Source organism: Micromonospora sp. WMMD723, assembly GCF_049863385.1.
GTDB classification, from domain to species: domain Bacteria; phylum Actinomycetota; class Actinomycetes; order Mycobacteriales; family Micromonosporaceae; genus Micromonospora; species Micromonospora wenchangensis.
The window spans coordinates 5,681,255-5,738,737 of record NZ_JBMKNR010000001.1 but is presented as its reverse complement, the minus strand read 5'-3'; the positions used below and the strand labels follow the sequence as shown (position 1 = coordinate 5,738,737).

The window sequence follows — 57,483 nt, the reverse complement described above, 5'->3', positions numbered from 1 at the left end:
CAGCACCGCCTGCCGCTGGGCGTTGAAGTCCAGACCCAACCGGGGCACGTTGCCCTGCACGATCGCCACCCGCACCGTACGGCCCCCCGTGCCGGCCCCCGACGGCACCAGCCACCCCACCGCCACCAGCGCCACCACACCCGCCGCCACCCCGGCCACCGGCTGCCACCGCACCCCCGGCCACCGCCGCCACACCGCCACCAGCAGCAACCCGCCGACCACCGCCACCACCGCGGTGACCAGCGGCGCACCCCCCAACCACGCCCACCCCAGCAGCGGCGACGCATCCTGACCGAACGCCAGCCGCCCCCACGGGAAACCCCCGAACGGGGTACGGTCCCGCAGCGCCTCCTGCCCCACCCACAACACCCCGGTCACCGGCGGCCACGCCCACCGCCACCGGTCCACCACCGGCGACACCCACGCCGTCGCCGCACCCAACAGCGCCAGGTAGCCGGCCTGCAACAGCGACAGCAGCACCCACGGCAGCAGCCCGGTGTGCAGGTTCGTCCACGCCAGCAGCGGCCCGAACAACGCCACCCCGGTCAGGAAACCCAACCCGGCGCCCGCGCGCAGCCGACGCCGGTGCGCAGCCGCCGCCAACCCGGCCACCCCGACCGCCGCCAACGGCCACCAGCCGTACGGCGGGAACGCCACCAGCAACGCCAGCCCGGCGGCCACCGCCACCGGCACCGCCACCCGCAACGGCAACGGCGACCGCACCGGCCGCACCACGGTCGGGGTACGCGTCTCATCCCGGTCGAGCGTCGTCACCGGCACCTCACCACGATCACGGGCCGAAGGCTACCCGCCCCACCCCGCCACCCCGAGACCACCGAGCCCGAACCGACCGAGGTCACCCCGCCCCCACCCGCCCTGATCCGGGGACCGGTCGTGGTGGGCGGACACGAAATCGGGGCGCGGCCTAAGCCGCGCCCCGATGCTCCCAGGCCCTTCCCGGCCGGTGGGGCGAGAATGAGCGGCGCCGACCTTCGGACCGACCCGACGGTGGACTGGCTGCCCCCGCCTGGCCGTTGTCTACTGGCCGTGCCCCTCACCCTGCCCGTACACCGGTAACCGCGGCCGGTTCGCGCCGCCCCGCCGACCCCCGCCCGCTGGACCTGGCCGCCGCGACGCGATGCACCAACAATGTCGCTCGGCCAGCGGACGAAGGGACGAAGCGAACAACAGCCGCTTCCCGTAGTAGGACTCAAAGACGGTACGGCCTACACCCCCGCCGCTGTCAACCCACCCACGGCCAGTCGCACCCGCCGACCCGGCGTGTCGCGTCGGCGGGTCTCAATCCCCACCCAGATGCCGCCGCAGCAACGCCCCCGCCGCCGCCCGATGCTCCGCGGCGAGCAACCCACCGGCAGCCAGCACGTAATCCACGTCCACCACCGGCCGCGCCGCCCGCGGCAACGGCCACCCCCCGGCATGATCGGTCAACACCTGCGTCAACACGCCCACCGCCGCCCCCGCGTCAGCGTGACGCAACACACCACCGGAACCCACCAGCAACCGCACGTCCCGCAGATCCCGCCCCGCCCGCTCACCCGTCGCCGCACCCCGGGCATGCCGCCGCAACGCCACCGTCGCCGCCAACGCCGCGATCCGCCCCTCCACCACCCGGTCCCGGCCGTCGACCGGCAGGAACCCCGGATCGGCCGCCCGCACCGCCGCCGCCACCCCCAACGCCTCCTGCTCCACCGCATCGAGCAGCCGCTCCTCCACCGCCGCCCGCACCACCCCCGGCGCGCTCCACCGCATCCCCAGATCACCCTCCACCGTGCGGGCCCGCCACAGCGACCCCGCCACCTCCCGACCCGGCCCGTCGGCCCGCTCGTCCGGCGTCAACACCGAATACACGTCGGTCGTCGCCCCACCCACGTCCACCACCACCAGGTCACCACCCACCACGTCGGCGAGGACCTCCACCCCCGTCAACACCGCATCCGGGGTCGCCGCCCGCACCAACCGGCCGAACCGGGCCCCCCGCGACAACCGCTTCCCCCCGATCACGTGCCGCAGGAACACCTCCCGGATCGCCGCCCGCGCCGACACCGGCGCCAACACCCCGATCCGGGGCAGCACGTTGTCCGCCACCGTCACCGGCACCCCCGCCGCCGCCAACACCCCCCGCAGCGCGTCCCGCACCTCCACATTGCCCGCCAGCACCACCGGCACCCGCCACCGCGCCCGCGCCAACCGGGTCGCGTTGTGCGTCACCGTGTCGACGTCCCCACCGTCGGTGCCACCCACCAGCAACACCACGTCCGGGCGGGCCGCCCGCACCGCCGAAAGCTCCGCCGCCCCCAACCGGCCCGCCGCCACGTGCACCACGTTCGCGCCCGCCGACAACCCCACCCGCCGACCCGCCTGCGCGGTCACCAACGGCTCGTAACCCACCACCGCCAGCCGCAACCCGCCACCCGCCGACGAACACACGTACCACGGCAGCACCCCGGCCGGCCCCACGCCGGCCCCGTCGGCCGCCGCACCCACCGCCGCGTCCAACCCGTGCAGCACATCCGTGCCCACCGACGTGGGCGCCGACGCCGCCCCCACCAGCCGGCCCGCGTCCAGATCCACCACCGCCGCCTTCGTCCAGGTCGACCCGACGTCGGCGCAGACCGCCAGCCTCACGCCGCCGCCGGAACGACCACGGTGCCCGTCGCCGTCACCGCCACCACCGGCTCCGCCAACACCTCCGCCGCCGACCCACCCCGCTCCGGACGACCCCGGCACACCACCCGCGCCACGAAGTCGATCCCCCGGCTGCGGGTACCCACCCGCACCACCGTCGCCGTCACCTCCACCACGTCACCCGCCCGCACCGACGACACGAACTGCACATCCGAGTACGACGCGAACAACCCCTCGTCACCATCGGTACGGATACACACCTCCGTCGCCACGTCCCCGAACAACCCCAACACGTACGCCCCGTCCACCAGGTTCCCCGCATAGTGGGCATGCGCGTACGGCACGTACCGCCGGTGCGTCACCGTCAACCCCAACCGTGCGTCACTCATCCCCGCGCCTCCCTGTCCGTCACCAACGCATGCACCAGGTACGACGCCACCTCACCCGGCGTGGTACCCCGACCGAAGATCCGGTCCACCCCCAGCTCCGCGGTCATCGTCTCGTCGAACCGCGGCCCACCCACGATCAGCAACGGCCGCCTCCCCGCCGGCATCGCCTCCCGGAACGCCGCCGACATCTCCCGCGTGTTGTGCAGATGCGCGTCCCGCTGCGTCACCACCTGTGACACCAGCACCGCATCCGCCCGCTCCCGCCGCGCCGCCTCCACCAACTCCGGCACACTCACCTGCGCACCCAGATTGGTGACCTTCAACTCCCGGTAGTACTCCAGGCCCTTCTCCCCGGCGATACCCTTCACGTTCAGGATCGCGTCGATACCCACCGTGTGCGCGTCCGTGCCGATACACGCCCCCACCACCGACAGCTTGCGACGCAACCGCCGCTTCACCACCGCGTTGACCTCCTTGGCCGACAGCAACGGATAATCCCGCTCCACCACCTGCACCGCCGCCAGGTCCACCAGATGGTTCACCCGCCCGTACACCACGAAGAACGTGAACCCGTCACTCATCGGCTTCGCGTGCACCAGCATCGCCGGATCGATGCCCATCTTGTTCGCCAACTGCACCGCCGCACCCTCGGCCCGCTTGTCGTGCGACACCGGCAACGTGAACGACACCTGCACCATGCCGTCACCCGTGGTGTCCCCGTACGGCCGCACGACCGTCTTCTCACTCATGAGGCTGCGCTGGCCGGGCATGGGTTCGCGGCCCTCGCTGCGCTCGGTGCGCTCACTCATGCCGCCTGCTCCAGGATCTCCGTGGCCGGGTTGTAGTAGTCCACCTCGTGCCGCGCCACCCCGGACAGGCCCTTGCCCCGGTCCGCCGGCCGCTTCATGATCCCGAACGTGCCCTCGGCGATCGCCGTCAACAACGACTGGTCCCCGATCCGCTCCAGCAGATCCACCGCCTCACCCAACACCCGGTGCGCCCGCTGCTGGATGAACCCACCAGGCGCCGGCACGAAATCCTCGTGCAACCCACCCGCCGCACCCAACACGTACCGCACGTTCTGCAACGCGATGTCCCGGTCCGACAACCACGGCGTCACCACCGCCTCGGTCATCATCCCCACCAGCAGGATCCCCTGCCCCGTCATCGTCCCCACCAGATTGAAGAACCCGTCCAACAGATTCCCCCGGAACACGTCCCCCGTCATGTGCTTCGTCGGCGGCATCCACTTCAACGGCGCATCCGGGAACAACTCCCGCGCCAACAACGCATGCGCCAACTCCAGCCGCAACGACTCCGGCACCTCCGGATTGATCTCGAACGCGTGCCCCAACCCCAACTGGGCGTCGGCCAACCCCGCCTCGTGCGCGAAGAACTCGTTGAGCAACTGCGACACCGTCACCGTGTGCGCCTCGTCCACCGCATCCGCCGTGGTCAGGTAATTGTCCTCACCGGTGTTGATGATGATCCCCGCCCGCGCGTGCACCTGCCGCGAGAACCGCTGATCCACGAACGTCCGAATCGGATTGATGTCCCGGAACAGAATCCCGTACATCGAATCGTTGAGCATCATGTCCAGCCGCTCCAGGCCGGCCAACGTCGCCATCTCCGGCATGCACAACCCCGACGCGTAGTTCGTCAACCGCACGTACCGGCCCAACTCCCTCGACGTCTCGTCCAACGCCGCCCGCATCAACCGGAAGTTCTCCTGCGTCGCGTACGTACCCGCGAACCCCTCCCGGGTCGCCCCCTCCGGCACGTAGTCCAACAACGACTGCCCCGTCGACCGGATCACCGCGATCACATCCGCACCCGCCCGCGCCGCCGCCTGCGCCTGCGGAATGTCCTCGTAGATGTCCCCCGTCGCCACGATCAGATAGATCCACGGCCGCTGCTTCGGATCCCCGTACCGCTTCACGAGGCGATCCCGCTCCGCCCGCCGCCTGTCGATCCGCCGCACACCCGCGGCCACCGCCCTGCGCGCCGCCCGACGCGCCACCGTCGCAGCCCTGCCAGCGGGCAGCGTGAACCGCACCGAACCCGCCGCCGCCTTCTGCGCCAGCAACGTCACGTCGTCCAACTGCTCCCGCACCAACGCGTCGAACACCGGCGCCGCCACCCCGTGCCCCAGACCCACGTCCGCGACCACCGCGTCCACCAGGCGGTTCACCCACGGAATACCGTCCGGGTCCGCGCCCGCCACCCCCGCCAGGCGCAGCACCGCCCGCTCCACCGACACCGTGGTGTGGGTACGCGCCAACTCCACCACCGGCTGCCCGGCCCGACGCGCCAACTCCCGCGCCCGCGCCACCAGCACCGGATCCAGGTCGAGCTTCCCGCTCACCACGACGACCCGCCGCACCCGACGACGGCACGGACCCGCGCCGGCACCTCAATGGTCCGCTCGCTCACGACACGCCTTCCTCGTAGATGACCTCACCGCGCAGCACCGTCGCCCGACACACCGGCAACGGCGTCGGATCACCCGGCCCCCGCAACTCCGGATCGTCGGACTGCACCACCGGCAACCCCCGCTCCACCCCCGCCGGGGCCTCCCACACCGCGAACGTCGCCGGCGCCCCCTTGGCGATCACACCCTCGTTGTCCAGATGCACCGCCCGCCACCCGCCCCGGGTGTGCGCCGCGAACGCCGCCCGCACACTCATCCGCTGCGCCGGATTGTGGTGCGCCGCCGCCGCCCGCACCGAACCCCACGGATCCAGCGGCGTCACCGGCGAATCCGACCCGAACGCCAACGCCACCCCCACCGAGTGCATCGCCCCCATCGGGTTCGACTCCCACGACCGGTCCAACCCCAACCGCGACTCGTACATCCGGCCCGCACCACCCCACAACCGGTCGAACGCCGGCTGCATACTCGCCACGATCCCGTACTCCACGAACCCGGCGATCAACCGCTTGCTCATGATCTCCGCATGCTCCACCCGGTGCCGGGCCGCCCGCACCCGATCCGTGCCCAACACCGCCACCGCCCCCGCGAAACCCGCCAGCACCGTCCCGATCGCCGCGTCACCGATCGCATGGAACCCGCCCTGCACCCCGTGCGCCGCACAGTCCACCAGATGATCACGCACCTGATCCGCGCTCAGATACCCGTGCCCACACCCCTCACCATCGCGGTACGGCCCCGACAGATGCGCCGTACGCGACCCCAACGCCCCGTCCGCGAACAGATCACCACCCGCACCCACCGCCCCCAACTCCCGCGCCCGCGCCGCCCCCGACAACTCACCCCAGTACCCGTACACCTCCGGCACACCAGCACCCGACAGACCCAACAGACCCGTGAAATCCTCCTCGTCGGAGATCTCCGGCCCACCACACTCGTGCACCGCCCCGATCCCCAACGACGCCGCCCGCGCCAACGCCACCCGCTGCGCCGCCACCCGCTGCCCCCGCGTCACCCCGGCCCGCGCCGCCGCCCGCACCACATGGTGCGCGTCCCGCCGCAACCACCCCGACGCGTCGAAACCCGGCAGCTCCACCACCTGCGGACACGCCGCCAGCAACGCCTGCGACACCAACGCCGAATGGATCGACGCCTGCGACAGATACACCCGCCGGCCACCCGCCGCCCGGTCCAACCCCGCCGCGTCCGGCAACGCCGCATCCACCCAACCCGACTCGTCCCAGCCGTGCCCCAACACCACCGCGTCCGACGGCAGACCCGCCGCGAACACCGCCACCGCATCCAGCAACTCCGCCGCCGACCGCACCGACGACAGATCCAGGCCCGACAACACCAACCCGGTGTCCGTGGCGTGCACGTGCGCGTCCACGAACGCCGGCGTCACCAGCGCCCCACCCAGCTCCACCACCCGGTCGGCGACCGGCGCGTCCGCGTCCGCACCCAACCAGGCGATCCGCCCGTCCCGCACCAACAGCGCCGTCGCGCTCGGCTCCGCCGGACAGTGCAGCACTCCACCGCGGTACAACGTCGAGGGGTTCGTCATGGCACTCAGTCTGCCGCCAACCGGGACGCGAAGAGACCACGTACCCCCGGCTCCGACCGCACCAACCCCAACGCCAACTCCGCGTGACCCGGCACGTAACCGTTGCCCACCAGCATCGTCACGTCCGCCGCCAACCCCTCCGCACCCAGGGCCGCCGCCGCGAAACTCGTCGCCATCGAGAAGAAGATCACCGTGCCGCCGTCCGCCGTGGCCAACACCGCGCCGTGCTCACACCCCGGCACGTCCACGCACACCACCGTCACGTCCGCCGGCCCACCCAACGCCGTCGTCACCGCCGACGACACCCCCACCGGATCCCGGGCGTCAGCCAACGCCACCACCGACGCCAGACCGGCCGCCACCAGCGCGTCCCGCTCCGCCGCCACCGGCACCACCCCCACCGTACGACCAGCACCCGCCCGCCGCGCCGCCGCCAACGACAACGACCCGCTCTTACCCGCCCCACCGATCACCGCCACCGTCACCGGCGACCCGTCACCCGCCCGCTCCCGCCGCGCCACCTGCTCGGCGACCACCCGGGCCGTCAACGCCGGCGCCCCGCACACGTCCAGCACCGCCAACGCCAACTCCGGATGCAGGTCCGCCGGCAGCACCGCCGCGATCGACCGCGCGAACAGGATCGCGTACCCGTCACACGGCACCTGCTCGCTGCGCCCGTCCCAGCGGGCCAACCCGTCGAGGATCACGAGCGGGGTCAGCGTCAACGACACCAACGTCGCCACCCGGTCACCCACCGCCAACCCCAACGGCGACCGCCGGCCGGCCTCCTCCACGGTGCCGATCAGCATCCCACCCGACCCGGTCACCGGATTCTGCATCTTGCCCCGCGCCGACACGATCTCCAGCACCTCGGCACGGACCTTCTCCCCGTCCCCGCCGTGCTTCTGCGCCAACTGCCGGAAACTCGCCGCGTCCAGGTTCAGCCGCTCCACCCGGATGCGTACCTCGTTGGGGGCGATCCGCGGGTCGGCGTCCAACCGCCAGGCCGCCTGCGGCAGCACCCCCGCCGGTTCCACGACACGGTGCAGACCCACAGGTGACGTCACGCCGACCTCCCCTCTCCACCGCCCGAAGCCCCGATCAGGACTCGCATCGCGGGAAAACTTACGGCAGACTAATTTCTTCGCCGGATATTTTCCAGTAGCCTTCGGATCTACCGATCATCGCCCGCCGGTCACCCCGGCCGCACGCACCACGAGGAGGGGCCGTGACCCAGACCCAACCGATGGCGACCATCCCCGGCCCCCGCCCCGCCCCGGTAGCCGTACCGACCGCCGGGCAGCCCTACGAATACCGCCGCAGCCCCCTGGTCGAACCCGACTGGACCCGCTTCCCCGGCTGGCGGGACGTCACCCGCGAACAGTGGGAGAACGCCCAGTGGCAACGCGTCAACTGCGTCAAGAACACCAAGCAGCTCCGCGCCGTCCTCGGCGACACCGTCGACGAGAGCTTCTACACCGACCTCGCCGCCGACCAGCAGGCCCTGGCCACCATGTCGATGCTGGTCCCACCCCAGATGATCAACACGATGGTGCCGTTCGCCCCGATGACCACCGAGGCGTTCCGCGCCGACCCCATCCGCCGCTACATGATCCCCGTCGCCGCCGACCGGCGCACCGACTGGCCGTCGCACCCCTACGCCAGCCGCGACTCCCTGCACGAACACGACATGTGGGTCGCCGAGGGCCTCACCCACCGCTACCCCACCAAGGTCCTCGCCGAACTGCTCTCCACCTGCCCCCAGTACTGCGGCCACTGCACCCGGATGGACCTCGTCGGCAACTCCACCCCCGCCGTCGACAAGCTCAAGCTCACCCTCAAGCCCGTCGACCGCTACGACGCCCACATCGCCTACCTCAAGGCCCACCCCGGCGTCCGTGACGTCGTCGTCTCCGGCGGCGACGTGGCCAACGTCCCCTGGCGCAACCTCGAGTCGTACCTGATGCGGCTGCTCGAACTGGAGACCGTCCGCGACATCCGGCTCGCCACCAAGGCCCTGATGGGCCTGCCCCAGCACTGGCTGCAGAACGACGTCGTCGAGGGCCTGGAACGGGTCGCCCGCACCGCCGCCCGACGCGGCGTCAACCTGGCCATCCACACCCACGTCAACCACGCCCAGTCGATCACGCCGCTGGTCGCGAAGGCCGCCCAGACCGCCCTCGACGTCGGCGTCCGCGACGTGCGCAACCAGGGCGTGCTCATGCGCGGCGTCAACGCCACCGCCCCCGACCTGCTCGACCTGTGCTTCGCCCTGCAGGGTGAGGCCGGCATCCTGCCGTACTACTTCTACATGTGCGACATGATCCCCAACGCCGAGCACTGGCGGGTCCCCGTCTGGCACGCCCAGCAGCTCCAGCACGACATCATGGGCTACCTGCCCGGCTACGCCACCCCCCGGATCGTCTGCGACGTGCCCTTCGTCGGCAAGCGCTGGGTGCACATGCTCACCGAGTACGACCGGGAACGCGGCATCTCCTACTGGACCAAGAACTACCGCACCTCCATCGAGTCGGCCGACCTGGAGGCGCTCAACAAGCGCTACGCCTACTACGACCCGATCGACACCCTCCCCGAGGCCGGCCAGCAGTGGTGGGCCGCCCACCGCGACGACTGACCCGCACCACCCCGTCGCCCCCGTGACCCGGACCTGGTCGCGGGGGCGACGGCCGTCACGCCCCGCGCGGGGCGTACATGATCACGGCGACGCCGAGCAGGCAGATCGCCGCGCCCGCCAGGTCCCACCGGTCCGGCCGGAAACCGTCGACCAGCACCCCCCACGCCAGCGACCCCGCCACGAACACCCCGCCGTACGCGGCCAGGATGCGCCCGAAGTTCGCCTCCGGCTGGAACGTCGCCACGAACCCGTAGACACCCAACGCGAGCACCCCCGCGGCGACCCACCACAGACCCCGGTGCTCCCGCCAGCCCTGCCAGATCAGCCACGCCCCACCGATCTCGGCGAGCGCGGCCAGGACGAACAACACCAGCGAACGGGCGACCAGCATGCCCACACGCTAACCCGGGTGGCCCCCGCACCGGGTCCGGGGGCCACCCGACCGGCGCGGACCGTCACCGCATGGCGTCCCGGACGTCCCGACCAGCGTCCTTGACGTGCTCGCCGGCCTGCCGGGCCCGCGCCTCGCTCTGCTCGGTGGCGCCCTCGGCCCGCATCCGCTCGTTGTCGGTCATGTCGCCGAGCCGCTCCTTCGCGGCGCCGGTCAGCTCCTGGGCCTTGTTCTTCGCCTTGTCGGTGAAGCTCATGTCGCCTCCTGTCGCTGCGGCGGTCACGGAGCCGCTGCCCCGTACCGGTGGCGTCCCCGATCCGGCCGACCCGAAACAAAACCGCGCCGTAGGCGCTGGTCAGAAGGGGTGCGCCGGGGCGCACCATCTCTAAGGCATCCTAGGACAATAGGTGGCGGGCTGGGACCGGCGGATGCTGGTTGACTGGGCGGATGAGCGAGATCATCCTGATCCGGCACGGCGAGACGACGTGGAGCGCCAGCCGACGGCACACCTCGTACACCGACCTGGAGCTGACCCCCGACGGCGAACGGCAGGCCCGCGCCCTGGCCGGGGTGCTGACCGGGCAGCGCCCCGCCACCGTGCTCGCCAGCCCCCGACGACGGGCCCTGCGCACCGCGCAGCTCGCCGGCCTCACCGTCGACGCCACCGACGACGACCTCACCGAGTGGAACTACGGCCAGTACGAGGGCCGCACCACCGCCGACATCCGCACCGAGCGCCCCGACTGGGACCTCTGGACCGACGGCTGCCCCGGCGGGGAGACCCCCGACCAGGTCGGGGCCCGGGTAGACCGGCTGCTAGCCCGGGTCACGCCACTGCTGGACCGGGGCGACGTGGGGCTGGTCGGGCACGCCCACCTGCTCCGGGTCGTCGGTGCCCGGTGGATCGGTCTGCCCGCCGCCGGCGGCGGCAAACTACGCCTGGACACCGCCACCGTCAGCGCGCTCGGCCACGAACACGGCCGACCGGTGATCCTGCGCTGGAACGGCCGCTGAGCGCGCGGGGCGGCAGCTACGCCGGGGCCTCCGCGCCACTGCGGCCACGGCTCCGCAGCTCCCCCACCGCCACCTTCGGCGGACGCCCCTCGTACGGCGTGGACAGCACCACCGTGGTGCGGGTGGTGACGTTCGCGGCGGTGCGGATCTCCTGGAGCACCCGTTCCAGGTCCGCCGGCCCGGCCACCCGCACCAGGAGCAGGTAGAAGTCCTCCCCCGCCACCGAGTAGCAGGAGTCGATCTCGGGCAGGTGGGCCAACCGCTCCGGCGCGTCGTCCGGCTGCGACGGATCGAACGGCCGGATCGCCACGAACGCGGTCATCGGCAGGTCCAACGCCTCGAACGACACCCGGGCGGTGTACCCGTTGATCACGCCGCGCTGTTCCAGCCGGCGGACCCGCTGGTGCACGGCCGAGACCGACAGGCCGACCCTCTCCGCCAGGTCCGTGTACGACAGGCGGCCGTCGGCGGTCAGCGCGGCGACGATGGCACGGTCGATCTCCTCCACCCGTGCAACCTACCCGGTGGAGCGCTCCCCTGGCGACGACGTCCCGCCCGATGTGACGCTCAGCGGGCCGCCCGGTCGCGCACCGCGTCCGCCGCGAAGTTGAGCACCTCGGCCAGATCCTCCTCGTCGAGGAAGGGCAGATCGGTGAGGATGTCCGTCACCGACATCCCCTCCGCCATCATCGCCAGCAGGGTCGCCACCGGGACGCGGGACTGCCGCACGCAGGGCGCGCCGCCCATCACCTCGGGGTCGATGGTGATCCGGGGAAACGTCACCGGCACAGGCTAGTCCCTCGCCATCGCCCGGGAGATCACCAGCCGCTGGATCTGGTTGGTGCCCTCGACGATCTGGAGCACCTTTGCCTCGCGCATGTACCGCTCGACCGGGTGGTCGGCCACGTACCCGGCCCCGCCGAGCACCTGCACCGCGTCGGTGGTCACCCGCATCGCCACGTCGGTGGCGAACAGCTTCGCCTTGGCCGCCTCGATCGAGTACGGCCGGCCGGCGTCGCGCAGCCGGGCCGCCGCCAGGGTCAACGCCCGCGCGGCGGAGATCTGGGTGGCCGCGTCGGCCAGCAGGAAACCCAGCCCCTGGAAGTCGATGATCGACCGGCCGAACTGCTGCCGCTGGCGGGCGTAGCCGACCGCGTAGTCCAGCGCCGCCTGGGCCAGGCCCACCGCACAGGCCGCGATGCCCAGCCGCCCCGAGTCCAGCGCCGACATCGCGATGGTGAAACCCGCGCCCTCCCCGCCGATCAGCCGCTCGGCCGGCACCCGGGCGTCGTCGAAGGCGATCTGCGCCACCGGCGACGAACGCAGCCCCATCGTCCGCTCGGCCGCCTGCGGGGCGATGCCCGGCGTGCCCCGGTCGGCCAGCAGGCAGGAGATGCCCTTCGGGCCCGGCCCGCCGGTCCGGCAGAACACGTTGTAGAAGTCCGCCACCTGGGCGTGCGTGATCCACGCCTTGACCCCGGTGACCCGGTAGTCGTCGCCGTCGCGGACCGCCCGGGTGGTCAACGCGGCGGCGTCCGAGCCGCCCTGCGGCTCCGACAGGCAGTACGCCCCGAGCAGTTCCCCACCCACCAGCTCCGGCAGCAGCTTGCGCTGGGCGTCGGTGCCGAACGCGGCGAGCGGGTAGCAGGACAGGGTGTGCACGCTGACCGCCTCGGCGACCGCGAGCCACCGGCCGGCGAGGATCTCCAGCACCTGGAGGTAGACCTCGTACGGCTGGGCCGCGCCGCCGTGCTCCTCGGCGTACGGCAGGCCCAGCAGGCCGGCCCGGCCCAGGGTGCGCAGCACCTCGCGGGGGAACTCGGCGCGCTCCTCGAAACCGGCGGCCCGGGGCGCGAGTTCCCGGTCGGCCAGTTCGGTGGCGAGGTCGAGCAGGTCGTGGGCCTCGTCGGTGGGGAGGATGCGGTCGACAGTCATAGCGCGATGAGCTCCAGAGGTGGGTGAGCCGCCGCCCGTCGTCCGTCGGGCGCCACCCCGCAAGCTTAACGGTCGTTCGGGTCGGGGCCCAGTCCGGCGTCTGCCGGCACCCCGGTGAACCGCGCCCGCCGCAGTTACGTACCACCTGACGCCTTCCCCGGTCCCGACGAGCCCGACCGGAGTCCCCATGCACCGACGCGCAGCACTGACCTCGACGGCGGTGGCCCTCGCCGCGCTCGTCGCCGGCTGGGCGGTCCTGACCGTCCCCACCGCGAACGCCGAGACCGACGCCGCACCACCGGCCGCCACCAGCCCGGCCGGCACCGCGACGCCCGCCCCGCCACCGGCCACCGCCGACGCCACGACCCCGGCCACGGCCCCCGCCACCGCGACGCCGGCCGCCGCGCCCGCCGGGTCCCCGGTGGACCGGCACGGCCGGCTGCGGGTGTGCGGGGTGCACCTGTGCGACGCGGCCGGCGAGCCGGTCCAGCTGCGCGGGATGAGCAGCCACGGCCTCCAGTTCTTCCCTGACTGCCTCAACCCCGACTCGCTGGCCGCGCTGCGCACCGACTGGCGGGCCGACTTCGTCCGGGTGGCGATGTACGTCCAGGAGGGAGGGTTCGCAACCGACCCGGCCGGCTTCACCCGCCGGGTCGACGAGGCGGTGGAGACCGCCAGCGCGCTGGGCCTCTACGTGGTGGTCGACTTCCACGTCCTGACCCCCGGCGACCCGCTGGTCAACCTGGACCGGGCCCGGTCGTTCTTCGCCGAGGTCGCCGCCCGGCACGCCGCACGGACCAATGTGCTCTGGGAGATCGCCAACGAGCCCAACGGGGTCGACTGGGCCACCATCAAGAGCTACGCCGAGCAGGTCATCCCGGTGATCCGGGCCGCCGACCCGGACAGCGTCGTGCTGGTCGGCACCCGGGGCTTCTCCTCCCTCGGTGTCTCCGAGGGCGCCGACGAGACCGAGGTGACCGACGACCCGGTCGACGCCGGGAACATCATGTACACGTTCCACTTCTACGCCGCGTCCCACCGGGACCTGCAACGCGACACGGTGACCCGGGCCGCCCGGAGCCTGCCGCTGTTCGTCAGCGAGTTCGGCACCCAGACGTTCACCGGCGACGGCCCCAACGACCTGGACAGCGCCACCACCTGGCTGGACCTGCTACAACGCCTGAAGATCAGCTACTCGATGTGGAGCTACTCCGACGGCCCGGAGAGCAACGCGGTGTTCCGGCGGGGCACCTGCGCCGGCACCGACTTCACCGGCACCGCCGTGCTGACCGAGTCGGGAGCGTTCATCCGCACCCGGCTGCGGCGCTGACCGGTCGCCGGGTCCGTCAGCCGGCGACGACCGCCGAGACCCGGCGGACCCGGTCGGCGTGGGTCAGCACGTCCACGCTGTCGACGTACTGGTCCACCGCGCCGACCAGCGGCCGGGCCCGCAGCGCCGGGTCGACGATCGCGGCCCGCAGCGCGGTGGCCAGGCGCGGCGCGTCCAGCACCAGGAAGGGCCGCCCGTGAAAGGGCCGGGCCGCGACGTCGACCGGCCCGGCCAGCCCGGTGTCGTTGGTCCACCCGGCGACCGTCTCCAGCGCCCGCACCAGCCCCGCCTGCCGGTGCGGCCAGTCACCCGGACCGAGCGCGTCCCCCAGCGCCGCCACCACCGGGCCGGCGTCCGGCAGCGCGGCGAACACACTGCCGAGCCACTTGTCGTACGGCGGCCAGCGGCGACGGACCAGCAGGCCGAGCCGCATCAGGTCCCGGGCCACCCGGGCGGCCACCAGCCGGCTGCCCAGCTCGTCACCCACCTCGGCACACCTGCCGACGAGATGCTCGGCCTGCCCCACCCGGGTCCACCCGGCGGCCAGCACGTGCCGCCACACGTCGTCCGGATACCAGGCCAGGGCGGCCCGGACCGCGCCCACCGTGCCGGACAGGCCGTCGTGGAACACCGCCCCGCCGGTCAGCTCGGCCAGCCGCTGCGTCGGCAGGGACAGCCAGTCGTCGGTGGTGACCGCGACGCGCGGATCGAAGCCGAGCCGGCCCCGCAGCCAGTCCCGCCACGGGAACACCTGTACCCCGCTGCGGTCCCCGCCGACGTCGGGCACCCCCAGCCGGGCGGTCGGCCAGCTGAGGAACCGGGTCGGCCGGCCCAGGAACGAGGCCGGCAGATCGGCCAGCGCCGCCCGTACCGACGCCACCTCGCTCGCGTCGGCCAGGAAGACCTGCGCCCGGGGACCCCAGTCGTGGTCGGTGGAGCGCTCGGTGTCCAGCCCCAGCAGCTCCGAACCGCCGTCGAGCAGCCCGGCGGAGTAGCGCAGCCCCGGCAGACGCCGCGCCAGCAGCGGCCCGACGACCTCGTCGTGGAAACGCCGGCACAGCACCAGAGCGGGCACGAACTCCATGCCCGCAGTCTCGCCCGGCGGCAGCCGTACCGTCACGCCGGTTTCCCCAACGTGCCGACCGTGGCGGGTACGGCCGGTGGGCGTCCCCCATGTCGTCGGTGGGGTGTGCCACGCTGTCGGGCGTGGCAGACCAACAGCCGATCCTGCTGATCGACGCCCCCAGCCTCTACTTCCGGGCCTACTTCGGGGTGCCCGAGTCGGCGGCACGGACCGACGACGGCCAGCCGGTCAACGCCGTGCGCGGGTTCCTCGACATGCTCGCCCAACTGGTCCGCACCCGACGGCCCGACCGGATGGTCTGCGCGCTCGACCACGACTGGCGGCCCGCCTGGCGGGTGGAGCTGCTGCCGTCGTACAAGGCGCACCGGGTCGCCCCGGCCGGCGGCGAGGAGGTGCCGGACACCCTCTCCCCGCAGGTGCCGGTGATCCTCGACGTGCTGGCCGCGATCGGCATCACCGCCGTCGGCGCGACCGGCTACGAGGCCGACGACGTGCTGGGCACCCTGTCGGTCACCCAGCCCGGCCCGGTGGAGGTGGTCTCCGGCGACCGGGACCTGTTCCAGCTCGTCGACGACGAGCGCCGGGTCCGGCTGCTGTACATCGGTCGTGGGGTGGCCAAGCTCGACGACTGCGACGACGCCGCCGTCCGGGCCCGCTACGGTGTCCCCGCCGACCGGTACGCCGACTTCGCCGCCCTACGCGGTGACCCGAGCGACGGGCTGCCCGGGGTGCCCGGGGTCGGCGAGAAGACGGCCGCCCGGCTGATCGACCGCTACGGCGGCCTGCCCGGCATCCTCGCCGCGCTCGACGAGCCCGGCTCCGGGTTCGCCCCGGGGCTGCGCGCCAAGCTCGACGGCGCCCGCGACTACCTGGCGGTGGCCCCCAAGGTGGTCCGGGTCGCCACCGACGTCCCGCTGCCGGCGCTGCCGACCGCGTTGCCGGCGGCACCCGCCGACCCCGACCGGCTGCTGGAGCTGGCCCAGCGGTGGAATCTGGCCGGCTCGTGCCGGCGGCTGGTCGACGCCCTCGCCGCACGGCCCTGACCGGCCGCCGGCGTCCCGACGCCGGTCAGCGTGGCGGTGGGGCGTCCCGGCGGGACGGGAACGGGGTGCCCGGCCGGCCCAGGGTGGTCGACCGGGCACGCAGGCCCACCGGGTCCGGGGCCGTCTGCGGTTCGACGACCGGCGCGTCGACCTGCCGGGCCTGCAGGTAGGCGGCGGCGGCCCGGTCGTCGTCGGTGGGCGCGGCCAGCAGCGCGTAGACCAACCCCACCACCACGAAGATCACCGCGAGGACGATCGGCACCAGCAGGGTGCTCACCCCCGCGCCGGTCACCTCGCCGCGCTGCCCGTGCAGGTGCACCGACAGGGCACTCATCCCGGTGAAGTGCATGCCGTTGACCGCCACCCCCATCAGCAGGGCGGAACCGACGATCGCCAGGCCCCGGCGGACGGTCATCGCCAGCCACAGGGCCACGGTGGCCGCGACGATGGCGATGGCCACCGACAGCCCGACCCGGGTGGCGTCGTAGTTGAGGTCACCGTTGAGCCGCATCGCGGCCATCCCGGTGTAGTGCATGGCCGCGACGCCGATGCCGGTGAACAGGCCGCCCCCGAGGACCTTCGCGGCACCGAGCCGGCCGGTGCCGACGATGGCCAGGCCGATCCCGACGGCGGTGACGGCGATCACCGTGCTCGCGGCGGTCAGCGGCACGTCGTAGCGGATGCGGGTGCCGGTGACCGCGAACCCGAGCATGGCCATGAAGTGCATCGCCCAGATCGCGGTGCCACCGATCGCCCAGGCGGCCAGCAGGCCCCACCAGAACCGCTGGCCGGAACCGGTGGCGGTACGGATCCGCCCGGCACAGACCAGACCGAGGAACGAACCGAGCACGGACAGCGCGTAACTCAGCGCCGGTGTGATCCACCCGTACTCAAAGTGATTGATCTCCGCCACGGCGGTCTTCCCCCCACTCGTTACCGGCGCGTAGGCGACCGCGCCCGAGCAATGATCGGGGAGCCTGCAAGCAGGCGCAACAGCGACCCCCCGGCAATCCGGGGGGTGCTGTCACGGTGACCGTCCGATGCGTCGATTCACCGCCCGACGGTGACCGAAAGTGATGATCAGGCGGAGGGGTAATGGGCGAGTACGCCCCGGTTCACGGCGGCGATCGCCTGCCGCGCGGTAGCCCGCAACTCCGTCGACGCCCCACCGGAGTCGGATAGTTGACCGAGCAGGTCGGCGACCTGTCGGGCCCAGCGGACGAAGTCCCCGGCCGGCATCTCCCCGTCGAACTGGTGCCCACTGGCGAGCACCTTGGCCAGGGTCTCCCCCCGCGCCCACCGGTAGATCGGCCAGGCGAACCCGAGATCCGGCTCCCGGGTGGCGGTCAGGCCCCGCTGCGCCTCGTCGGCCTCGATCTCGCTCCACAGCTTGAGCGTCTCGTCGACCGCGTCGGCGACCGGCCCACGCGGCAGCGACGCCCGCTCGTCGACGTCCCGCCGGGCCTCGAACACCACCACCGAGACGGCGGCGGCCAGCTCCGCCGGGGACAGACCGTCCCAGACGCCCCGCCGCAGACACTCGGCGACCAGCAGGTCGGCCTCCGTCCAGATCCGGCCCAGCATCCGACCGGCGTCGGTCACCCCACCGTCGGCGGACAGGTAACCCCGTGCCGTCAGCAGGGCGACGATCCGGTCGAAGGTGCGGGCCAGGGAGCCGGTGCGCCCCGACACCCGCTGCCGCAGCTCGTCGGTGTCCTTCTCCAGCCGCCGACGCCGCTCCGCCCACCGGGCGTGGTCCTCCCGCTCCGGGCAGGCGTGGCAGGGGTGCCGTCGCAGCTCGGTGCGAAGCTGGCTGAGCCGGTGGTCCTCACCGGCGGCCTGCTTGGACCGGCCGCCCCGCCGGCCACCGTGCCGGTCCAGCCCGGTGCCGCTGACCTCGGCGGCGAGATCCCGCCGCGCGGCCGGCGAGCGGTGGTTGAAGTGCTTGGGCACCCGGATCCGGGCCAGCACCTCGGCCGGGGTGGTGAAGTCGCCGGGACTGACCCGCCCCGCCCAACGGTCCTGGGTCAGCACCAGCGGCCGGGGCTCACCGAACCCCCCGGTCGCCGGATCGAGGACGACCGCGAGCCCGGCCCGCCGCCCGGACGGCACCCGGATCACGTCACCCACCCGCAACCGCTCCAACGCCGCCACCGCGGCGGCCTTGCGCTGGGTCTGCCCCTGCCGGGCGATGGCCCGCTCCCGGTCGGCGATGGCCACCCGCAGCGCGAAGTACTCGTCGAAGTCACCCTGGTGACACGCCGCCTCGGCGCCGTACGCGTCGATGGTCTCGGTGTTGCGCTGCACCTGGCGGGCCAGCCCGACCACCGACCGGTCCGCCTGGAACTGGGCGAACGACGACTCCAGCAGCGCACGCGCCGGCTCGGCGCCCACGCTGCCGACCAGGTTGACCGCCATGTTGTACGACGGCCGGAAGCTCGACCGCAGCGGATAGGTACGGGTGGAGGCCAGGCCCGCCACGTGCCGGGGGTCGGTCTCGGGTGACCACACCACCACGGCGTGCCCCTCGACGTCGATGCCCCGCCGCCCGGCCCGCCCGGTGAGCTGCGTGTACTCCCCCGGGGTCAGATCGACGTGGGCCTCGCCGTTGAACTTGACCAGCCGCTCCAGCACCACGCACCGGGCCGGCATGTTGATGCCCAACGCCAGGGTCTCGGTGGCGAAGACCGCCTTGACCAGCCCCCGGACGAACAGCTCCTCGACGACCTCCTTGAACACCGGCAGCATCCCGGCGTGGTGGGCGGCCAGGCCACGTTCCAAGCCGTCGAGCCACTCCCAGTAGCCCAGCACGCTCAGGTCCTCGCCGGGGATCGCGGTCACCCGGGACTCCACCACCCGACGGATCTCGGCGCGTTCCTCCGCCGAGGTCAGCCGCAGACCGGCCGCCAGGCACTGCTGCACGGCGGCGGCGCAGCCGGCCCGGCTGAAGATGAACAGGATCGCCGGGAGCAGCCCCTCCCGGTCGAGCCGGTCGACGATGTCCGGACGCAGCGGCCCCCGCCAGCGCGGCCCCCGCCGACCGCCGCCGGGACCGGCACCGCGCCCCTCCCCCAGCTCCAGCCGGCGGGTCTGCTCCCGGGTGTAGCGCAACAGCTCCGGGTGCACGTCGTGCTTGCGGGCCGCGTCGGCGTCGTGGAACAGGTCGAACATCCGCCGGCCGACCAGCATGTGCTGCCACAACGGCACCGGCCGGTGCTCACTGACCACCACCGCCGTCTCACCGCGCACCGTGACCAGCCAGTCGGCGAACTCCTCGGCGTTGGAGACCGTCGCCGACAGCGACACCAGGGTCACCGAGGAGGGCAGGTGGATGATCACCTCTTCCCAGACCCCGCCCCGGAACCGGTCGGCGAGGTAGTGCACCTCGTCCATCACCACGTAGGCCAGGCCGGCCAGGGTGGTCGACCCGGCGTAGAGCATGTTGCGCAGCACCTCGGTGGTCATCACCACCACCGGGGCGTCCCCGTTGATCGCGTTGTCGCCGGTGAGCAGCCCCACCTGGGCGGCGCCGTAACGCTGCACCAGGTCGTGGTACTTCTGGTTGGACAGCGCCTTGATCGGCGTGGTGTAGAAGCACTTGCGCCGGGGAGCGGGGGACGCGTCCCCGGCCGGCGACGCCGCACCCGGCACACCCCGCAACGCCAGGTGCACGGCGAACTCGCCGACCACCGTCTTGCCCGCCCCGGTCGGGGCGCAGACCAGCACCCCGCTGCCCCGCTCCAGCGACTGGCACGCCTCACGCTGGAAGTCGTCGAGGTCGAACCCCAGGTCGAGGGTGAACTCCTCCAGGGCCGGGAACTGGGCGGCCTGGGCAGCCCGGCGACGGGCCTCGGCGTACCGCTCGGCGGGGCTCGACATGTCAGCAAGATTAATCGGTACCACCGACACCCACCGCCCAAGGCCGTCCGGCACGGCCGTCGGGGCGGGTCGGTAGGGTGCACGACGTGCCGGATCATGCCGAACCGTCCCCCACCCCGAACGGCGTCACGCACGCCACCCGGGCGGGCGCGTCCCGCCATCGCGTCCAGGCGGTGCTCTTCGACTTCCACGGCACCCTCGCCCAGGTCGAACCGGCCCACGACTGGGTGGTCGCCGCCGCCGCGACGTGCGGGGTCGAGCTGGAGCGGATGCGGGCCACGGCGCTTGCCGACCGGCTGCTCACCGCCGGCCGGGCCGGCGGCCCGCTGCCGGCCCGGGTACCGCCCCGGCTCGCCGAACTCTGGGCCGACCGGGATCTCTACGAGCACGCCCACCGGGCCGCGTACACCGGGCTGGCCGAGACGGTGGACGCCGGGATCGACGGCTTCGCCGAGGCGCTCTACGAGCGGGTGCTGACCCCCGACGGCTGGGTGCCCTACCCGGACACCGCGCCGGTGCTCACCGCGCTCCGCGACGCCGGGATCCCGGTGGCGGTGGTCAGCAACATCGGCTTCGACATCCGCCCCCACTTCGCAGCGTGGGGGCTGGCCGACCTGGTCGACGCGTACGCGCTGTCGTACGAGGTGGGGCGGTGCAAGCCGGACCCGGGCATCTTCCTGCGCGCCTGCGGGATGCTGCGGGTGGACCCGGAGCGGACGCTGATGGTCGGGGACACCCCGGCCGACGCCGGGGCGGTCGCCGCCGGCTGCGGGGTGCTGGTGCTGCCGGCCGCCGGACCGGGCCGACCCAGCGGCCTCGGCACCGTGCTCGACCTGGCCCTGCCCTCCCCGTGACCGGCTCGTCCGGCCGGGCGACGGCGGTCGGGCTGGTGCTCGGCGGGGCGTTGTCGGTGCACTTCGGCTCCGCCGTCGCCGCGCTGCTCTTCCCCCGGGTCGGCGTCCCCGGCACGGTCACCCTGCGGCTGGCCATCGGGGCGGCGCTGATGCTGCTGGTCTGCCGCCCCCGGTTGCGCGGGCACGACCGGGCCGACTGGCTGGCCGTCGGCGCGTTCGGGCTCGCCCTGGCCGGCATGAACTCGGTCTTCTACCAGGCCATCGAACGGATCCCGCTCGGCCCGGCGGTGACCCTGGAGGTGCTCGGGCCGCTCACCCTGTCGGTGCTGACCGCCCGCCGGTGGACGGCCTGGTGCTGGGCGGGTCTCGCGCTGGCCGGGGTGGCGCTGCTGGGCCAGGGCGGCTTCGACCGGCTGCACCCCGTCGGCGTCGGCCTCGCGCTCACGGCCGGTGCGCTGTGGGCCGCGTACATCGTCTGTTCGGCGCGGGTCGGCGGGCGGTTCCCCCGGGCCGACGGGCTGGCCCTCGCGCTGGCCCTGGCCGCGCTGCTGTCGCTGCCGTACGGCCTGGCCGACGCCGGGGCCCGGCTGTGGCATCCGGGGGTGCTGGCCCTCGGGGCGGGGCTGGCGCTGCTCGCCTCGGTGCTGCCCTACACGCTGGAACTGTTGGCCCTGCGCCGGCTGGCCACGTCGACCTTCGCCGTGTTGATGAGCCTCGGTCCGGCGCTCGCCGCGCTCGCCGGCTGGCTGATCCTGGGGCAGGACCTGCACCCGGTCGAGGTACTGGCGATCGGCCTGGTGGTCGTCGCCAGCATCGGCGCGGTCCGCGCCGCCGCCCCCCGGGGGCCGCTCACCGCAGCAGACGCACCGCCCGAGGCACCGCGCTGATCCGTACCGGCAGGTCCAGGGACCGTTCCCCGTCGGCGTACGTGGTGATGCCCTCGGCGGCCAGTTCGACGGTGCGGGCCCGGAAGCTGCTCGCCAGCGGATGCGTCACGTGGGTGCCCGCGTAGATGCGGGGTTTGACCCGGATCAGGGTGCGCCTGTCGAAGCGACCGCCGACCACCACGTCCAGCAGCCCGTCGGTGAGGTCGGCGGCGGGGCAGATCCGCATACCGCCCCCGTAACGGGCACCGTTGCCCACCGCTACCAGCACCGCGTCCACCTCGTGCGCGACACCGTCGAGGCGCAGCGTGTAGCGGCGCGGGCGCAACCGGGCCAACTCGACGAGGATCGCCATATCGTACCGGCGGGAGCCGCGCGGCCAGCGCATCCGGTTGGCCCGCTCGTTGACGATCGCGTCGAAGCCGGCGGCGAGGACCGCCCCGTACCAGCGGTCGGTGCCGTCGCCGCCGGTCATCCGGGCCAGGTCGACCGCACGGGTACGGCCGGCCCGCAGCGCGGCGGCGATCACCGCGACGGCGGCGAGTGGATCGGCCGGGAACCCCGCGTCGGCGGCGAAGTCGTTGCCGGTGCCGACCGGCACCGGGGCGAACGGCACCGGCGTGCCGCCTACCGCCTGCAGCGCCCGGTGGACGGTGCCGTCGCCACCGACCGCGACCAGCGCGGACGCACCGTTGGCGACCGCCGCGTGGCAGGCCGCCTCGGCCCCGGCGGGGTCGCGGGCGGTGAGCAGTTCCACCGGGTGGCCGGCGGCGGCGAGGCCGTCGAGGACCCGGGGCAGCAGCGCCCGGTGCCGCCCCCGGCCGGCGACGGGGTTGGCGAGCACGGCGACCGGGCCGGCCGTCCGGCGATCGTCTGCGGTCACGGCGAGCACCGTACCGGCTCGACCGGCCCGTGGGGCCGACCCCGATCCCCCCTCTCGACGGGTGGAGTGGGCCATCACCCCTAAGGCATCCTAGGCTGCTAGGTGGGTTCCCTCAGCTACGGCCTGCTCGGCAGGGGGAACGTGGTGGCTGTCATGCTCTCGGAGAGGGTCCAGAGGCGGCGGGCGAGTTCGGGGTCTCGGGCCGCCTTCGACGGAGTGGTGACCCTGGGGCGGCCCCGGGACTGGGTCACGCCGCTCGGTGAGACGTAGCTGTTGCCGGGCAGGTCGGCGGTGGCGGCGTGCACGGTGGTCCGGGCGCCGCCCACGTCGGACTGGGACAGGGGGCGCAGCAGGGCGTTCGTCCAGCGGGCCGCCCGGCTGCCGCCGTGACTGAGCAGGTTGGTGGCGGCCAGGCCGGGGTTGGCGGCGGTGGCGAGGACGGCCGAGCCGGACGCGGTGAGGCGGCGCTGGAGTTCGGCGGTGAAGAGCAGGTTGGCGAGCTTGGACTGGGTGTACGCCGGGAACGGCCGGTAGGGGCGGTTCCTCCAGTGCGGATCGTCCAGGTCCAGGGTGCCGGCCCGGTGCCCGCCGGCGGACACGGTGACGACCCGGCCGGTGATCCGCGGGAGCAGTAGGTTGGTGAGGGCGAAGTGGCCCAGGTGGTTGATGCCGAAGTGCGGTTCGAAGCCGTCGACCGTCAGATCCGGCGGTGGCATCATCACCCCCGCGTTGTTGATCAGCACGTCGACGGGTTCGGTCCAGGCCGCAGCGAACGCGCGGACCGAGGACAGGTCCGCCAGGTCGAGGCGCCGCACCTCGGCCCGGCCGGGCATGTCGGCGGCGGCGGCGCGGCCCCGGTCCAGGTCGCGGACCGCGAGAACGACGCGGGCACCCCGGGCTGCCAGGGTACGGGCGGTGGCGCGGCCGATGCCGCTGTTGGCTCCGGTGATCACGACGGTACGCCCGGCGAGAGATGGTGTCATACGTCGAGGGTCGTCCGGTGCCGGCCGGGTAGCCAGGGCCCGCCGCTACGGTAGGAACGGCGTTACCAGGCAACCCGCCGGGAACGCGGCCATCATGGGGCCATGACGAACGATCTCGGCAGTCTTCTGCGGGCGTGGCGGGACCGGTGCTCCCCCACCGACGTGGGCCTGTCCGGGCACGGGCGGCGTCGGGCGCAGGGGCTGCGCCGTGAGGAGCTGGCCGGGTTGGCCGGGGTGAGCGTCGACTATCTGGTCCGCCTGGAGCAGGGCCGGTCGCGGCGGCCCAGTCAGCCGGTCGTGGCCGCGCTGGCCCGCGCCCTGCAACTCGACGAGGCACAGAACGCCCTTCTGCACCAGGCCGCCGGGCTGCCGGTGCCGGCCGGCCGGGTGGTGCCGGTGCACATTCCGCCCGGGGTCCAGCGGCTGGTCACCCGGATGACCGACTACCCGGTGGCGGTCTACGCGGCGGACTGGAGCCTGATCACCTGGAACACCATGTGGAGCGCCCTCTGCGGTGACCCGGCGGGCAGTCCGGCCGCCGACCGCAACGTGATCCGGGCGACCTTCTGCGCGCCCCCGAACTGGGCTGACACCCACGGGCCGGACGAGGAGATCGAACGGGCGCTGGTCGCCGACCTGCGTCAGGCCGTCACCACCTATCCGCAGGACGAGGAGCTGCGTACCCTCGTCGCCGAGGTCTCCGCGGCCAGCCCGCGCTTCCGGGACCTGTGGCGGTCGGGCGCGGCGGGACGGCATGTCAGCTCCCGCAAGACGGTGCACCACCGGCTGGTCGGTGACCTGGAGCTGGACTGTGACGTGCTGACCGTCACCGGCTCCGACCTGCGGATCACCGTCTACACCGCGGCGGCCGGCAGCGCCGCCGCCGAGCGCCTGGAGTTCCTGCGGGTCGGCGCGGTGCACACGGTCACGCCGTGAAACAGGTCCGGACGATCCGCGTCAGCGACCTCACACCGGACAGTCGGTCCGCCACCGCCCCGGCCACGTTGACCTGGGCCCTCCGTACGGGCGTCGAACGTCAGGAACGTCGGGATCATCCTCGGCGTCACCATGCGTTCCGAGATTCCTCACGGGCCGGACGTATGGGGCAAGGGATGGTCGGTGCGCGTCCTTTCGATCTGACGACGTCGACGACTCAACTCCGGTCAGCCGATGTCGGTCGGCACGGACGGGTGTGACACCGGCGGCGGGTGGAGGCGTTGCGGCGGGTGATGCGTCGACGTCATCAGCTCGAAAGGACGCGGACCACCCACCGGTCCCGCCCGCCGGTGCCGGGCCCCACCGTCTCCCCGTCCCCGCAGGGGCCCGACACCGGCCGACCATCCCGCCGGCCGGAGCCGGCGGTGGCACACGCCACCGCCGCGCCGGGTCCGGGTCGGACGGGTCAGCCGTGGGCCTTCTGCTGGCAGGGGACGCAGAAGCGGGCCTGCGGCAGCACCTCCAGCCGTTCGGCGGGGATCGCCACCTGGCAACGTTCGCAGCGGCCGTAGCTCCCCTCGGCGATCCTGCGCAGCGCGCCGGCCAGGTGGTCCAGGCTCTGCCGGGTGGCCGCGATCAGCGCGCCCCGGGTGTGCGCCTCGGCCGGGTCGCCGGTGTCGGCGGTCAACTCGGTCAACCGGGCGGTCTGCGACGCGAACTGGTCGGTGAGGCTCTGGCGGAGCATGGTCAGCCGGTGCTGGTCGGTCTGGTCGTGCAGATCGGTGCTCATGGACGGGTCCTTTCGGGCTCGGTGTCCGGGTACGGGGTCGGGAAAAACAAAAAGGGCCGAAGCCTGTTGGCTTCGCCCTGGTGGCCGTTGCGGAGGATGTCCGGTCTCCGGGTGGGCCACGCCCGGCGGGGATCGGGCTCGGCCGCCGGTGGGTGGGCACGACCACCGCCACCGGGGAACCGGTGGCGGTGATGCGGGGGCTGACGGCCGGGTACATGGGGGCAACCATAGGCCGGGTCCGGGAGAAAACCAACGGATAACCACCGTCGGCCCGGCCGCTCCCGGACCGCGTCGGCGGCACGGACGCCCGGCCCGACGGCTGTGCTTACATGGGCACCATGGCACAGCCGGTGATCCTCACCATCGACGACGACCCCGCCGTCTCCCGGGCGGTCGCCCGCGACATCCGCCGCCGGTACGGCGACCGCTACCGGGTGGTCCGGGCCGACTCCGGCCCCGGCGGCTTGGAGGCGCTGCGGGAGATCAAGCTGCGGGGCGAACGGGTGGCGGTGATGCTGGCCGACTACCGGATGCCCGAGATGAACGGCATCCAGTTCCTGGAGGCCGCGATGGACCTCTTCCCCGCCGCCCGCCGGGTGCTGCTGACCGCGTACGCCGACACCGAGGCGGCGATCGACGCGATCAACGTGGTCGACCTGGACCATTACCTGCTCAAGCCGTGGCACCCGCCGGAGGAGAAGCTCTACCCGGTGGTGGACACCCTGCTGGAGGCCTGGGCGGCCAGCCCCGACCAGGCCAGCGACGAGATCCGGGTGGTCGGGCACCGCTGGTCGGCCCCGTCGTTCGCGGTCCGCGACTTCCTCGCCCGCAACCTGGTGCCCTACCGCTGGCTGCTCACCGACGACCCGGAGGGTGGCCGGTTGCTCGCCGCCGCCGGGGCCGACGCCACCGACGTGCCGCTGGTGGTCACCCCGGACGGCAAGGCGCTGGTCGCCCCGACGGAGGCGGAACTGGCGGCGGTGGCCGGGCTCACCGTCGCCCCGTCCGCCGACTTCTACGACCTGGTGGTGGTCGGTGGTGGGCCGGCCGGGCTCGGCGCGGCCGTCTACGGGGCGTCGGAGGGGCTGCGCACCGTGCTGGTGGAGCGGCGGGCCACCGGCGGCCAGGCCGGGCAGAGCAGCCGGATCGAGAACTACCTCGGTTTCCCCGACGGGGTCTCCGGTGCCCAGCTCACCGACCGGGCCCGCCGGCAGGCGCTGAAGTTCGGCGCGGAGCTGCTCAGCACCCGCGAGGTGGTGGGGCTGGAGAGCGCCGGGGCGGCCCGGCTGCTGCACTTCGGCGACGGCAGCACCATCGCCGCGCACACGGTCGTGCTGGCCACCGGCGTGTCCTACCGGGTGCTCGACGCGCCCGGCCTGGCCGACCTGACCGGGCGCGGAGTGTTCTACGGCGCGGCGTCGACCGAGGCCCCGAGCTGCGTCGACCAGGACGTCTGGATCGTCGGCGGGGCCAACTCCGCCGGCCAGGCGGCGGTGCACTTCTCCCGGTACGCCAGCCGGGTGCACCTGCTGATCCGGGGCGCCGACCTGACCGCGTCGATGTCGTCGTACCTGATCCAGCAGCTGGACCGGATCGACCGGATCGTGGTGCACCCGCACACCGAGGTGGTCGGCGGCGACGGTGACGGGCACCTGGAACGGTTGCGGCTGCGGGACACCCGCAGCGGCGACGTCCGCGAGGTGGACGCCTCGTGGCTGTTCATCTTCATCGGCGCGGAGCCGCGCACCGAATGGCTGGACGGGGTGCTGGTCCGCGACGGGCGGGGCTTCATCGTCGCCGGCCCGGACCTGACGGCCGGTGGCCGCAAACCACCGGGGTGGACCCTCGCCCGCGACCCGTACCACCTGGAGTCGAGCCTGCCCGGGGTGTTCGCCGCCGGTGACGTGCGGGCCTCCTCGGTCAAGCGGGTCGCCTCGGCGGTCGGTGAGGGTGCCATGGCCGTCTCGCTGGTACACCGCTACCTGGAGGCACAGTGAGCGACTCCGACGAACGACTCACCCCGGACCAGGTGCGGGAGCTGTTCCTGTTCGCCGCCCTCGACGCCGACCAGCTCGACTGGCTGGCCGAACACGGTCGGGTCGAGCACCGGGCCGCCGGCACCGTGGTCTACGCCGAGGGCGAGGAGGCGACCTGCTTCTTCACCCTGCTGTCCGGCACGGTGTCGATGAGCCGGCGGGTGCACGGCGACGACCTGGAGGTCACCCGCACCGACCAGCGCGGCGTGTACGGCGGGGCCACCCAGGCGTACCTCGGTGGGCAGGTCGACCAGGTCTACCTCAACACGCTGCGGGCGGTCACCGACGCCGCGTTCCTGGTGCTGCCCGCCGAGACGTTCGCCCACGCGGTACGCACCTGGTTCCCGATGGCCATGCACCTGCTGGAGGGGCTGTTCTTCGGGATGCGTGACACCCAGACCATCATCGGCGAGCGGGAACGGCTGCTCGCCCTGGGTTCGCTGTCGGCCGGGCTCACCCACGAGTTGAACAACCCGGCCGGCGCGGCGGTACGGGCCACCTCGGCGCTGCGGGACCGGGTCGCCGGGATGCGGCACAAGCTGGCGATGATCGCCGACGGCCGGCTCGACGGCCGGCGGCTGCACACCCTGGTGGAGTTGCAGGAGGAGGCGGTGAAGCGGGCCGCCCGCGCGCCGCAGCTGTCCCCGATGGCGGCCAGCGACGCCGAGGACGCCCTGGCCGACTGGCTGGACGAGCAGCAGGTCACGGCCGGCTGGGACCTCGCGCCGACGCTTGTCGCCGCCGGCCTGGACACCGCGTGGCTGGAGCAGGTCCGCGAGGTGGTCGGCCCGCAGGACCTGGAGTCGGCGGTGCGCTGGCTGTCGTACACGTTGGACACCGAGCAGTTGATGGCCGAGATCGACGACGCGGTCACCCGGATCTCCACCCTGGTCGGTGCGGCCAAGCAGTACTCGCAGCTCGACCGGGCCCCGCACCAGGTGGTGGACGTGCACGACCTGCTCGATGCCACCCTGGTCATGTTCAAGGCGAAGGTGCCGCCGGGGGTGCGGGTGGTCCGGGCGTACGACCGGGACCTGCCCCCGATTCCCGCGTACGCGGCCGAGCTGAACCAGGTGTGGACGAACCTGATCGACAACGCGCTGTCGGCGATGGGCCCTGCGGGCACCCTGACGCTGCGCACCGGCCGGGCCGGCGACCTGCTGGCCGTCGAGATCGTCGACACCGGGCCGGGGATTCCCGAGGCGGTCCGGCCGCGTATCTTCGAACCGTTCTTCACCACCAAGGCCGTCGGTGAGGGCACCGGGCTGGGGTTGGACATCTCGTACCGGATCGTGGTCAACAAGCACCACGGCGACATCCGGGTGGACAGCTTGCCCGGGTCGACCGTGTTCCGGGTGCTGCTGCCGTTCACCGCCCCGGCCCGCGCCACCGACGCCCCGGGACGCTGACAGCGAATCCGGCCGTCCGGGGATACTGTGATCGCGCGGTCACGGAGGATAATGGTTCGTCGCCGCCGGAGGCAAGTAGTGGTTCCCCTCATGTCGCCGGGGAGTGCCCGGCCATACGCTCGGCCACGGGGGGTCTGCCGTCCGCCGCAACCGGCCGGCAGGTCGCCGTACCCCGTCCCCGACGCAGGCGGAGGCTACCGTGACCATCGACCGGGTGACTACCGGGCCGGCGAACGCCGGCACCGCGGTCGGCTACACCGTTGAGGAACTCGCCCGCAAGGTGGGCATGTCGGCGCGGAACATCCGCGCCCACCAGGCCCGCCGGCTGTTGGCACCCCCGGTGCGCCGGGGCCGGGTCGCGCTCTACGACGACTCCCACGTGCGCCGGCTGGAGGCCATCCTGACCCTGCAACGGCAGGGTTTCAACCTGGTCTCCATCGAGGCGATGCTCGGCGTGCGGGGCGGCGACGACACCCCCGACGGGCTGACCGCGATGCTGCAACGGCTGGCTGCCGAACGGCCCGCGTTGACCCACGCGTTGACCCGGCACGGGGTGATCGGCCGGGCGCCGGACGGGACGGTGCGCACGGTGCGGCCCCGGCCGTTGCGCGCCGCGTTGGACCTGCACCGGGTCCGGATGGGGACGGTGCCGGCGTTGCAGGCGCTCAGTGAGGTGCTCGACAGCGTCCGGCCCCTGGCCGACGAACTGGTCGCGGAGGTCACCGCCCGGATGTTGACGCTCGCCCCCGAGCTGGGTGGCGGCGGGCCCCGGCCGTCGTGGTCCGACGGGGACCGGGAGACGATCCTGCTGACCCAGGGGGTGGTCAACGTACTCACCGAGGCGTTCCGGTTGGCGGTGGAGCACCAGGCCGAGGCGCACATCGCGGGCCTGTTGGACACCAACGCTCCACAGCAGACATCCGTCGGGGAGGGCGCTCTGGCCGACAAGGGCTGACGTCGCCGCGGCGGCCCGGGTCAGCGGTCGGTGTCGTCGAACCGGGACACCCAGGCGACCAGACCGGAGCGGGACTCCACGCCCGCCTTGCGGTAGATCCGGGTCAGGTGCGCCTCCACCGTGCGGGGGCTGATGTGCAGCTGACGGCCGATCAGCCGGTTGGTGACGCCGGTGCTGGCCAGCCGGGCGATGTGCCACTCCCGGTCGGTCAGGGCGGTCTCGGCGAGCGCCCGCACCGGCCTAGCCAGTCGCAGGCCGACCCGTTCGGTGCCGCACCGGGCGGCCAGTTCCTGTGCCTGGCGACGGGCCCGGCCGGCGGGGCCGTGCTGGTCCACCGCCTCGGAGGCGCGGGCGATGGCGACCAGGGCGAGGCTGTGCCGCAGTGTCATGCCGGCGGCCCGGAACCGGTCCGCCGCGGTGCGCAGGTACGGCAGCGCCGTCAGCACCTCGCCCCGGGCGAGCAGCACCTCCCCGTACGCCGACTCGGCGAAGGCGTGCTGGCCGGGCAGGCCGAGCAGGTCGGCGGCGGCCAACGCGGCGCGGGCCCGCCGGTACGCCTCGGGCAGGTCCCCGGCGGCCAGGGCGGCGGAGCAGAGCAGTTCGTGCCACATCGGTCGCAGGGAGGCCTGCAGGCGGGTCAGCCGGCTGTCGCCACCGGCGTCGGTGAGCATCTCCACGCAGGTGTCGGGATCCCCGGCGAGCAGCGTCGCGGTGGCCAGCGCGGTCGCCGCGGTCCGGCCCGACCAGCTGTCGAGGTCGTTGGCGAGCTCCACGGAGGTGCGGGCCAGGGCCACCGCGCGCTCGTCGTCACGTGGGCCGCCCCGCCACGCGGTGGCCTGGGCCTCGAAGGCGAGGGCGAAGCTGAGCAGGGAACGGCTGCCGATCCGGCGGGCGATGCCGCCGGCCTCGGTGGTCAGCCCGATCACGGTGCCGAGCTGCCCCCGGTGGTAGGCGACCTGGCTGCGGCCGAGCAGCAGTTGGCAGAGCCCGTCGTCACGGTGGGCGTCACGGACCAGGGTGATCCCCCGGTCGAGGTGCCGGGTGGCGTCGGCGGGTCGTTCCAGGAACAGCTCGGCCAGCCCGACCGCCAGCAGGCAGTCGGGGCGCTCGCGCAGGTCCCGGTCGGGCAGCGCGTCGACGATCGGCGTGCCGGCGGCGAGCAACTCCCGGGCGATCCGCACCTCGCCGTCGTGGGCGGCGGCGAGCCCGCGGACGGCGAGCAGGCCGGCCCGGTCGATGCCGCTGGCCTCGCCGTCGGGTGCTCCGCCGGGCACCGGCGACGGGTGACCGGACAGGATGCCGATCGCGCCGAGTTCGGTGGCGAGCTGGAACGCCCCGGCGGTCGGTGTCCCGACCAGTTCCCGGCGGCTGATCGCGGCGGCCTCGGCGTAGTTGCCGAGCAGGCGCTCCACCCGTACCCACTGGGCGACGGCTGCGGTCCGGCGGCCGGTCGGGTCGACGGGCAGTTCGGGGACGACCTCCCGCAGCAGGGTGCGGCTCTCGGCGAGGTTGCCCATCTCGCCGGTGATCCGGGCCAGCAACAGGGTGACGGCGTGCCGGCTGTCCGGGGAGCCGGCCGGCGGGCGTACCGCGCGCAACGCCGTACGCAGCCAACGGACGGCCGACTCCGGGGCATCGCCACGGATCTCCTCGGCGGCCCGGCAGAGCACGTCGACGTAGGGTTCGACCGGCCGGCCGTGGGGCAGCCCGAGCAGGTGTTCGGCCTGCGCCGCCCGCTCGGCCGGCGGGGCCTGCCGGGCGAGCAGCACGGTCAACGCCCGGTGGTGCGCCTCCGCCCGCCAGGCCGGGTCGGTGTCCTGCGCGACCGCCGCACGCAGCACCGGGTGTCGGAAGGTGAACCGTGCCGTGGTCGGGACGACCCGCAGCAGGTCCCGGCGGACCAGACGCCAGGCGGACTCGGTCACCTGCCCGGTCGGCAGCCGGGCGACCTCGGCGAGCAGGTCCACCCCGCACGGGGTGCCGCACACGGCCGCGGCTCGCAGGCAGGTCGCGTCGACCGGGGACAGGCCGGCCCACTCGGCGCGCAGGGTGGCCACGGCCCGGTCGGTGAGCCGGGGCCCGGTGGTCGGCGCAGCGTCCCGGTCGCCGTCGGCCGGCCCGACGCCGGCCAGCGCGGCGAGGTAGCCGGGGTTGCCGGCGGCCCGGTCGTGGCGGCGGCCCAGCTCGGCCGGGTCCTCGTCCGGGTACAGCGCGACGGTTTCGGCGAGGCTGAGTGGTCCCAGTTCGATCCGCTCCCGGCCCCGGCCGCCGGGGACGCCGGCCTCGGGCGGGCCGAACGGCATCGCGGTGTCGAGCTGGCGGGGCCGGTAGACCAGGATCAGCAGCAGCGGCGCGGGCACCGGGTAGCGCAGCAGGTGGGCGACGAGCCCGATGGACGAGGTGTCGGCCCAGTGCAGGTCGTCCAGGACGAGGGCCAGCCCGTCGCGGGCGGCCAGGGTGAGCAGCCGGCGGGCCAGTTGGTAGGTGCGGAACTGGCGTACGTCGAGCGGGGCCGGCAGGCCGTCGGGCACGACGGTGGAATGCTGCGGGTCGGCACTCACGGGGTGGGGGGCGCCGAAGGCGTGCCGGAAGACGTGGAACGGGATGTCCCGCTCGGCCTCCACGCAGGTGCCGACGGCCCGGGGCAGGGCCGGGACGCAGCCGTCCAGCGCGGCGTGGACGAGGCGGGTCTTGCCGATTCCCGGGTCGCCGACGACCTCGCACACGACCTGGGTGCCGGTGCGGACGCTGTCGGCATGGGCGGCGCGGATGCGGGCGACCTCCGGCCGCCGTCCGACGAATGGTGAGCCGGACAGCGCATCCTCCAGCCCAGCTGCCGTCACGCAGATCACGTGTATTCCCTGCGACCCTCCAATGGGGATTGCCGGGACTATACCGGTGGCCGGAAACACGAGGAACATCGATGTCGCGGGGGTGACCGAACGATTCGGCCCGCTGACCGTACGGGTGGGGGAATCGGCCGTTTCCGCTGTGGCGTCGGGCGTTTCCGGCGTCGGCCGACGGTCAGCGGGTGGGCGGGATGACCGGCAGCGCGGCGATCAGTCGGATCTGCGCGGTACGGGACTCGTCGATGCGCCGGGCCAGGTCGCGGACGGCCGGGGCGACGGCCACCGCCAGGTGTGCCCGGGCCAGCGCGGCGGCCTGCCGCTGCTGCGGCACCAGCACCGCCACCAGGGCGGCGTCGTAGCCGGCGTCCGGGGTGCCGCGCAGCAGTGCCACCGGATCGGGGGTGTCGCCCGGGTCGGGGTGGGCGTGCCGGTGGCGGTCGCCGGCCGGTCCGGCGGCGGCGATCCACTGCCTGGCCTGGGCCACCTCGTCGGTCTCGGTGGCGTCGATCGCCGCGACGAGGGTCCGCAACCGGGGTTCCCGGACCCGCTGTGGTGCGGCCCGGACGATGGCCAGGGTCCGTTCCTGGTGGGCGGTCATGGTGTGCAGGAACACCAGGTCGAGTCCGTCGACCACGGTCGTGGTGCCCGACGGCGCGGGGGTGGCCGGGGGCGCGGTGGGCGCGCATCCGGCGAGCAGCAGGGCCGCCACGGCGACCACGGCGCTCCGGCGTCGGCGGGCGGGCCGGTCGGCGGGCACGGGTGGCCGCCCGCCGCCGGCCCGTCCGGGGCCGGCGGCGGGTGGGGACGCGATGCCCGGTCGGCGCGGCGGCATGGTCGACGGCCGGGTCAGATCCGGGTCCACAGGGCGGGCACGTACGGCGGTTCCCAACCCGGCAGGGCGGTGTGCGCCTGCCGGCACCGGTAGCTCACCGCCTGGTAGGTGACGACGTCGCCGACCTGGTAGCTACGGCCGGCCGTCCAACTGCCACCGGCGGTCGGCGGGGCGGTCGGGGTCGGGGTGGCGGTACGGGTGGGGGTGGGCGTGGGGGTCCGGGTCGGCGACGGACCCGGCGTGGGGGTGGGTCCGGTTCCGCCGATCTGCACGTCCACGCAGGAGTAGAACGCGTTGGCGGTGTCGGCGATGTTCCAGACGGCCAGGATCTTCTGTCGGCCGGTGAAGCCGCCGAGGTTGACGGTGTGCGAGACGGTGGCGTCGGGTTGCCGGCCGCCGCCGTCGACGACGCCGACCCGGGTGCCGCCGATGAAGTACTCCCAGGTGCTGGTGGCGTGCCGGGCGGTGTTCACCCAGGTGAAGGTGACCGTGCTGCCGACCGGGGTGGCCGGCCAGCCCCGGTTGTCGTCGTTCAGGACGTCGAACTGGGTGATGCCGGCGTTGCAGCTGCGCAGGCCCTTGACGCCTTCGACGCTCTGCGGCTCGTAGCGGATCTGACCGCAGTCGGGCACCTTGCCCTGGGCGCAGAGGGCCTGGCGGCTGGGCGGGGCGGAGACGTAGCCGTGGGCCTGGGCGGGCGCGGCGAGGCCCAGGGAGGTGACGACGGCACCTGTCGTCACCAGGGGGACGGTGATCGTGCGGCGCATGGGCACTCCTCGACGGGGGGATTGCCACCACGGTAAATTAAAGTTTGTTAACAGTAAAGACGTCTTTCTGTTCTCGACATCGGATGCGGCGCTCCCCCGGGACTGTCCCGACCCGCGACGGGTATCCGCGCCCGCATGGAGTGCCGAGGGCGGGTCCTCGTGATCTCGGCGGACGTCGGCGCCGGCCACGACACCGCAGCCGGCGAACTGGCCCGCCGGCTGCGGGAACGCGGCCTCACGGTGGACCGGCTGAACCTGCTGGACGTGCTGCCGCGCCCGGTGCGCTGGATGTTGCGGGAGGCGTACCGCGACGTACTGCGTCGACTCCCCCGCGGCTACGACGCGCTGTTCACCCTGACCGCCCGGTCCCGGCTGTCCGTCGCGCTGATCCGCAGGCTGCTACGACCGGTGCGACGCCGGATGGGCCGGGCCATTCCGCCGGACACCCTCGCCGTGGTGACCACCTACCCCTTCGCCAACCAACTCCTCGGACCGCTGCGCCGGCAGGGCCGGCTCACCGTCCCGGTGGTCAGCTACGTCACCGACTTCGCCCTGCACCCCACCTGGCTGAGCCCCGGCGTGGACCGGTACTACGCGCTGCGGCACGCCGAGGCGCCCCCGCTCGACGCCGACACCCCGGTCACGACGGTGCGACCGCTGGTGTCACCCGCCTTCGGCGGCGCGCACCGCACCGACCGGCGGCAGGCCCGTCGCCGGTTCGGGCTGCCCGAACAGGACCGGCTGGCGTTGATCGTCGCCGGGGCGTGGGGCGCCGGGGACGTCGAGACCACGGTGGCGGAGGTCGGCGCGACCGGCTGGGCCCGACCGGTGGTGGTGTGCGGGCGCAACGTCCCGCTCTACGAGCGGCTACGCCGGGACTGGGAGCACGTGTTCGGGTGGGTGGACGACATGCCGACCCTGATGCGCGCGGTCGACGTCGTGGTGGAGAACGCGGGCGGCCTGACCTGCCAGGAGGCGCTGGCCGCCGGGGTGCCCGTGGTGACCTACCGGCCGCTGCCCGGACACGGGCGGGCCAACGCCGGCATCCTCGCACGGGCCGGCCTGACCCGACGGGCGGCGTCGGCGGAGCAGTTGCGGCCGGCGCTGGTGGAGACCGCCGGCCGGCGCGACCGGACCGCCCCGCTGTCCGTCGACCCGGCCGACGTGGAGGCACTGGTCACCGAGATGGCCGCCGCACCCGGTGACGGCCGGGCGTACCACCGGCCACGCCGGGGCCTCGGCGACGCCGTGGCGGTGGTCGCGACGCTGCTCGCCCCGACGCGGGGCCGCCGGTGAGGCAACGGACGGCGGGCCTGCTGGCGGCGGGGCTGGTCGCCGTCGGCGCGGGCCTGCACGGGGCACCGGCGGTCACCGCGCTGCCGGTGCTGCGGGGGCGGCTGCTGCACCGGCTCGACGGGGTGGGACCGCCGGACCGGATCGCGCTCACCTTCGACGACGGCCCCGACCCGCGGTCCACCCCGCACTTCCTGGCGGTGCTGGCCGCCCACCGGGTCCGGGCGACGTTCTTCCTGCTCGGCACGATGCTGCGCCGGCACCCCGAGCTGGGACGGCGGCTGGTCGCCGCCGGACACGAGGTCGCCCTGCACGGCGGGGAACACCGCAACCTGCTGCTGCGGGGGCCGCTGGCCACCGGCCGGGACCTCGCCGTCGCCCACGAGCTGACCGTCACCGTCACCGGACAGACCCCCCGGTTCTACCGCCCGCCGTACGGGGTGTCGACCGGGCCGGCCCTGCTGGCAGCCCGCCGGTTGGGTCTGCGGCCGGTGCTCTGGACATGCTGGGGACGGGACTGGACCCGTACCGCCGACGCCCGGTCGGTGCTGGCCGAACTCCGTCGCGGACTGCGTGGCGGCGGCACCGTGCTGCTGCACGACTCCTCCTGTGCGGCCGCGCCCGGCGCGTGGCGGTCCGCCCTCGACGCCCTCCCCCACCTGCTCGACGAGTGCCGGCGACGGGGGTGGACGGTGGGTCCGCTCGGCGACCACCTGGACGCGACGTGACCCTCGCGGTGCTGGCCGCGCTCGTCGCGGCGTTCGCGTTCGCCCTGTCCACCACGCTGCGCCAGCGGGCGGCCGGCGGTCAGGTGGCGATGTCGGGGTACGGCAGCGAGAAGTGGGCCAGCCGCAGGCCGTACTGCTTCTGGTAGGCCATCGGCTCGGCGTGGTCCCGTTCGAACATGGCGATGAACAGGGTCAGGGTGAGGAACGGGTGGGCGCCGAGGGCGAAGAGCCGGACATGGTCGTGGTTGGCCAGCGCGTCACGTTCCTCGTCGGTGAAGCGCAGCCAGGTGCTCGCCTCGCCGGTGTGGCAGTTGAGGACCGCGTTGGCGCGTTCGGCCTCCCACCAGGCCACCGTCCCGTGCGGGTCGGTGCGGTAACGCTCGACCAGCTCCGGATCGCGGTCGACGGTGTAGAGGAACTTGTCGACCAGGTAGCGGCTCATGCCGGTGCTCCGTTCGGGTACCAGGTGAAGTACGCCTCCATCGTGTGGAACAGGTCGAGGGTGTCCACGTGGTCGGCCTTGGCACCCGCGCCGGCCACCCCCATCATCAGCATGAAGTCCATGAAGCCGTGGGTGGCGTTGCCGGGGGCGTGCAGGCTGTCCAGGGTCACCTCGGACAGGCAGCCGTCGAGGTCGCCGTTGGCGATCCACTCCACCGCCCGACGGTCGAACTCCGGGTCGGGGCCCTGCGGGCCGAACTGGCGCGGCCCGCCCAGCTCCAGCGACAGGTGGCCGGTGCCGATGACGGCCACCCGCAGGTGGCTGGGCCAGCTCTCGACGATCTCCCGGATGGCCGCGCCGAGCTGCACGAACCGTTTCGGCTGCGGCAGCGGCGGGGCGAAGATGTTGGTGTAGATGGGCACGATCGGCAGGTCCGCCTCGGGCCGCAGCGTGATGATCGGGCAGGTGATGCTGTGGTCGATCCGCAGCTCGTTGCTGAAGGCCAGGTCGAACCCGGCGTCCAGGCCGGCGCGCAGCACGTGGGCCGACAGGTCCTCCTGGCCGCGCAGCAGCATCCGGGGCAGGCCGAACTCGCGTTCCTCGTTGTACCAGTTGGCGTCGTAGAACGGGGCCTTGCCGACCAGGAACTGCGGCATGTTGTCCAGCCAGAGCTGGTGGAAGTGGTCGGAGCCGACCATCACCAGCACGTCCGGCCTGGCCCGGGTGAGGGTCTCCCGGAACGCGAGGATCTTGCGGGCCCACTCGTCGGCGAACGGGGGCCGGTCCTCGCCGGTGGCGGTGGTGGCGCGGTAGTAGAACGGATGGTGGGTGGAGGCGATGACCGCGACGACCTGGGCCATGGCCGCTCCTCTCGCAGACGGTGGCGGTGGGGGGATCAGTCGGCGTCGTCCGGCACGTACCGGGCGTTGCGGTCGACGGTGCGGTAGATGTCCATGCCGAGCGGGCGACGGCGCTCCTCGGCGAGGTGGCCGAGCAGGCCGGCGGTGCGGGCCAGCAGGGCGAAGCCGCGCAGCAGGTCGATGGGCAGGCCGAGGTCGGCCAGGGCCGCGCCGCACACCCCCGCGCCGTTGAGCGGCAGGGTACGGCCGAGCACCTGCGGGTGGACCCGGCCGATCGCCTCGAACAGCCGCAGGTGCGGCCCGCGCAGGCCCTCCTGCTCGGCGATCGCGACCAGCACGGGGGTGCGCGGGTCGGTCTCCTTGTGCACCGGGTGGCCGAGCCCCGGCACCAGACGCCTGTCGACGCGGGCGGCACGGACCGCGTCCAGGGCGACGGCGTCCCAGCCGGCATCGTCGGTGGGCAGCTCGGCGACACCGGCGAGGGTGTCGGCGAGGAACCGGCCGCAGTCCTCGGTGACGCCGAGGAAACGGGAGCCGCCACCGAGCAGGCCGGCGGCGATCGCCCCCTGCAACGCCTCCGGCGCGCTGAGGTACGTCAGTCGGGCGGCGATCGCGGTGGGGGTGAAGCCGTGGTCGGCCAGGGCCACCAGGACGGCCTCGAAGACGCGTACCTCGCCGGGGCCCGGGCGACGCCCGGCGACCAGCCAGAAGGCCAGTTCACCGAAGCCCACCCGGCCCATCAGGTCGCCGGCCAGGTCCTGACCGAGCAACCGGATGGTGGTCGGGTCGGAGGTGCCGATCGAGGTCGGGAAGTCTAGCTGCCGGTCAGCCACGCGCGGATCTCCTCGCCGTGTTCGTCGAGCGCGGGCGGCGGGGCGCCGTACCGCGCGGGGGTGTCCGAAAGGGTGATCGGGTGCCGGATGCCCGGCACCGCGGCGGCGCCCTCGCCGACGGTCACCACCGGGTCCAGCCCGAGACGTTCGGCGAGCGCCACCCCGCCGTCGATGGTGTTGATCGGGGCGCAGGGCACCCCGGCGGCCATCAGGTCGGTGAACCACTCGTCGCGGGTGCGTCGGCGCAGCCGTTCGACCAGCAGCGGACGCAGTTCCTCCCGGTTGGCGGTGCGGTCCTGGTTGCGGGTGAACCGGGGGTCGTCGACGAGTTCCGGCAGGTCGAGCACCTGGCAGAGCCGGCGGAACTGCCCGTCGTTGCCGGCGATCACGATCAGCTCGCCGTCGGCGACGGGCAGCGGCTCGTACGGGAAGAGGCTGGGGTGGGCGTTGCCCATCCGGTAGGGCACCACCCCGCCCGCGACGTAGCCGCTGCTGTGGTTGACCAGCCCGGACAGCGCCGAGGAGAGCAGGTTGACCTCGACGTGCTGGCCACGGCCGGAGTCGTGCCGGTGGTGCAGGGCGGCCAGGATGCCGATCGAGGCGTGCAGCCCGGCCATCACGTCGAACACGGAGATGCCGGCCCGGTAGGGCGGGCCGTCCGGGTCGCCGGTGAGGCTCATCAGCCCGGAGATGGCCTGCACCATCAGGTCGTAGCCGGGGTAGGCCGCGCCCGCGCCGGTGCCGAAGCCGCTGATCGAGGCGTAGACCACCCGGGGGTTGCCGGCGGCGACGGTGTCGTAGTCCAGCGCGAATCGGCGCAGCCCGCCGGGCTTGAAGTTCTCGATCAGCACGTCGGCACGGGCGGCCAGCCGGTGCGCCACGGCCAGGTCGTCGGGGTCCTTGAGGTCGAGCGCGATGGACCGCTTGTTGCGGTTGATGCCCAGGTAGTAGGTGGCCACGCCGTCGCGGACCGGGGGCATCCAGGTGCGGGTGTCGTCGCCGCCGGGCCCCTCCACCTTGATCACCTCGGCGCCGAGGTCGGCCAGCAGCATGGTGGCGTACGGCCCGGCGAGGATGCGGGAGAAGTCGGCCACCACGACGCCGTGCAGCGGCCCGGTCCTGCTCGGTGTCTCCTCCACCATGCCCCACCCCTCGACTTGACCGCCAGACGGACGACTGTCCGCATGGCCAGTTTCCCGACGAGCCCGCCGGGCGTCAACACCCCGAGGCAATTCTCGGGAAACTCCCAGCTCCACGCCGTTTGCAACGACCGGAAACAGTTCGGCAACTCGCCCTTGACATGGCCGGTGACCGGGAACACACTGGCGAAACTTGATCTGACCGTACAGCGGACGATCGTCCGCAGACCTCGGAACGGAAGTGGCGGCGATGAGCGCGAACGAGGGGCGGACACCGGTGGTGGGCCGGCCGGTGGTCTTCCGCAACGGCCTGGTGCTGACCATGGACGACACCCACACGGTGCTCCCCCGCGCCGACGTGCTGGTCGTCGACGACCGGATCGCCGCCGTCGGCGTGGGGCTGGACGTGCCGGAGGGCACCTGGGAGATCGACGCGGCCGGCGGCATCGTCATGCCCGGCATGATCGACACCCACCGGCACATGTGGCAGACCGCGATGCGCGGCTACGGTGCCGACTGGACGCTCACCCAGTACTTCGTCTGGTACTACCTGGAGTCCGGCAAACTGTTCCGCCCCGAGGACGTCTACGCCGGCAACCTGCTCGCCGCCATCGAGGCGATCGACGCCGGGGTCACCACCACCGTGGACTGGTCGCACGGCCTGCAGACCCCGCAGCACGCCGACGCCGCCGTCGACGCCTTGGAGGCGGTGCCGGGCCGGTTCGTGCTCGCCTACGGCAACCTGCAGCAGGGACCGTGGGAGTGGGCCACCACCCCCGAGTTCCGCGACTTCGTCACCCGCCGCGTCCACGGTCGCGGCGACCGGCTCGGCTTCCAGATGGCCTTCGACGTCACCGGCGACCCGGCCTTCCCCGAGCGGGCCGCCTTCGAGGTCGCCCGGGACCTCGGCGTACCGGTCACCACCCACGCCGGGGTCTGGGGGGCCACCAACGACGACGGCATCCGGCTGATGCACGAGCACGGGTTCATGACCGAGTCGACCGTCTACGTGCACGCCGCCACCCTCAACCGCGACTCGTACCACCGGATCGCGGCCACCGGCGGCTCGGTCTCGGTGTCCACCGAGAGCGAGCAGAGCGCCGGCCAGGGCTACCCGCCCACCTGGCAGCTACGCCAGCACGACATCCCGGTCTCGCTGTCGATGGACACCAGCGTCTGGTGGAGCGGCGACCTGTTCTCCGCGATGCGCGCCACGCTGAGCGCCGACCGCTCCCGGGAACACCTCGAGGCGCACGGTCGACAGGAGACCGTCACCCACTGTCACCTGCGCGCCGAGCAGGTGGTGGAGTGGGCGACCCGGGGCGGTAGCCGGGCGCTCGGCCTCGACCACCTCGTCGGCGCCCTCACCCCGGGCCGCCGGGCGGACGTGGTGCTGATCAAGAACGACCGGTCACCGGTGATGTTCCCGATCCTGCACCCCTACGGCCACGTGGCGTTCCAGGCCCAACGCGGCGACGTGCACACCGTGCTGGTCGACGGCCGGGTGGTCAAGCACGAGCACCGGCTGGTCGACGTCGACCTCGCCGCCGCCCGCGCCGCCGTGGAACGCACCGTCGAGCACCTCACCGGCACGATGGGCGTCGACGCGTGGGAGAAGGGGATGAACCCGGACGTCCCCGAGACGGCGGTGCTGGACAACCCGTACACCTACACCGAGTGGGACGCCGGCTCGGCACAGTGGAAACATTAGCCATCCGACGCGCCCGGCGGGTGACCGCCCGCCGGGCGCGGGGCAGCCAGCGAAGGGACTCCATGGGGCGCGAGGCCGGAACCGACTTCATCGAGGCGCTGGCGCGCGGCCTCGACGTGCTGCGCTGCTTCCGTCCGGGCCAGCCGACGATGACGCTCAGCGAGATCGCCACGGTGACCGGGCTGGCCCGCCCCACCGTCCGCCGCATCCTGCTCACCCTGGAGGAGCTTGGCTACGTGCGCGCCGCCGACCGGGGCTTCGCGCTCACCCCCCGGGTGCTGGAGCTGGGCGTGGCGTACGTCAACTCGCTGAGCATCTGGGACGTCGCCCGTCCGCACATGCGCCACCTGGTCACCGAGACCGACGAGTCGACCTCGCTGGCCCAGCTCGACGGCAGCGACATCGTCTACGTGTCCCGGGTCGCCGTGCCCAAGATCGTCACGCTCGCGGTGACCATCGGCACCCGGTTCCCGGCGGTGGCCACCTCGATGGGCAAGGTGCTGCTGGCCGCCCTCACCCCGACGGAACTCACCGCCGTGCTGGCCGTGCCGAGCCGCTCCGGCATCGCCGCGCGCTGGCAGCCGGACCGCGACGAGCTGGACCGGGAACTGCGCGAGGTGCGGGCACGCGGCTGGGCCCTGGCCGACCAGGACCTGGCCGCCGGCATCCGGTCGGTCGCCACCGGGGTACGCGACGGCGACGGCCGGGTGGTGGCCGCGCTCAACGTCACCGTGCACGCCGCCGAGACCTCACTGGAACGGCTCACCGACGAACATCTGCCCCGGCTGCTGCGCACCGCCGCCGAGATCAGCCGGGACTGGGCCCGGCTGGACACCGTGCCGATGACCGTGCAGCGGCCCGCCACGGACCGTCCGGGCTGAGCCGTCGGTCGAGCGGTGTCGACGTGCGTCACCCGCAGTCGGCACGGCCGGCCGGTGACGATCAGGTCGGCGGCGGGTGGGCCACGGCCTGCCGGCGGGCGACGATGGCCGGGTAGACCTGCTCCACGATGGTCAGCAGGGTGGCGGTCAGCAGCAGGTGCACCTGGTCGCGGTCCAGCGTGCCCCGCTGGAGCCACTCCCGGGCGGTCGAGGTGGCCAGCCCCCCGTACGCCCGGATCATGCCGCGCAGCTCGGCCCGGCAGGTCGCGACGTCGGCCAGCCCCACCGCGACGAGCACGCTGTCCGCTGCGACCTCCTCGGCCTCGCTGAGCACCCGGGCGACGTCGGCATCGTGGCCCATCCCACCGGCGGTCACGGCGGCCAGCCAGGAGTCGCGGTGCCGGGAGACCACGTCGAGGAACCAGGTGACGCTGGCGTCGACCCGGGTGCGCAGGTCGCCGTCGGGCAGCCGTTCGACGGCGACCCCGGGCACCGTCACCATCACCCGCACGACCTCCAGGTAGAGCTGCTTCTTGGTGCCGAAGTAGTGGTTGATCAGGCCGCGGGCCACCCCGGCCGCACGGGCGACGTCGGTGGTCGACACGTCCGCGTACGGGCGCGCGCCGAACAGCCGTACCGCGCAGGCGAGGATCTGTCCCCGCCGGGCGTCGGGCTCCAGCCGCCGTCGCCGGGGTTCGGTGTCAACGCTCATCCGCCGAACCCTATCGGCAGGTGGCGCGGCGTGTCCCGGGTCGGCGGGCCGGTCCCGTCAGCCGGGGTGCCGGTCGTCGGCGGGCGGGTCGACGCCGGACGATGATCAAGGATTGTTGACACGTCGCCAACAGGGCGTGAGGGTGGACCCATGCCGACGCCTGGACTCGACACCTACACCTCGCCGTGGCGCGCGCCCGAACACGACGACCTCGCCGAGCTGGCCCGCGACTTCTTCACCCGGGAGGTGCTGCCGCACACCGAACGGCTGCTGGCCCAGGGCCACCCGGACCGCGACCACTACCGGCGCGCCGGTGAGCTGGGCCTGCTCGGCCTCTCCGTGCCCGAGGAGTACGGCGGGGGCGGCGGCGGCTTCACCCACGAGGCGGTCCTGCTGCACGAGCAGGCGCACGTCGGGGAGAGCACCCTCGGGCTGGGGGTGCACAGCGGCATCGTCACCGGCTACCTGGTCGCCTACGGCAGCGCCGAACAGAAGCGGCGCTGGCTGCCGGGGCTGTGCCGGGGGGAACTGGTCGGGGCGATCGCGATGACCGAACCCGACGGCGGCTCCGACCTGCAGGCGATCCGGACCCGGGCCGTGCGCGACGGCGACGACTACCTGGTCACCGGGGCCAAGACGTTCATCAGCAACGGCGGCCTCGCCGACCTGGTCGTCCTGGCCGTCAAGACCGACCCGACGCAGGGCGCCGCCGGGATCTCCCTGCTGGTCTGCGAGGTCGGCGACGAACCGGCCGGATTCCGGCGGGGCCGGCTGCTGTCCAAGATCGGGCTGCACGGCAACGACACCGCCGAGCTGTTCTTCGACGGGCTGCGGGTGCCGGCCGACCACCTGCTCGGCGGGGCCGAGGGGCTCGGCTTCGGCCAGATGATGCGGCAACTCCCCCAGGAACGCCTGGTCATCGGCATCGGCGCGGTGGCGGCGATGCAGCGGGCCGTCGAGCTGACCACCGCGTACGTCAAGGAACGCACCGCCTTCGGCAGGCCGCTGATCGGCCACCAGAACACCCGGATGGTGCTGGCCGAGTGCGTCACCCGGACCCGGGTCAGCCGGGTGTTCCTCGACGACTGCATCGGCCGGCACGACCGGGGCGAGCTGGACGTGGCCACCGCGGCGATGGCGAAAGCCTGGCTCACCGAGGGACAGTGCGAGATCGTCGACAGGTGCCTGCAACTGTTCGGCGGCTACGGCTACACCACCGAGTACCCGATCGCCCGGATGTACGCCGACGCCCGGGTGCAGAAGATCTACGGCGGCACCAACGAGATCATGAAGGAGCTGATCGCCCGTGCCCTCTGACCCCGACGCGCCCACCGGTGGACCGCTGGCCGGGGTACGCGTCGTGGAGCTTGCCAGCCTCGCCCCGGCCCCGTTCGGCTGCATGGTGCTGGCCGACCTCGGCGCGGACGTGGTGCGTGTCGACCGGCCGGGCGGCGTCGGCCCGGGACGGCTGAGCGTCCCGACGACCGGCCCCCTGCACCGGGGGCGGCGGGTCACCACGCTGGACCTGAAGACCCCCGCCGGGGTCGCCGACCTGCTGCGTCTGGTCGAGCGGGCCGACGTGCTGGTCGAGGCGTACCGGCCGGGGGTGGCCGAGCGGCTCGGTTTCGGGCCGGAGACCTGCCGGGACCGCAACCCCCGCCTGGTGTACGCCCGGATGACCGGCTGGGGGCAGGACGGTCCGCTGGCCGCCCGCGCCGGGCACGACATCGACTACATCGCGCTGGCCGGCGCACTGGAGCCGCTGGGCCGCCCCGGGCACCGCCCGCACGCCCCGCTGAACCTGCTCGGCGACTTCGCCGGGGGTGGGATGCTGCTCGTCACCGGGGTGCTGGCCGCGCTGCTGGAGCGGGAACGCTCCGGCCTCGGGCAGGTGGTCGACGCCGCGATGGTCGACGGGTCGGCGCTGCTCACCGCGTTCCTGCACGGGATGCTCGGCGCGGGCCGGTGGACCGCCCCCCGGGGCGGCAACCTGCTCGACGGCGGCGCACCGTTCTACGACACCTACCGCACCGCCGACGACCGGTTCGTGGCGGTGGGCGCGCTGGAACCGGTGTTCTACGCCGCGCTGCTGACCGGCCTCGGCCTGGCCGACGACCCGACGCTGCCCGCGCAGTACGACCCGGCCGGCTGGCCGGAGCTGCGGCGGCGGTTCACGGCCCGGTTCGCCGAGCGGACCCGCGACGAGTGGACGGCGGTCTTCGCCGACCGCGACGCCTGTGTCGCACCGGTGCTCGCCCCCACCGAGGCGCACCGCCATCCCCACAACGCCGCGCGGGGCACGTTCGTCGCGGTGGACGGCGAGGTGCAGCCGGCGCCGGCGCCCCGGTTCGACCGGACGCCCGCGCCGCCGCCCCGGCCGGCACCGGACCCGGCCGAGGCGCTGGACGTCAGCGCCGTCCTGGCCACCTGGCCCACCCGCCGGTGACCAGCCGCCCCGGGTCCGTCAACGCCATCCGCAGGTCCCGCGCCCGGCCGCCCCGACCGGCCCCGCCGTGGTCCGGGGTCGGGGTCGGCGGTCAGCCCACCGGGACGGCAGCGGGGCGCGTGGGCGTCGGGGCCGGCAGTTGGCGGTCGTGCCACCGGCTGAGCAGGACCAGCGAGGTGACCGCCCCGACCAGCGCGAGGAACATGTCCCACTGGGTGTCCCAGACGTCGCCCTGGGTGCCGAGGAAGTCGTCGGCGGCGGAGCCACCGGCCACCGAGGACCACCACTCGATCATCTCGAAGAAGGCGCTGAAGGCGAGGCAGGCGCAGACCACCAGCGGGGCGAGCCAGCGGCTGCCGCGCAAGGGGGACCGCCGGACGAGGATCTCGCGGACCAGGACCGCCGGGACGAAGCCCTGCACGAAGTGCCCGAGCCGGTCGTACGGATTGCGGGACAGGTCGAGCGCGTCGCGTACCCAGTCGCCCAGCGGGACCCGCGCGTAGGTCCAGTGTCCGCCGACGACGAGGACCAGCGCGTGCGCCGCCAGCAGGCAGCACAGCAGGGTGGTCAACGGGAAACGCCGCCACACCAGCAGCACCACCGGCACGCCGACGATCACCCAGACCGTCTCCAGCAGCCAGGTCAGCCGGTCGTACGGCCGGATGCCGGACAGCACCAGCGCCACGACGACGAGGCCCAGCAGCACCGGTGGGACGAGGGTACGGGGCCGGGTCACGGCGACCACCTGTTCGATGTGGGGGCCGCCCAGTCGCCGCCCGGCCGCCGACGATAACAGCGCCCACATCGGAGCACCGTCGTCGGGCCGACCGCGTGTCGGACGGGTGGGGCGGATGTCCGGGCCTGCCCGGTCGACACCGACCGGCGGGGTTTGCCCGAATCCATGAGTGTCGATACGGTGCAGGCGGCCCGTCCCGGCACCCCGTCACCGCAGAAAGGAGCCCCATGCCACCCGCCACCCGCACCCGAGGTCCCCGCCCCCGGCGGCTCGGCCTGCTGGCCGTCACCACCCTCGCCCTGGTCGCCGCCGCCACCGCCGTCGTCCCGACCGCCGCCTCCGCGGCCACCGTCGACACCGGCGTGGACCACGTGCTCGTCAACCGCAACAGCGGCAAGGCGATGGACCTGTACGACTGGTCCACCGCCGACGGCGCGCCCGTCAGGCAGTACACCCGCAACGACCTCGCCGTACAGCGGTGGCGGTTCGTCGACGTCGGCGGCGGCTACTACCAGCTCCGCTCGGCGCACAGCGGCAAGGTCCTCGAACTGCCCAACGCCCTCGACGGCACCGCCCTGGTGCAGAACCCGGCGAGCAGCGGCAACACCCGGCAGCACTTCCGGCTCGTCGACTCGGCCGGCGGCTACGTCCGGCTGCTCAACCGGCACTCCGGCAAGGCCCTCGACGTGTGGGAACGGTCCACCGCCGACGGGGCGACCATCTCCCAGTACCAGGACCTCGACGGGACCAACCAGCAGTGGCAGCTCGTCCGGCCGGGTGCCACCGCCGACTGCGGCAGTGGTGCGTTCCAGGCCGAGGCGGTGCTGGCCGGCGGCACCTGGACCGTCCGCAACGGCGCGACGACCGTGCACACCGGCACCGACCTGCGGGCCGCCGTACAGGCCGCGGTGAACAGCCTGACCGCCGGGCGGACCAGCAAGCAGCGGGTGGTGGTGCGCGGCTCGGGCTCGATGAGCGCCAACTCCCGCATCTCGCTGCCCAGCTACACCACCCTCGACGTGTGCGGGACGATCAACGTGACCGGCACCGGCTCCGGTGACCAGGCCCCCGTCTACTCCCGGGGCACCACCCAGGTCGAGGTGCAGCACCTCACCCTCACCGGCACCCCGCTGTACGGGGTCTTCCTGCGCAACGTCACCAACGTCGTGCTGGGGCAGCTCGACATGCGGCTCTCCGCCGGCCTCGGCGTGCGCATCGACAACCGGGGCGACACCAGCCAGTGGACCCGCAACGTACGCATCGACAACGTGTACGTCTCGGGCGCCAGCTCGCACGCCGTCGAGACGTACGGCGTGGACGGGCTGACCGTGGGCACCGTCACCGCCCGCAACGTCGGCGAGTCCGGTCTGCTGCTCAACCAGACCATCAACGCCACCGTGTCCACCGTCGACGCCGAGAACGCCGGCACCGGCACCGGCTACGCCGCGTTCCGGATGGCCAACCGCAACGGCCGCATCGGCGACAGCTACCCGACCAACATCCGGGTCGGCACCGTCCGGGCCCGGGGCGGCGGCCGGGGCGTGTTCTGCGTCTCCGAGTCCGGCGGCGCGACGATCGACCGGGTCGACATCGCCAACACCGGCAACAACGCCGTGCTCATCGAGAACTGCTACGGCGTGAGCCTGGCCACCAACGGCGGCACGATCAGCGGCGGCGGCGAGGTGCGGCTCGCCGAACGCGCCGAGTTCCCCGGCAACCGGGACCTCACCCTGCGCAACTTCACCCTGGTCAACAACCGGATCGTGGAGAACCCCTGCGCCGACAACCTGACCATCGGCAACATCACCCTGAACAACGCGACGATCGTCCGCTGCTGACCCCCGGCGGGGCGTCGGCGGCGTGTCGGTGGCATGTCGGCGCGGTGTCAGCCGGCCGGCGCACGCTGGCCGGCATGACAGCTGAGTTGATGATCGAAGCCGAGGGCCTGGTCAAGACCTTCGGGTCCACCCGGGCGTTGCAGGGGGTGGATCTCGCCGTGCCCCGGGGCACCGTGCTCGGGGTGCTCGGCCCGAACGGGGCCGGCAAGACCACCGCCGTGCGCATCCTGTCCACGCTGCTGGTCCCCGACGCCGGCACCGCCCGGATCAACGGCCTCGACGTGGTACGCCAGGCCGAGCGGGTCCGGCAGTCCATCGGCCTCACCGGCCAGTACGCCTCGGTCGACGAGGACCTGACCGGGCGGCAGAACCTGGAACTGTTCGGGACCCTGCTGGAACTCGGCCGGGCCGGCGCGCGGCGGCGGGCGGCCGAACTGCTCGACTGGTTCGACCTGACCGCCGCCGCGAACCGGCCGGCCAAGACCTACTCCGGCGGGATGCGCCGCCGGCTGGACCTGGCCGCCAGCCTGGTCGGCTCACCGGACGTGATCTTCCTGGACGAACCGACCACCGGCCTCGACCCGGCCAAACGCGAGGACATGTGGGACGTCGTCCGGTCGCTGGTGGGCAACGGGGCGACCGTGCTGCTCACCACGCAGTACCTGGAGGAGGCCGACGCGCTGGCCGACGCCATCACGGTGATCGACCACGGCCGGGTCATCGCCCACGACACCCCGGACGGGCTCAAGCGGGTCGTCGGCGGGCAGACCCTGGAGGTGCGGCCGACCGACCCGGCCAACCTGGCCCCGACCGCGGCGATCCTGTCCCGGGTGGGCTCCGGCTCGCCCGCCGACGAGATCCGCAGGGGCGTGCTCGCGGTGCCGGTCACCGACGACTCCGCGTTGACCGAGAGCGTCGCCCGGCTGGCCGCCGCCGGCATCGCGGTCACCGAACTCTCCCTGCACCTGCCCAGCCTCGACGAGGTCTTCTTCACCCTCACCGGCCGGACCGCGGCCGACGACGACACCACCCGTACGGAGGTCGCCGCATGAGCACCCTGACCGGCACCCCGCCGCGCACCGGGCCGACGCTGTCCACGGTCGTGGCGCAGCCCCGGCCGTTGCGCCTGCTGCGGCACTCGCTGGCACTGGCCAAACGCAGCCTGATCAAGACCTGGCGCACCCCCGAGGCGCTGATCGACGTCACCCTGCAACCGGTGCTGTTCCTGGTCATCTTCGTGTACGTCTTCGGTGGCGCGGTCGCCGGCTCCACCCACGACTACCTCCAGTACCTGCTGCCGGGCATCCTGGCGCAGACCATCGCCACCGGGTGCATCGCGATCGGCGTCAACCTCAACACCGACATCGCCAAGGGCATCTTCGACCGGTTCCGTTCGCTGCCCGTCCCCCGGTCCGCACCGCTGGTCGGCGCGGTGTTCGGCGACGTGGTGCGGTACGTGATCGTGACCGTGTCGACCCTGGCGATCGGCTACCTGCTCGGCTTCCGGGTCGAGTCCGGCCCGGTCCAGGCCCTCGCCGGTTGCCTGCTCGCGGTGCTGTTCGCGCTCTGCCTGAGCTGGCTGCCGGTGTACGTCGGGATGAAGGTCCGCACGCCGGGCGCGGTGCAGGGGGTGATGTTCGCGCTGATCATGCCGTTGAGCTTCGCGTCCAACGTGTTCGTCGCCGCCGGCACCCTGCCGGGCTGGATGCAGGCGGTGGTGACGGTGAACCCGCTGACCCACCTGGTGACGGCGATGCGCGGACTGTTCCTCGGCACCCCGGTCGGCAACCACGTGTGGTGGACGCTGCTGTGGTGCGCCGGCTTCGTGGCGGTGTTCATGCCACTGGCGCTGCGGGCGTACCGTCGGCGGGTCTGACCCGGCCGAGCAGGTCGTCCATCAGCTCGCCGATGCGGGTGGCGGCCGCGGCGGCCGGCCGCGCCCGCCACCCGGCCAGCAACGGCTCCCGCCGCGCCTCGTCACCGAGGGCGGCGGTGAGCCGTTCGCCGATGCCGGACGGGAAGAACGCCGCCGAGTTGCTGCCCAGCCGGGTGCCGAGCGCGAACAACTCCCGGGCGGTCCCGACGTCGTCGCGCCAGGCGGCGAGTTCCGCGCCCCCCAACGCCCAGGTCCCGATCACCGGCAGGTCCCGCGACGACAGCGCCTCCGCACCGGCGGCGGCCAGCAGGTCGGTGGCCCGGAGGTCGACGTCGCGCCGGGCGGCCGGCCAGACCTCGGCGATCCGCAGGCGCAGCACCGCCACCGCGACCCGCAGCACGACCCGGGGCTGCGGCGGCGGGCCGGTCCAGCCGGCCAGCGTGCGGACCACCGTGTCGGCGTGGTCGAGCGCCTCGGCGTGCCGCCCGCGCTGCCAGGCCAGGCGGGCCAGCCCCAGGCCCGCCTGCGCGGTCTCCACCTCCTCCCCCTGGCCGGGGATCGCCGTCTCGACCAACCGCCGCTCGGCCGCCGGGTCACCGCGCAGCGCGAGCTGCACGTCCAGCACCACCCGGGCGGCGCGGACGTCCTGGGTGGCGCCGATCAGCTCCATGTGGTGCACTCCGCGCGCCAGCCACTCGGTGGACCCGCCGTCGGTGGGGGTCAGGCCGTGCCCGACGACCTGCGCCGCCATCGCCATCCCCCAGTGGTCGCCGGCCGCCTCGAACCGGCGGTACGCCTGCTCGGCGTCGGCCACCGAGGCCGCCGGCAGACCCCCGCTGTCCCCGATCGCCGCGCGGGCGAACAGACCGAAGCCCTGCACGTACGGGTCGGGATGCTCGATCAGGGCGGCGGTGCCCGGCAGCGCCAACTCCGGGTCGAGCTGGTCGAACGCCGGCAGCACCGTGGCGAGCACCGCGTGCCGGGAGGAGACCTCCCGGGGCCGCTCGGCCAGCAGCCGGAACAGGGCCCGGCGGGCGAGCACCGCGAGCCGGAGCGGGCCGGTGATGCCGGCGTTGACCACCACCAGCAGGCACATCCAGGCCAGCCGGTCGGCGTCGGGCAACGGCCGACCGCTGGCCCGGCCGGAGACGATCGCGGAGCCGCCCCGCCGGTCGGGGGCGTCGAGGTGCAGCAGGCCCCGGGACCATCCGGAGACCTCCAGGTGCAGGCCCCGCACCGCCCACAGGTGGAACAGCGGGGTGGCGATGTCCACCACCGCCGGTTCGTCGTCGTGCCCGGCCGCCCAGCGCAGGCCGGCGACGAGATTGTCCTGCTCGACGGCGCACCCGGCGAACGCGTCGAGCTGATCGGGGCCGATGAACCGGTCGAGCAGCCCGACCGCCTGCCGCCGGGCCCAGCCGACCAGACCGGCCATCGCCGGGGCGCGGTCACCTGCCGCGTCGAGCCGGGCCTCGCCGTACTCGCGGACGGTCTCCAGCATCCGGTAGCGGGGTGGGCCGTCGCCCTCGACGAGGGTCAGCAGGGACTGTTCGACCAGCCGTGCCAGCCCACGCCGGACGTCGGGCAGGCCGGCGACGGCGGCGGCGAGGTCGGCGGTGAACGGGGCGGGGACCACCGCGACCCGCTGGAGCAGGTCCCGGTCGGCGGGGGCGAGCAGTTCCCGGCTCCAGTCGACCATCGCCCACAGGCTCGCGTGCCGCTCCGGCAGGCCGCGCAGCGCGGCGTCGAGCAGCGCGAACCGGTCGGTCAGCCCGGCGAGCACGTCGTCGATCGGCATGTGCCGCAGGCGGGCGGCGGCCAGTTCGAGGGCCAGCGGCAGGTTGTCCAGCCGGTGGCACAGGGCCAACGCCCGGTCGGTGTCCCAGGTGGGCACCGCACCCCCGGCGCGGGCCCGGGACTCGACCAGCGCCACCGCGTCGGCGTCGGGCAGCACGGTCAACCGGTGCACCCGTTCGGCGGCCAGGCCCAGCGGCGCCCGGCTGGTCGCCAGCACGGCCACCTCCGGTGGGCTCACCGCGACCAGGTCCGCGACGACGGCCGCCACCGGGTCCAGGAGGTGTTCACAGTTGTCCAGCACCACCAGGCCGTCGAGATCCGGAGCCAGGGCACGCAGCCGCTCCTGCGGGGTGAGCACCCGACGGTCGCGGCCCAGGGTGCCGCCGCCGGCCGTCGTGGTGTCCGCCCCGCCGAGAGCCGCCAGGACGGTGGGCAGCACCTCCTCCGGGGCCCGCAGGCCGGCCAGTTCGACCACCCGGGCCGGCCGTCCGGCCGCCACCGCCCGGCGTACCACCTCGGCGGCGAGCCGGGTCTTGCCCGCGCCGCCGGTGGCCACGACGGTCACCAGGGCCGCCTCGGCCAGCGCCGTCTCCACCGCCTCGACGTCACGTTCCCGGCCGACGAGCGCGGTCACCGGCCGCCGCCAGGCGGCCGGCAGGACCGTCCGGGTCGACCCGACCGGCGACGCCGGGGCGGCCGGGGTGGTCAGTTGACCACGCAGCAACGCCAGGTGGACCTCGCTGACCACCGGTGACGGGTCGGTGCCGTAGCGGTCGGACAGTTCGGTGCGCAACCGCGCGACCACCTCCAGGGCCTCGGCGTCGCGCCCCTGGGCGGCGAGCATCCGCACCAACAGGGCGGCCGACGGCTCGTCCGGCGGGGTCCGCGCGACGAGCCGCCGCAGGTCGCTGTCGTCGTACGGGCCGGGGCCGGTCAGTGCCGCCTCGGCGCGCAACGCGACGACGTCGGCGAACAGCCGGCGGGTCTGCTCGGTGTCCCACTCCGGGACTTCGGGGAACAGGGCCCGGGCCGCGTCGGCGGCGTCCCGGGCCGCTGCCCCGGCGCCGTCGCGCAGGGCGGCCCGGCCCCGCTCCAGCAGCGACCGGGCCCGGACCGCGTCGACGGTGACCTGATCGGCGGGCAACCGGTAGCCACCCGGGACGGCGACCACCGGCAGTCCGAGCCGACGTACCCGGGAGACCAGGGCCTGCACCGCGCCGGTCGCGTCGTCCGGTGGTGCGCCGTCCCACACCGCGTCCACCAGCAGCGGGGTGGAGACCGCCCGGCCCCGCGCGTCGACCAGCGTACGGATCACGGCGGCGAGCCGTTCGCCCCGGACCGGCCGGCCGTCGACGGCGAGCGGGCCGAGGATGCTGATCTGCACGCGTCCAGCATCCCCCACCGGCGCATCCCGCCGTCGCCGTCCCCCGGTTCAGCGGCGGGTCCGCCGCGACCTGACCACCCCCACCAGCGCCGCCAGCAGCAGGCCGACGCCGATCACCCCGACCCCCAGCAGCAGCGACCGCGTTCCACCGACGTCGGCCCGGGGCCCCGGAACGGGGGCCGCGCCCGGGGACGCCGCCGCCGGTGCTGCGGTGGACGCCGCCGGGGCGGGCGGGGACGACCCGGCCGGCGTGGGGGTCGACCGGGCCGACGGGGCCGCCGGGCGGGCGTAGCGCAGCACCGTCGGCAGGGTGCCGGGCGGCTGACCGGCGGTCTCGGAGACGGTGAGCAGGAAGCGGCCGTCGCGGCTGTAGCTGACCGACTCACCCTGCGGCTCGTCGGGCAGCGCCACGGTCCGGGGCGTGCCGCCGGTGAGCGCGGCCACCACGTCGCCGTCGGTCACCTCGTACTCGAAGGCGTCGGCGTAGGTGCGCAGCACCACCCGGCGGCCGTCCGGGGCGACGGCCCCGCCGGTGACCAGCCGACGACCGAAGAACGAGTACGGGTTCGAAGTCGTGGTGAGCGGCAACCGGACCTGCCCGGCCGGCGTCAACGGCACCGTCGCGCCGGCCCGCAGCGGCCCGGCCGGCACGTAGACGCCGGCGCTGCCGCCCTGCTTGGTCACCACCACCGGGCGGCCCGCCCCGTCGAGCAGCAGCGCCTCCGCGTCGTGCGCCCCGTCGGGGTACGTCAGGCGGTGCAGCACCGGCCGGCGGGCACCGGGGGCGAGCTTCCACAGCGCCACCGTCGACCGGGTCCGGTCGTTGTCGCCGATGTCGGCGACCCAGACCGTGCCGTCCGCGCCGAGCGCCAGGTCCTCGGTGTCGCGGGGCCGCGACGGGTAGGCCACCGTGCGCACCACCGCGCACCGGGAGTCGAGGAAGAAGATGCGCCGCCGGGAGGCGTCGTCGGCGCCGTCGTTGACCACCACGAACCCGGAGTCGGTGGCGGCCATGCCGGAGATCTCGGTCAGCCGCCCGTCGCGGACCCGGCACACCGTGGCCGGTGCCGCCGCGCGGGCCGGGTCGGGGACGGCCACCGTCGCCGCGCCGACGACGAGCAGCGTGGTGAGCAGCGTCGATACGCGGATGGCCGTCCGCCGCGTCATCGACCCTCCCCCGCCGTGGCCGGCGACGCCCGCCGCCGACGATCCGAGCACAGGAGCTTGCCGGTCGTCGTACGCCGCGTCAATGCCGCCACCGGGCCGGGCACTGAGGTGTACGCCACCGCGTCGCGGCCGCGTACGGGCCGGTGCGGGCGGCGGCCGGTGACTAGCCTGGGTCGGTGCCTCCACGCCTGCCCCACCCGGACCCGGGCACGCCGGACACGGCGGGGCCGCTGCGGTACATCTGGTGGCTGGTCCGCTGCCAGCCGTGGCGGGTGCTGCGCGGGTCGCTGTTCGGCACGGTCTGGATGGTGGGGCTGTCGGTGCGGCCGTTCCTGGTCGCCCGCGCCGTCGACGACGGGCTGCGGACCGGTGACACCGCCGCGTTGCTCGGCTGGGTCGCCGCGATCGTGGTCGCCGGGGCCGCGCTGGCCTGGGCGGGCATCATGCGGCACCGGACCATGACGTTCATCCGGGAGGACGCCAGCGCCCGTTCGGCCGCCGTGCTGCTGCGCCAGCTCGCCCGGGTCGGGGCGGTGCTGCCCCGCCGGCTCGCCGCAGGGGACGTCGCCACCGTCGGCGGGTACGACATCGTGCGCACCTCGCAGGTGCTCACCCTGACCGGCCCCGGCGTGGGCGCGGTGCTGGCGTACGCGGTCGCGGCCGTGGTGCTCTGGTCCATCGACCCGGTGCTGGCGCTGGTGACGCTGCTCGGGGTGCCGGTGGTCGCACTGGTGGTCGGCCCGCTGCTGCGCCGGCTGGAGCGGGCCGAGGCGGTCTACCGGCAGCAGCAGGGCGAGCTGACCACCCGGGCCGACGACATCGTCGCCGGCCTGCGGGTGCTCGCCGGGGTGGGCGGCCGGCACCTGTTCGCCCGCCGGTACGCCGCCCGGTCGCAACGGCTGCGGGCCGAGGGCTACCGGGTGGGTGCGGTGCTCAGCTGGGTGGACGCACTGACCGCCGTCATCCCCGGGCTGTTCCTCGCCGTGGTGGTGTGGCTGGCCGCCCGCACGGCCGCGGCGGGCGGGATCACCGTCGGGCAGCTGGTGGCCGTCTACGGCTACGTGGCGGTGCTCATCGTGCCGGTCTGGTTCCTGTTGGAGGGCAGCTACCAATTGATCCAGGGCCGGGTCGCCGCCCGGCGGATCGTCGACCTGCTCCGGCTCGCCCCCGACCCGGTGGGCGGCCCGGCGACCCGTCCCGCCCCGGCCGCCCCGGCCCCGCTGCACGACCCCGACAGCGGGCTGACGGTTCCGGTGGGTCGGTTGATCGGCGTCGCCGCCGACGACCCGGCCGACGCGGCGGCCCTGGCCGACCGACTGGGCCGGTACGTCACCGGCGCGGTCACCTGGGGCGGGGTTGCGCTGACGGCCGTCGACCTCGACGAGGTGCGCTCCCGCATCCTCGTCGCCGACCACGACGGGTACCTCTTCGCCGGGACGCTGCGGCAGATCCTCGCCGGTCCGCAGGGCACCGTCGACGACGCCCGGATCGACGCGTCGTTGCACGTGGCGTCGGCCCGCGACATCGTCGAGGGGCTTCCCGACGGGCTCGACGCCCCGGTCGGCGACCGGGCCCGCACCCTCTCCGGCGGCCAGCGGCAGCGGGTCCGGCTGGCCCGTGCCCTGCTCGCCGACCCGGAGGTGCTGATCCTGGTCGACCCGACGTCGGCGGTGGACGCGCACACCGAGGCCCGGGTCGCGCAGCGCCTGCGGCAGGCCCGTACGGGTCGCACGACGGTGCTGCTGAGCACCTCACCGGTGCTGCTCGGGCACGCCGACACGGTCGCCCACCTGCGTGGCGGCCGGATCACCGGCACCGGGACGCACACCGCGCTGCTGGCCGCCGACCCGGACTACCGGCGGCTGGTCTGGCGGACCAGCGGCACCGACGACACGCCGGTGGGGCGGGCCGGACGATGACGAAGCTCCCGGTCGCGAGCCCGGCGGTGGTCCGGCGGGCCGCCCGCGACGTGCTCGCCGGCGACCGGTGGGCGGTCGTCGGGGTGCTGGCGTTGCACAGCGCCGCCGCCCTCGCCGGACTGGCCGCGCCGTGGCTGATCGGGCGGATCGTCGACCAGGTCACCGCCGGGGCCGGGGCGGGCGCGGTGGACCGGTTGGCGCTGGCCATCGGCGGTTGCGTGCTGGTGCAGGGGCTGCTCGCCCGCTACGCCCAGTACGCCGGGCACCGGTTCGGTGAGCGGGCCGTGGCGCGGCTGCGCGAGGACTTCGTGACCCGCCTGCTCGGCCTGCCCGTCTCGGTGGTCGAGCACGCCGGCACCGGTGACCTGGCCACCCGCAGCTCGGTGGACGTGTCCACGGTGGGCACCATGCTGCGTGACGTGGTGCCGGTGCTGGTCATCGCAGGCACCCAGCTGACGCTGCTGTTCGGCGCGGTGTTCCTGCTGGACCCGCTGCTCGGCCTGGTCGCGCTCGCCGGGTTCCCGTCGATCGGGGTGGCGGTCCACCGGTATCTGCGCCGGGCCACCCCCGCCTACCTGGCCGAGGGGGCGGCGACGGCGGAGCTGACCGAGGCGCTGACCACGACCGCCGAGGGTGCCCGCACCGTCGAGGCGTTGCGGCTGGGCCGTGACCGGGTCGCCCACGGCACCGCCCGGATCGGCGCGGTGTGGACCACCCGGCGGGCCACCCTCGCCCTGCGGTCGGCGTTCTTTCCGGTGGTGGAGGGCAGCTATCCGATCCCGATCGCCGCCGTGCTGCTCACCGGGGGTGCCCTGCTGTCGCGGGGACGGGTCAGCCTGGGTGAGGTGGTCGCCGCCGCGCTCTACCTGCAACAGGCGATCGATCCGCTGGACCGGCTGTTGCTGTGGGTGGAGCAGGCGCAGCGCGGTGTCGCCTCGTACGCCCGGGTGCTCGGGGTGGGGCAGGTGCCGCCGGAGCCCCGCGGCCGGGCGGCCCTGCCCGCCGGGCGCGTGGTGCAGGTGCGCGGGGCCACGTTCCGGTACGCGGACGGCCCGCAGGTGCTGCACGGCATCGACCTGACGGTCGCGGCGGGGGAACGGCTGGCCGTGGTCGGCCCGTCCGGGGCGGGCAAGTCCACCCTGGCCCGGTTGCTCGCCGGCATCGACGTGCCCGCCCAGGGAACGGTGACCCTCGGCGGGGTC

The 57,483-nt window shown here is 74.0% G+C and carries 50 protein-coding genes (2 of these 50 only partly in view); 21 read left to right on the top strand and 29 right to left on the bottom strand.

Annotation, left to right across the window (positions count from 1 at the left end; translation table 11 throughout):
• From lnt to ACN261_RS24835, 7 genes are all read right to left on the bottom strand, one after another.
• On the bottom strand, window positions 1-774 hold the beginning of the coding sequence (lnt, locus tag ACN261_RS24865; protein ID WP_425852422.1) for an apolipoprotein N-acyltransferase. It extends 822 nt beyond the left edge of the window; 774 of the gene's 1,596 nt are visible here — the first part of the coding sequence; its start codon is at window positions 772-774; the stop codon falls past the left edge of the window.
• A 525-nt stretch (window positions 775-1,299) separates the two neighbouring features.
• A complete protein-coding gene (locus ACN261_RS24860) occupies window positions 1,300-2,646 on the bottom strand; it encodes a glutamate mutase L (RefSeq protein WP_421482062.1) in 1,347 nt (448 codons plus the stop codon).
• A complete protein-coding gene (locus tag ACN261_RS24855; RefSeq protein WP_088647080.1) occupies window positions 2,643-3,035 on the bottom strand; it encodes a hotdog domain-containing protein in 393 nt (130 codons plus the stop codon). Before ACN261_RS24855 ends, ACN261_RS24860 begins: the two co-directional genes overlap by 4 nt.
• Window positions 3,032-3,784, bottom strand: coding sequence for an OAM dimerization domain-containing protein (locus ACN261_RS24850; RefSeq protein ID WP_421486817.1), 753 nt, complete (start codon window positions 3,782-3,784; stop codon window positions 3,032-3,034). Before ACN261_RS24850 ends, ACN261_RS24855 begins: the two co-directional genes overlap by 4 nt.
• A gap of 56 nt (window positions 3,785-3,840) precedes the next feature.
• The gene (locus tag ACN261_RS24845) at window positions 3,841-5,400 is read right to left on the bottom strand and encodes a lysine 5,6-aminomutase subunit alpha (RefSeq protein WP_421486816.1); all 1,560 of its coding nucleotides are present in this window, start codon (window positions 5,398-5,400) and stop codon (window positions 3,841-3,843) included.
• A gap of 64 nt (window positions 5,401-5,464) precedes the next feature.
• Window positions 5,465-7,030, bottom strand: a complete 1,566-nt coding sequence (locus tag ACN261_RS24840; protein WP_425852420.1) for an amidohydrolase — start codon at window positions 7,028-7,030, stop codon at window positions 5,465-5,467.
• A gap of 5 nt (window positions 7,031-7,035) precedes the next feature.
• Window positions 7,036-8,085: a zinc-binding alcohol dehydrogenase gene (locus tag ACN261_RS24835; RefSeq protein WP_357761254.1), complete on the bottom strand. Its 1,050-nt coding sequence runs from the start codon at window positions 8,083-8,085 to the stop codon at window positions 7,036-7,038.
• Window positions 8,086-8,258: 173 nt separating this feature from the next.
• Here ACN261_RS24835 and ACN261_RS24830 point away from each other — a divergent pair, with 173 nt between their 5' ends.
• A complete protein-coding gene (locus tag ACN261_RS24830) occupies window positions 8,259-9,665 on the top strand; it encodes a KamA family radical SAM protein (RefSeq protein ID WP_421482058.1) in 1,407 nt (468 codons plus the stop codon).
• Window positions 9,666-9,720: 55 nt separating this feature from the next.
• Here ACN261_RS24830 and ACN261_RS24825 read toward each other — a convergent pair whose 3' ends face one another.
• Window positions 9,721-10,056, bottom strand: a complete 336-nt coding sequence (locus ACN261_RS24825) for a YnfA family protein (RefSeq protein WP_421482056.1) — start codon at window positions 10,054-10,056, stop codon at window positions 9,721-9,723.
• Window positions 10,057-10,120: 64 nt separating this feature from the next.
• On the bottom strand, window positions 10,121-10,312 hold the full coding sequence (locus ACN261_RS24820; protein ID WP_088647084.1) for a CsbD family protein: 192 nt from the start codon (window positions 10,310-10,312) through the stop codon (window positions 10,121-10,123).
• A gap of 191 nt (window positions 10,313-10,503) precedes the next feature.
• Here ACN261_RS24820 and ACN261_RS24815 point away from each other — a divergent pair, with 191 nt between their 5' ends.
• On the top strand, window positions 10,504-11,070 hold the full coding sequence (locus tag ACN261_RS24815) for a histidine phosphatase family protein (protein ID WP_421482055.1): 567 nt from the start codon (window positions 10,504-10,506) through the stop codon (window positions 11,068-11,070).
• A 16-nt stretch (window positions 11,071-11,086) separates the two neighbouring features.
• On the opposite strand, the gene ACN261_RS24810 is transcribed toward ACN261_RS24815, so the two are convergent.
• From ACN261_RS24810 to ACN261_RS24800, 3 genes are read right to left on the bottom strand one after another with little or no spacing between them, the layout of a single operon-like run.
• Window positions 11,087-11,578, bottom strand: coding sequence for an Lrp/AsnC family transcriptional regulator (locus ACN261_RS24810; RefSeq protein ID WP_421482054.1), 492 nt, complete (start codon window positions 11,576-11,578; stop codon window positions 11,087-11,089).
• Between the two features lie 59 nt (window positions 11,579-11,637).
• Window positions 11,638-11,853 carry a DUF433 domain-containing protein gene (locus ACN261_RS24805; protein WP_088647100.1) on the bottom strand — a complete coding sequence of 72 codons (216 nt, stop codon included), beginning with the start codon at window positions 11,851-11,853 and terminating at the stop codon, window positions 11,638-11,640.
• Between the two features lie 9 nt (window positions 11,854-11,862).
• Entirely contained in the window at window positions 11,863-13,005 is a 1,143-nt protein-coding gene (locus ACN261_RS24800; RefSeq protein ID WP_421482053.1) for an acyl-CoA dehydrogenase family protein, read from the bottom strand.
• 187 nt (window positions 13,006-13,192) lie between these two features.
• Between ACN261_RS24800 and ACN261_RS24795 the strand changes: the two genes are divergently transcribed.
• The gene (locus ACN261_RS24795; protein WP_425852417.1) at window positions 13,193-14,335 is read left to right on the top strand and encodes a glycoside hydrolase family 5 protein; all 1,143 of its coding nucleotides are present in this window, start codon (window positions 13,193-13,195) and stop codon (window positions 14,333-14,335) included.
• 16 nt (window positions 14,336-14,351) lie between these two features.
• On the opposite strand, the gene ACN261_RS24790 is transcribed toward ACN261_RS24795, so the two are convergent.
• The gene (locus ACN261_RS24790) at window positions 14,352-15,455 is read right to left on the bottom strand and encodes a DUF4037 domain-containing protein (RefSeq protein ID WP_425852415.1); all 1,104 of its coding nucleotides are present in this window, start codon (window positions 15,453-15,455) and stop codon (window positions 14,352-14,354) included.
• Between the two features lie 53 nt (window positions 15,456-15,508).
• Here ACN261_RS24790 and ACN261_RS24785 point away from each other — a divergent pair, with 53 nt between their 5' ends.
• The gene (locus ACN261_RS24785) at window positions 15,509-16,462 is read left to right on the top strand and encodes a 5'-3' exonuclease (protein ID WP_425852413.1); all 954 of its coding nucleotides are present in this window, start codon (window positions 15,509-15,511) and stop codon (window positions 16,460-16,462) included.
• Window positions 16,463-16,487: 25 nt separating this feature from the next.
• Here the strand turns inward: ACN261_RS24785 and ACN261_RS24780 are convergent, their stop codons facing one another.
• A complete protein-coding gene (locus ACN261_RS24780) occupies window positions 16,488-17,375 on the bottom strand; it encodes an MHYT domain-containing protein (RefSeq protein WP_421482048.1) in 888 nt (295 codons plus the stop codon).
• 167 nt (window positions 17,376-17,542) lie between these two features.
• Window positions 17,543-20,341, bottom strand: a complete 2,799-nt coding sequence (locus ACN261_RS24775; protein ID WP_421482047.1) for a DEAD/DEAH box helicase — start codon at window positions 20,339-20,341, stop codon at window positions 17,543-17,545.
• Window positions 20,342-20,427: 86 nt separating this feature from the next.
• On the opposite strand from ACN261_RS24775, the gene ACN261_RS24770 reads away from it, so the two are divergent.
• The gene (locus ACN261_RS24770; RefSeq protein ID WP_421482046.1) at window positions 20,428-21,195 is read left to right on the top strand and encodes an HAD family hydrolase; all 768 of its coding nucleotides are present in this window, start codon (window positions 20,428-20,430) and stop codon (window positions 21,193-21,195) included.
• On the top strand, window positions 21,192-22,082 hold the full coding sequence (locus ACN261_RS24765) for an EamA family transporter (RefSeq protein ID WP_421482045.1): 891 nt from the start codon (window positions 21,192-21,194) through the stop codon (window positions 22,080-22,082). Before ACN261_RS24770 ends, ACN261_RS24765 begins: the two co-directional genes overlap by 4 nt.
• On the opposite strand, the gene ACN261_RS24760 is transcribed toward ACN261_RS24765, so the two are convergent.
• Window positions 22,045-22,971 (bottom strand): diacylglycerol kinase family protein, encoded by a 927-nt coding sequence (locus ACN261_RS24760; protein WP_425852410.1) that lies wholly within the window; start codon window positions 22,969-22,971, stop codon window positions 22,045-22,047. The genes ACN261_RS24765 and ACN261_RS24760 overlap by 38 nt on opposite strands.
• 107 nt (window positions 22,972-23,078) lie before the next feature.
• Window positions 23,079-23,945 carry an oxidoreductase gene (locus ACN261_RS24755; protein ID WP_425852408.1) on the bottom strand — a complete coding sequence of 289 codons (867 nt, stop codon included), beginning with the start codon at window positions 23,943-23,945 and terminating at the stop codon, window positions 23,079-23,081.
• Window positions 23,946-24,047: 102 nt separating this feature from the next.
• Between ACN261_RS24755 and ACN261_RS24750 the strand changes: the two genes are divergently transcribed.
• Complete coding sequence (locus ACN261_RS24750; RefSeq protein ID WP_421482042.1) at window positions 24,048-24,881, top strand: helix-turn-helix transcriptional regulator; 834 nt, start codon at window positions 24,048-24,050, stop codon at window positions 24,879-24,881.
• Window positions 24,882-25,347: 466 nt separating this feature from the next.
• Here ACN261_RS24750 and ACN261_RS24745 read toward each other — a convergent pair whose 3' ends face one another.
• Window positions 25,348-25,671: a TraR/DksA family transcriptional regulator gene (locus ACN261_RS24745; protein WP_421482041.1), complete on the bottom strand. Its 324-nt coding sequence runs from the start codon at window positions 25,669-25,671 to the stop codon at window positions 25,348-25,350.
• Between the two features lie 338 nt (window positions 25,672-26,009).
• Between ACN261_RS24745 and ACN261_RS24740 the strand changes: the two genes are divergently transcribed.
• The 3 genes from ACN261_RS24740 to ACN261_RS24730 all read left to right on the top strand — a co-directional run bounded on the left by ACN261_RS24740 (window position 26,010) and on the right by ACN261_RS24730 (window position 30,071).
• Window positions 26,010-27,668 (top strand): FAD-dependent oxidoreductase, encoded by a 1,659-nt coding sequence (locus ACN261_RS24740; protein WP_425852405.1) that lies wholly within the window; start codon window positions 26,010-26,012, stop codon window positions 27,666-27,668.
• Window positions 27,665-29,116: an ATP-binding protein gene (locus ACN261_RS24735; RefSeq protein ID WP_425852402.1), complete on the top strand. Its 1,452-nt coding sequence runs from the start codon at window positions 27,665-27,667 to the stop codon at window positions 29,114-29,116. Before ACN261_RS24740 ends, ACN261_RS24735 begins: the two co-directional genes overlap by 4 nt.
• Before the next feature lie 199 nt (window positions 29,117-29,315).
• Window positions 29,316-30,071: a MerR family transcriptional regulator gene (locus ACN261_RS24730; RefSeq protein ID WP_421482037.1), complete on the top strand. Its 756-nt coding sequence runs from the start codon at window positions 29,316-29,318 to the stop codon at window positions 30,069-30,071.
• Window positions 30,072-30,091: 20 nt separating this feature from the next.
• Here the strand turns inward: ACN261_RS24730 and ACN261_RS24725 are convergent, their stop codons facing one another.
• From ACN261_RS24725 to ACN261_RS24715, 3 genes are all read right to left on the bottom strand, one after another.
• Window positions 30,092-32,914 carry an ATP-binding protein gene (locus tag ACN261_RS24725; RefSeq protein ID WP_425852400.1) on the bottom strand — a complete coding sequence of 941 codons (2,823 nt, stop codon included), beginning with the start codon at window positions 32,912-32,914 and terminating at the stop codon, window positions 30,092-30,094.
• A gap of 181 nt (window positions 32,915-33,095) precedes the next feature.
• Window positions 33,096-33,782, bottom strand: a complete 687-nt coding sequence (locus ACN261_RS24720; protein ID WP_425852399.1) for a DUF305 domain-containing protein — start codon at window positions 33,780-33,782, stop codon at window positions 33,096-33,098.
• Window positions 33,767-34,519 (bottom strand): lytic polysaccharide monooxygenase, encoded by a 753-nt coding sequence (locus ACN261_RS24715; RefSeq protein WP_425852397.1) that lies wholly within the window; start codon window positions 34,517-34,519, stop codon window positions 33,767-33,769. Before ACN261_RS24715 ends, ACN261_RS24720 begins: the two co-directional genes overlap by 16 nt.
• 159 nt (window positions 34,520-34,678) lie before the next feature.
• On the opposite strand from ACN261_RS24715, the gene ACN261_RS24710 reads away from it, so the two are divergent.
• The gene (locus tag ACN261_RS24710; RefSeq protein WP_425852396.1) at window positions 34,679-35,815 is read left to right on the top strand and encodes an MGDG synthase family glycosyltransferase; all 1,137 of its coding nucleotides are present in this window, start codon (window positions 34,679-34,681) and stop codon (window positions 35,813-35,815) included.
• On the top strand, window positions 35,812-36,540 hold the full coding sequence (locus ACN261_RS24705; protein WP_425852394.1) for a polysaccharide deacetylase family protein: 729 nt from the start codon (window positions 35,812-35,814) through the stop codon (window positions 36,538-36,540). The genes ACN261_RS24710 and ACN261_RS24705 overlap by 4 nt, the downstream gene beginning before the upstream one ends.
• Before the next feature lie 79 nt (window positions 36,541-36,619).
• On the opposite strand, the gene ACN261_RS24700 is transcribed toward ACN261_RS24705, so the two are convergent.
• From ACN261_RS24700 to ACN261_RS24685, 4 genes are read right to left on the bottom strand one after another with little or no spacing between them, the layout of a single operon-like run.
• On the bottom strand, window positions 36,620-36,982 hold the full coding sequence (locus tag ACN261_RS24700) for a hypothetical protein (RefSeq protein ID WP_421482029.1): 363 nt from the start codon (window positions 36,980-36,982) through the stop codon (window positions 36,620-36,622).
• Window positions 36,979-37,842 (bottom strand): extradiol ring-cleavage dioxygenase, encoded by an 864-nt coding sequence (locus ACN261_RS24695; RefSeq protein WP_145920058.1) that lies wholly within the window; start codon window positions 37,840-37,842, stop codon window positions 36,979-36,981. Before ACN261_RS24695 ends, ACN261_RS24700 begins: the two co-directional genes overlap by 4 nt.
• 35 nt (window positions 37,843-37,877) lie before the next feature.
• Window positions 37,878-38,675 carry a citryl-CoA lyase gene (locus ACN261_RS24690; protein ID WP_421482028.1) on the bottom strand — a complete coding sequence of 266 codons (798 nt, stop codon included), beginning with the start codon at window positions 38,673-38,675 and terminating at the stop codon, window positions 37,878-37,880.
• A complete protein-coding gene (locus tag ACN261_RS24685; RefSeq protein ID WP_421482027.1) occupies window positions 38,657-39,817 on the bottom strand; it encodes a CaiB/BaiF CoA transferase family protein in 1,161 nt (386 codons plus the stop codon). The genes ACN261_RS24690 and ACN261_RS24685 overlap by 19 nt, the downstream gene beginning before the upstream one ends.
• Window positions 39,818-40,064: 247 nt before the next feature.
• Here ACN261_RS24685 and ACN261_RS24680 point away from each other — a divergent pair, with 247 nt between their 5' ends.
• Window positions 40,065-41,525 (top strand): amidohydrolase family protein, encoded by a 1,461-nt coding sequence (locus tag ACN261_RS24680; protein ID WP_425852391.1) that lies wholly within the window; start codon window positions 40,065-40,067, stop codon window positions 41,523-41,525.
• 62 nt (window positions 41,526-41,587) lie between these two features.
• Window positions 41,588-42,406 (top strand): IclR family transcriptional regulator domain-containing protein, encoded by an 819-nt coding sequence (locus ACN261_RS24675; RefSeq protein ID WP_421482025.1) that lies wholly within the window; start codon window positions 41,588-41,590, stop codon window positions 42,404-42,406.
• 61 nt (window positions 42,407-42,467) lie between these two features.
• Here the strand turns inward: ACN261_RS24675 and ACN261_RS24670 are convergent, their stop codons facing one another.
• A complete protein-coding gene (locus ACN261_RS24670; RefSeq protein WP_421482024.1) occupies window positions 42,468-43,118 on the bottom strand; it encodes a TetR/AcrR family transcriptional regulator in 651 nt (216 codons plus the stop codon).
• 150 nt (window positions 43,119-43,268) lie between these two features.
• Between ACN261_RS24670 and ACN261_RS24665 the strand changes: the two genes are divergently transcribed.
• Both ACN261_RS24665 and ACN261_RS24660 read left to right on the top strand, forming a co-directional pair.
• The gene (locus tag ACN261_RS24665) at window positions 43,269-44,435 is read left to right on the top strand and encodes an acyl-CoA dehydrogenase family protein (RefSeq protein WP_425852388.1); all 1,167 of its coding nucleotides are present in this window, start codon (window positions 43,269-43,271) and stop codon (window positions 44,433-44,435) included.
• On the top strand, window positions 44,425-45,564 hold the full coding sequence (locus tag ACN261_RS24660) for a CaiB/BaiF CoA transferase family protein (RefSeq protein ID WP_425852386.1): 1,140 nt from the start codon (window positions 44,425-44,427) through the stop codon (window positions 45,562-45,564). Before ACN261_RS24665 ends, ACN261_RS24660 begins: the two co-directional genes overlap by 11 nt.
• A 91-nt stretch (window positions 45,565-45,655) precedes the next feature.
• Here the strand turns inward: ACN261_RS24660 and ACN261_RS24655 are convergent, their stop codons facing one another.
• Entirely contained in the window at window positions 45,656-46,369 is a 714-nt protein-coding gene (locus ACN261_RS24655) for a DUF2238 domain-containing protein (protein ID WP_421482021.1), read from the bottom strand.
• A gap of 158 nt (window positions 46,370-46,527) precedes the next feature.
• On the opposite strand from ACN261_RS24655, the gene ACN261_RS24650 reads away from it, so the two are divergent.
• The 3 genes from ACN261_RS24650 to ACN261_RS24640 all read left to right on the top strand — a co-directional run bounded on the left by ACN261_RS24650 (window position 46,528) and on the right by ACN261_RS24640 (window position 50,014).
• Window positions 46,528-48,138 (top strand): RICIN domain-containing protein, encoded by a 1,611-nt coding sequence (locus tag ACN261_RS24650; protein WP_425852384.1) that lies wholly within the window; start codon window positions 46,528-46,530, stop codon window positions 48,136-48,138.
• A 74-nt stretch (window positions 48,139-48,212) separates the two neighbouring features.
• Window positions 48,213-49,190, top strand: a complete 978-nt coding sequence (locus ACN261_RS24645) for an ATP-binding cassette domain-containing protein (protein WP_421482018.1) — start codon at window positions 48,213-48,215, stop codon at window positions 49,188-49,190.
• Window positions 49,187-50,014, top strand: coding sequence for an ABC transporter permease (locus ACN261_RS24640; RefSeq protein ID WP_208565998.1), 828 nt, complete (start codon window positions 49,187-49,189; stop codon window positions 50,012-50,014). Before ACN261_RS24645 ends, ACN261_RS24640 begins: the two co-directional genes overlap by 4 nt.
• On the opposite strand, the gene ACN261_RS24635 is transcribed toward ACN261_RS24640, so the two are convergent.
• On the bottom strand, window positions 49,974-53,195 hold the full coding sequence (locus ACN261_RS24635; protein WP_425852381.1) for a BTAD domain-containing putative transcriptional regulator: 3,222 nt from the start codon (window positions 53,193-53,195) through the stop codon (window positions 49,974-49,976). The genes ACN261_RS24640 and ACN261_RS24635 overlap by 41 nt on opposite strands.
• A 48-nt stretch (window positions 53,196-53,243) precedes the next feature.
• The gene (locus ACN261_RS24630) at window positions 53,244-54,362 is read right to left on the bottom strand and encodes a hypothetical protein (protein ID WP_421482015.1); all 1,119 of its coding nucleotides are present in this window, start codon (window positions 54,360-54,362) and stop codon (window positions 53,244-53,246) included.
• A 272-nt stretch (window positions 54,363-54,634) separates the two neighbouring features.
• Between ACN261_RS24630 and ACN261_RS24625 the strand changes: the two genes are divergently transcribed.
• Together ACN261_RS24625 and ACN261_RS24620 are read left to right on the top strand one after the other, a co-directional pair.
• Window positions 54,635-56,281, top strand: a complete 1,647-nt coding sequence (locus ACN261_RS24625) for an ABC transporter transmembrane domain-containing protein (RefSeq protein WP_425853648.1) — start codon at window positions 54,635-54,637, stop codon at window positions 56,279-56,281.
• Window positions 56,278-57,483, top strand: the 5' portion of a protein-coding gene (locus tag ACN261_RS24620) for an ABC transporter ATP-binding protein (protein ID WP_425852379.1). Its footprint extends 528 nt past the window's final position; 1,206 of the gene's 1,734 nt are visible here — the first part of the coding sequence; the start codon lies at window positions 56,278-56,280; its stop codon lies off the right edge, out of view. The genes ACN261_RS24625 and ACN261_RS24620 overlap by 4 nt, the downstream gene beginning before the upstream one ends.

Excerpts from the sequence above, each read along its gene's own strand:
- ACN261_RS24640 (WP_208565998.1), top strand. The coding sequence starts at position 49,187 with ATGAGCACCCTGACCGGCACCCCGCCGCGCACCGGGCCGACGCTGTCC.
- ACN261_RS24750 (WP_421482042.1), top strand. The coding sequence starts at position 24,048 with ATGACGAACGATCTCGGCAGTCTTCTGCGGGCGTGGCGGGACCGGTGC.
- ACN261_RS24755 (WP_425852408.1), bottom strand. The coding sequence starts at position 23,945 with ATGACACCATCTCTCGCCGGGCGTACCGTCGTGATCACCGGAGCCAAC.
- ACN261_RS24820 (WP_088647084.1), bottom strand. The coding sequence starts at position 10,312 with ATGAGCTTCACCGACAAGGCGAAGAACAAGGCCCAGGAGCTGACCGGC.
- ACN261_RS24825 (WP_421482056.1), bottom strand. The coding sequence starts at position 10,056 with ATGCTGGTCGCCCGTTCGCTGGTGTTGTTCGTCCTGGCCGCGCTCGCC.
- ACN261_RS24700 (WP_421482029.1), bottom strand. The coding sequence starts at position 36,982 with ATGAGCCGCTACCTGGTCGACAAGTTCCTCTACACCGTCGACCGCGAT.
- ACN261_RS24645 (WP_421482018.1), top strand. The coding sequence starts at position 48,213 with ATGACAGCTGAGTTGATGATCGAAGCCGAGGGCCTGGTCAAGACCTTC.
- ACN261_RS24715 (WP_425852397.1), bottom strand. The coding sequence starts at position 34,519 with ATGCGCCGCACGATCACCGTCCCCCTGGTGACGACAGGTGCCGTCGTC.
- ACN261_RS24695 (WP_145920058.1), bottom strand. The coding sequence starts at position 37,842 with ATGGCCCAGGTCGTCGCGGTCATCGCCTCCACCCACCATCCGTTCTAC.
- ACN261_RS24680 (WP_425852391.1), top strand. The coding sequence starts at position 40,065 with ATGAGCGCGAACGAGGGGCGGACACCGGTGGTGGGCCGGCCGGTGGTC.
- ACN261_RS24785 (WP_425852413.1), top strand. The coding sequence starts at position 15,509 with ATGTCGTCGGTGGGGTGTGCCACGCTGTCGGGCGTGGCAGACCAACAG.
- ACN261_RS24665 (WP_425852388.1), top strand. The coding sequence starts at position 43,269 with ATGCCGACGCCTGGACTCGACACCTACACCTCGCCGTGGCGCGCGCCC.
- ACN261_RS24775 (WP_421482047.1), bottom strand. The coding sequence starts at position 20,341 with ATGTCGAGCCCCGCCGAGCGGTACGCCGAGGCCCGTCGCCGGGCTGCC.
- ACN261_RS24650 (WP_425852384.1), top strand. The coding sequence starts at position 46,528 with ATGCCACCCGCCACCCGCACCCGAGGTCCCCGCCCCCGGCGGCTCGGC.
- ACN261_RS24840 (WP_425852420.1), bottom strand. The coding sequence starts at position 7,030 with ATGACGAACCCCTCGACGTTGTACCGCGGTGGAGTGCTGCACTGTCCG.
- ACN261_RS24685 (WP_421482027.1), bottom strand. The coding sequence starts at position 39,817 with ATGGTGGAGGAGACACCGAGCAGGACCGGGCCGCTGCACGGCGTCGTG.
- ACN261_RS24630 (WP_421482015.1), bottom strand. The coding sequence starts at position 54,362 with ATGACGCGGCGGACGGCCATCCGCGTATCGACGCTGCTCACCACGCTG.
- ACN261_RS24850 (WP_421486817.1), bottom strand. The coding sequence starts at position 3,784 with ATGAGTGAGAAGACGGTCGTGCGGCCGTACGGGGACACCACGGGTGAC.
- ACN261_RS24815 (WP_421482055.1), top strand. The coding sequence starts at position 10,504 with ATGAGCGAGATCATCCTGATCCGGCACGGCGAGACGACGTGGAGCGCC.
- ACN261_RS24655 (WP_421482021.1), bottom strand. The coding sequence starts at position 46,369 with ATGTGGGCGCTGTTATCGTCGGCGGCCGGGCGGCGACTGGGCGGCCCC.
- ACN261_RS24745 (WP_421482041.1), bottom strand. The coding sequence starts at position 25,671 with ATGAGCACCGATCTGCACGACCAGACCGACCAGCACCGGCTGACCATG.
- ACN261_RS24740 (WP_425852405.1), top strand. The coding sequence starts at position 26,010 with ATGGCACAGCCGGTGATCCTCACCATCGACGACGACCCCGCCGTCTCC.
- ACN261_RS24675 (WP_421482025.1), top strand. The coding sequence starts at position 41,588 with ATGGGGCGCGAGGCCGGAACCGACTTCATCGAGGCGCTGGCGCGCGGC.
- ACN261_RS24800 (WP_421482053.1), bottom strand. The coding sequence starts at position 13,005 with ATGACTGTCGACCGCATCCTCCCCACCGACGAGGCCCACGACCTGCTC.
- ACN261_RS24795 (WP_425852417.1), top strand. The coding sequence starts at position 13,193 with ATGCACCGACGCGCAGCACTGACCTCGACGGCGGTGGCCCTCGCCGCG.
- ACN261_RS24670 (WP_421482024.1), bottom strand. The coding sequence starts at position 43,118 with ATGAGCGTTGACACCGAACCCCGGCGACGGCGGCTGGAGCCCGACGCC.
- ACN261_RS24855 (WP_088647080.1), bottom strand. The coding sequence starts at position 3,035 with ATGAGTGACGCACGGTTGGGGTTGACGGTGACGCACCGGCGGTACGTG.